We start from the raw sequence: 57671 nt of genomic DNA, 5'->3' as shown, positions 1-57671 counted from the left end.
TCAGATAATTCTGCCCTGCATATCCTATCACACGAGGATCAGAAGCATCCAGTTTCGGGTCATTCTCATCGAAAGAGAGCACTTCTATTTTTCCATCTTTATTATATACGGGAAAACTAATAACTCCCTGTTTCTGCACAGGCCGTTCGGCCACTCGCAGTAATAACCAAATTTTTCCGTCGAAACGGAACACGCCGGGATTCAGAAAACAGGTGATTTCCATACCTTCTATTCCTGATTGTAGGTCGGAGGGTTTCAACAATGGGTTTTGATGAAATCGTTTTGCAATATCCATTTTCAAATTATTAAATAAATATGTGTTGTTTTTATTTCTGATGACAAAGCTACCCTGCACAACAACGGAAAAGGTGCACTATATTCTCAAAAGGGTATACAGGTGTTGTACAGCATATTTTTATCTTTGTTTTCTTATTTTTCCTCTCTATCTTTGCGACATGATTCTACGAAAGCACTCATATTTCCGCTACATCTGCATCCTTATTTATTCATGCCTGATGCCTGTTTTATTACATTCCCAAAATGTAGTGAAACAGATTTCGAATGCAGACGGGTTATCCAATAATTCAGTGAATTGTTTTCTGGAAGATTCGGAACATACGCTTTGGGTAGGAACATGGGACGGGCTGAATGCCTACAACGGACGTAGCTTTAAAACCTATTCTTATAATAAAAATGCAGGATCTATCAGTAACAATGTGGTCTGGCAAATTATCGAGCAAAATGACTCTGTATTGTGGGTATCTACCGACTATGGCGTCAACCGGTGGAAACGTTCCACACAGCAATTTACTCCTTATTATTTAGGTACGCAGAACAATCCGCCCAAACAAGAGAAATCATTCCTACTGGGTATCACTTCCGGCAAATACATTATCTGCTATGTGAAAGAACAAGGTTTATTCTATTTTGACGACCGGAAACAGGACTTTGTTCCATTGAAAAATAATCTGCCTGATGGCATCAAAAACTTCGTTATTGATGCCAAAGACCAAGTATTCTTCCTCACAGAACATGGACAATTATTACATTATCAACTATCTGTCCATAGCTCTAATCTCGAACTCTCGTTCAAAAAAGAAATCAAACAACCTGCTTTCATTTCCGGCATTTATCTTTCTCAAGATTATCTTATCATTAACGATGACCGGACATTAACCGTTTCTTTGGACAACCGCATACTGAATAGCATAGATATTCCGGAAAATAAAACGGTTTCGCAAGTTATCTGTCACAAAGAGTATCTTCTCATCAGCTTTATCGAAGGGGGATGTATCAGGTATAATCTGAAAGATAATACTTCAACGGAATTACCTCAATTACCAGCGAAAGCACCCATTTTCACCATCTACATCGGTTCGCAGAATATACTCTGGGTAGGCACCGACGGGCAAGGAGTATTGGAAGTCTATGAACACAGTTCTCCATTCCACACCATAAAAACTGATTATCCCGTACGTTGTTTTTGCGAAGAAGATAATGGTAATATACTCGTGGGAACCAAAGGAGAAGGAATTTTGCTGCTTGACAAACAGAAACGGCAGGTCGAACCTTATCTGTCAACCGACAACGGATTGATTTCCAATTCTGTCTATACTATCCGAAAAAATATGTCCGGAGACATATTTATCGGGACCGAGGGAACGGGCATCAATTATATTCCACTTAATAGCAGTCAGGTAAAGAAGTTAAATATTCCTGCTGAATATCCGACTTTCAAAGCTGTATACAGCATCCTGTTCACTCATAACGACTCACTATTATGGTTGGGCACTTCCGGCTATGGACTTATCAAACTAAGCTTGCAAAGGGAAGGAAAAAGTTATAAAGTGACAGAAATGAAACAATATAAATCTCCCGGACCTTCCTCACCAAGTAATAACATCATTTATTCGGTCATTGCCGGGTATAATGAAAATGAACTTTGGCTAGGCACACGAGGCGGCGGAATCAATAAGTTCGATATCACATCCGAATGTTTCCAACAAATTCATGAGATAGACTCTACTTTATCCCTAACCAACAACGATATACTCTATCTGACCAAAGGAGATTCTGCCAGCATTTGGGTAGGCACCAGTTACGGCCTCAATCGATTGTTTCCGGCAGACATTCCGCCATCTATTATGGAATATACGGATCATAACGGACTGCCCAACAATACGATTCACGGTATTCTAAAAGATGAAAACGGTAATATCTGGGCAAGTACCAATCAAGGTATCTCTTTTATCAATCTATCTTCGGGAAAGATTACTAACTATTCTTCCAGAAACGGATTACAAAATGATGAATTTTCCGATGGAGCGATTTTTAAGGATAAAGCAGGATGGTTGTATTTCGGAGGAGTCAGTGGGCTGAACTATTTCGATGAGAACAAAATACATTTACGGGACCATATTGCTACTCTAAGTTTGAATAGTCTAAAAATTAATAACACCAGCCAAAACATTTACGAGCGTATTCTTAATCATACGCTCCGGCTTGCCTATGACGAACCTTACCTTACATTAGGGTTCACAACACACGACTTTATCAACAACGAGAACTGCGAATTTAGTTATCGGATTATTGACTTCGCTGATGAATGGATTTACAACGAAAACAACCCCAATATCGTCATCACCAAACTTCCTCCGGGGAAATATAAATTGGAAGTAAAATGTACTAATGGTGACCGTGTATGGAGCAATCAAATCTACTCTCTTCATCTGGATGTCGCCTATCCCTGGTGGCTAAGTACTACTGCCTTTATTATCTATTTTATTTTAATTGCTATTGCTATTTATATAACACAGTCTGTCATCAAGAATCGTATCCGACTGAATCGCCAGATTTTACTAGAACATATTGAAAAGCAAAATCAACAACGTATTCATGAATCGAAGTTGAACTTCTTTACGAACGTGGCACATGAGTTCTTCACTCCGCTAACACTGATATATGGTCCGGCACAGCATCTGCTGGAAAAAGCAGACCTTGACAGTTATACGAAAAGGTATATCTACATCATCAAGAACAATGCCGACCGGATGCAGAAACTCATCAACGAACTAATGGAGTTTCGGAAAGCAGAATCGGGACATACAGCTATCTATGCAGAGAAAGTAGATATTCACCTACTCGTTGATTATGTGTCAGACAACTATACTGAAATTGCTGAAGAGAATAAAATAGACTTTAGTTTCAAAAGTAAAGAAGTGTCGTCTTTTACTACAGACCGGAATTCGCTGGAGAAAATTATATTCAACTTATTATCTAACGCATTCAAATATACACCGTCCGGAGGATATATTCATGCTGAAATAAGACAGAATGCCACTACCGGAACATTACATTTCCGTATACGCAACTCTGGTAAGGGATTGACTGAGAAGCAAACGAGCGAAATATTCAGTCGCTTTAAGATTTTCGAGAGCAGTAAGCTGAAGCATGCCGGGAGTACCGGAGTGGGTCTGAACCTAACCAAAAGCCTGACTGAATTATTAGGTGGAGAAATCACTATAGAAAGTACTTTGGGAGAATATGTAGAATTCAATGTATCCCTGCCTCCTATGCACGTGAATACCGAAAAAGAAAGTCAGCCTACAGAAGAAGAAACAGAGGTCAGTGAAATGCTTTTCATTCCTAAGCAGAAAGAAATTACCATACTGATTGTAGAAGACGAAAAGAATATCCGGGAACTGTTGAAAGATATTCTGCTTCCCTACTATCAGGTTCGCGAAGCTGGCAATGGAGAAGAGGCACTGAAAGAAGTAGAGCAAAAACAACCGGACATCATTATCAGCGATGTGTTAATGCCTAAACTAGATGGTATTACACTGACAGACATATTGAAATCTAATGAACGGACAATGCACATTCCTGTTATCCACATCTCTGCCAAAAACTCTATTGAAGACCAAATCAATGCTTATAATCATGGTACAGATCTGTATATCCCGAAGCCTTTCCATCCAAGGCATGTGTTGAGTGCAGTAGAGAATATGATTAATAAATATTCTCTGATGAAAGAGTATTTCAAATCGGGCCGTTCTTCTCTTATTGTAAGAGATGGAATCACCATGCACAAAGAAGATGAGCTATTACTAAACAAGATTATCAAGTTCATTGAAGATAATATTGACGATGAATCCATGAATCCGGATTCTCTAGCAGACTTTATAGGAGTGAGCAAAGCAGGATTGTATCGCAAACTCAAAGAATTAACAGAAAAGACCCCAAGCGAATTTGTCCGTACCATCCGCCTGGAATATGCTGCCGGGTTGCTAAAGACTACCAAGCTCACCGTCACCGAAATCATGTATAAATCAGGCTTCTCCAACAAGTCGTATTTCTACCGGGAATTTACTAAATTATACAATACATCGCCCAAAGAATACAGAAGCGAACGAACAGAAAAAAAAGATATTAAATAACCATCTAACAATAAAAAACAATGAGAAAACTTTTTATTGTATTGACGCTCTTCGGTGCGTCAATACTGAATGCACAGCAACTGAATGTAGCCTCCTACAACGTACGAAACAGTAACCCGAACGATGCCAAAGCCGGAAATGGATGGGAGCAACGCTACCCAATACTTACACAGTTAATCACTTTCCATGATTTCGATATTTTTGGAGCGCAGGAAGTAAAGCATAATCAACTGGAGGATATGCTCAATGCTCTACCTACATACAGTTACATAGGTGTAGGACGGGATGACGGCAAGACGAAAGGGGAATATGCACCTATTTTCTATCGGAAAGATAAGTTCAAACTACTCAAGTCCGGCAACTTCTGGTTGTCGGAAGACACTACAAAGCCCAATAAAGGATGGGATGCTGCTTATACCCGCATCTGCACATGGGGAGAATTCAAAGACAAAACCGGTAAGTTCAAATTCTGGTTCTTTAATCTGCACATGGATCATATCGGAGTGGTAGCCCGTCGAGAAAGTGCCAAACTGGTTATTAGCAAAATTAAGGAAATGTGTGGCAAAGATCCCGTTATACTAACAGGTGATTTCAATGTAGACCAAACTAGCGAAAGTTATCAGGTTCTTCATGAATCCGGAATATTATCAGATTCTTACGAGGTAGCTCAAATGAGATATGCAACTAATGGGACATGTACAGGCTGGAATCCGAACACATATACTCCAAACCGTATTGACCATATCTTCGTAACCCCCAATTTTACTGTAGAGAAATACGGTGTATTAACGGATACTTATCGTACCAAGAATGAAACTACTGGAAAGTATGAATCTCATATTCCTTCGGATCATTTCCCGGTAAAAGCGGTTCTGAAATTTTAGAAAAAACACTAATTAGAAAAAATCGTGAATGGTAGAGATTGTTTTTACCTCCGCCATTCACGATACTTCCCTAAAGTTTAAGGTTGTACTTCATAGTTTGTTGTATATATATCCAGCGTGGTAGGCATATATATTCACCATGGTGGGCATATATACCCAAGATGCTGGATATATATGCCCAATAAACAGGGAATACATGACTAGGGCTGTACTTCCCTCTATTTTGTCTCTGTCTACTATTTGGAGATAATCATAACCTGCTCATCAATACCCTTATCAGGCATTCGCACACTACAGACACCAGTTTCTTTATCCCAACTCCACGCCACAGTTTCAGTATCATTCTCTAAATTATCTTCCAAACGTTCCGGTTTAGTTTTCTTTATCTTCTTTCCTTTGACAGCTAACTCTTTCGGGGCTTTCGCAGAATAAATACGGAACAGCAGATTTCTCGGACCGGGGACAGTGTATCCTTTTCCTTCACGGGCAGAGACAGTCAATTCATATCCATTTGCCAGAGTGCCGCAAATAATCGGTGTTTTGACAAATTCATCACGTTGGTATCCTAAGTCTTCTCCTTCATCTTCGTAGAGAGTAAAGGCAGCCTGTGCACCTTCCTGTGCGGGAAAGATTTCAAAAGTAAGTGGATATACCGGTTTCTCATGGGTGTAGTTCATCACCGGCATGGTGGGGATGATAGAACCTTGCTTCACAAACATAGGAACAGAAGACAAGGGAGCATCAACCGTAGTCCACTGCTCTCCGGTGTAGACTGTCTGCTTGTTGTTGTAGTCTATCCATGTACCTTCGGGAAGATACACGTTCTTTGTGCGGGCACCTTTCTTCACCACAGGGGCTACCAACAATTCACGACCGAACATGAATTGAGCATCCGTAGAGAAAGTTTCCATATCCATTGGATATTCGAGAAACAGAGGCCGCATGATAGGCAATCCTGTATCATACGCTTCGCGGGCGTAAGTGTAGATATACGGCAACAAACGATATTTCAGTTCGATAGCTGCTTTCGCGTTCTTTTCCGCTTCCGGTCCGAAAAGCCATGGTTCCACCGGATTATCTCCCTCATGATGAATACGGCTCAAAGGATTGAATGCACCGAATTGAATCCAACGGGTATAGAGTTCCGCCATAGCCGGATAATCCTCAATATCCCCACAGTAACCGGTAATATCACAGGAAGAAAATGGGATTAATCCCAAACCTGCGGAAAGCATTACAGGAATCTGATTGGCTAATTGTCCCCAACCTTGCAATACGTCGTCTCCGTTTCCGCTATCACCCGTCCAGCCGAACGTATAACGTTGCAATCCGGCATAAGCAGCACGGGTCATTTGGAAAACACGACGGTCCGGATTCCTCTTTTCAAATTGCTCCTTCACCACTTTGTCCCAGGTCAGGCCATAGACGTTATGGATTTCATCGTGCATACCGAGATGGTGCTTCATCACCAGGCGTTCCGTCTGCTCTTCGTTACTCCAGGCAGGTTCGCCCATATCTGTCCAGAAGCCGGAGACACCATCGTCAATCGGTTTCTGCTGATAAGTTCCCCACCAGTCGGCTACGGCAGGCAGGGTAAAGTCTACCACTCCGCAGTTTCCACCCCACGGCCAGGGCATATCGTAGCTTTTGCCGTTCGTATTGTCCTTTACAAAATAGCCCAGACGGTCTGCTTCTTCCCATTGTTTTTTGTTGGCTTGTGCAATTACCGGGTCTTGAGATACGACTACCTTAAAACCCATCTCTTTCAAATCCGAAAGCATCTTTTTGGGGTTTTCATAGTTTCCTTTGCGCCATTCGAAATCCTGCAAATATTCTGTCCAGCCGATATCCTGATAGATAATATCACAAGGGATTCCCCGTTTCCGGTAGCCTTCGGCTATCTCACGACTTAGCTTTTCGCTTGTCAACAGACCGCGGCATTGAGCAAAACCCAACGCCCATTTCGGCGGCATGATAGGTTTTCCCGTCAGTCCGACGTATTGGCTGATGATTTCTTTATAGTCTTTACCGAAGATAAAGTAATATACCATTTCCCCGTTCGGCGCTTCAAAGCTGTAATAATCACGGCTTTCCGTTCCGAATTTGAATTCCGTCTTATAGGTGTTATCAAAGAAAATACCATACCGGTAATTGCTCATAAAGAAAGGAATACTCTTGTAAAGAGGATCTTCTACCACGCTATAACAAGGTTTGTCACTATTCCACATCTTATAAGACTCGCCACGACGATCCATCTTTCCCGCTTTCTCACCAAGTCCGAAGAAGTGCTCGTCACGACGAAGCACTTTATATTCCACCTTCTTCGTTCCTTCACTGACATGGCCTTTATCGGCATAATCGCTAAACAGAAGTTTCTGATATTTATCGAATATCTGAAGACTCATCGGAGATTTATTCACCCGGATACGCAACTTCGGAGTAAATATCTCATAACAGGCCGCCTGTTCATCCACATGAATAGTTCCTACCTCTTCCAGTTCTTCATTAATCACTGCAAACGAAGCATTTCTTCGTTGCAATTGCCCGTCGGGTGAGAACCAGATTTTCACGACGGAAGAGCTGCACAGTTGCAATTGCAAGGCGGCACTGTCCGCCAAGTGAAAAGTCACCTGACGTCCCTGCTGTGTAAAAGAAGTGCATGTACGTGTCTCATTTTCCGCCCAAACCCATGTTGGAAATACCAGGCACAACACCCATACCCATAATCTATATCTAATCATCATACCTATCATTTTAGTTATTCTGTAGCAGCCGCTTTATTCAGCCACAATCATCGTCCAATATTTCAGGGAAGGCAATGTAAATGAGACAACCCCGTTCTCCTGTGTAAAGGCCAATTCCTGCAAAGCTCCTCCGTGTACATCCGGCGACGCTACCCACAGCTTATTCACCTTTGCCGACAGATTCATCTGCAAAGCCGCTTTTGTAATCAGAGCCGGTTCCGGCATCGTACCGTCCACATCTCTCCAACTAAGGCTGTTCGCTTGCGAGAAATTAAGAAGATGTATCACTTGCTTGCCACCTACCTGCTTGGCATAAGTAGTAACCGATCCCTGTTGAGGAGGCCAACTATTCAATCTCATTTCGCCATTAGTACAATTCATGGAAACACTATTCTCCGTACCACCGTCACGAAGCAGATTTTGATAAGAAGTCAGGAAATCATAATAACGAACCATCGCTGTTTTCAGTTCTTCGCTCATTGTCAGGTTCTCATTCGGAAAGTACTCTTTGCACAACATGTGATCGCCTCCCAACTCCAGGTGCGAACCACCCAAAGCAAACATGACAGCATCTGTCAATAAGATACCCGGCGTATTAAATTCTCCCCGGTTATCCGCTTTATTATAATTCATATAAGCTGCAAAAACCGTATTCAACTGATAATTACCATAGACTCCATTTTCATAAAGAATGGCTTTCAGATTGGTAAAATCAGCCTCATCCGCCCACACTTCATTATAGAAGAAATCAACTTTACCTGTCTCTCCTATCTGACGGGCACCGTAACGGCTGACCGCATTCATCACCAAACTCTTGTCCGGATGAGCCTGCTTCGTCGCTTCAATAAAAGAAGCATATCCCTCACGCAGATTGACCGGAATACCGTTGTAATTGTAAAGCGTGCTGCGTCGTCCCAACTGGTCTATCTGATAGCCGTCGAAGGCAAAGTTCACATATACATCATCATTCCTCTCGTTCAAATATTTCTGCCATTCCTTATTAGAAGGATCTACCAGATAAATATTACTTTTCCATCCGCCCGGCAGATCATGACTGTCTTTAGTAGTGTGAGAAGCATCCTTAAACAAATACCATTCCTCCTTCACCCCGTCCGCAGCGGCATCCTTCAACGCCCCGAAACAAAGATTGTAAAACATAGACTTCATACCGAAACGATGCTGCGCTTCAATGTAATTTTTCACCGAACTTGTATAAACCTCCCGGTTAGCGATGTCCATATATACTTCGTCCAACTGCGTACGTGTACCGCCCAACGGCCAGTGATGTTTATTATGCCAGTCCTGAAACTGTACCCAATTGATGTGATGACGATTCAGATACGCCATCTCTTCCTGTGTCTTTTCGGCTGTCTTCTCCCGACTGAAATCAGCGACAAAACCATAACGCGGAAAACGTGCCGGATCACTGGATACATCTACCGCAATCGTACCGACAATCACATCTGTACCATTCTCCTGACGGTACAGTTCCGCCATATATCCTTTGAAATCAGTAGTAGGCGGTTGCCATGTCCAACTGGTACCATTTACCACCGACTCTTCTCCGACAACCTCCCCTAAAAGACGATAACGAACTTTAGTTCCGGCAGGCAACGCAGCTTCTGCTGTAAATACCACTTTCTCCCCCGGTTTATAGAAAGCCTTATCCGTAGACAGGTCCACACTTAAATCCGATGTTACCGGAGTCACTTCGGTGACACTGCCCGAAGCTCCTCCATTCTCTTGGTTCGACCCATGATCGTCACTGCAAGCCATACACAGGAAAGCAGCCACCAAATATATTATTTTCTTCATCTTGAATTCTTGTTTTATTGTTTCACAATCGAAATCGTCTCTTTCAACTGGTCAATCGTAATCCGATAAGAACCGGCTTCCTGAATATTCCATTTATAATCCAAACTACCCAAATCTGTATCCGGATACATACTGCTCAATTCCGCATCCGACTTAGCAACAAACAATGCCGTTTCTACTTCTCCCGTCGGAGCCTTGTTGCTCTTATCCGCCATAAACCAATCCCCGTTCCAGTCTGACTGCTTGTCGCAGGAAATCTTCATCTCACCTGTTTTCAGTGTGCCGCTCCAGGTAAAGATGTAAGGACTGTCGGCACTCTTCGTCATCGGAGTAGCATTGCCTAAATCCCATCCGTTCGGAGTTGCCTCACCCACCAGATACAGCCCTTCGTAAGGAGTGAACGGACGCATCAGCATCTTTTCTTTTCCCTTTCCTGTGTAGAACCATACTTTATAAGGCTTGCCACATTCGGCTTCCTTCATCTGCCATTTATTATCGTCACCTCCAAGCACTACGGATGTCGAAGTGTACGGAGCATTAGCCATGGTAGGATGGAAGAAAGCATCCGCCTGACCGAAATCTGTCACAGAAGCGAATTTAAATTCTCCGTCCGCCTTCCAGGGAATCACGGCTCCATAATGGAACAGATCCATTTGGACAGCATCTTTAGACAGTGCTTCAAATCCCCAACCATTGTTACCCGTAAACGAACCGACAATGAAAAACTCCTCATATCTCCAGCCAATATCTTCCGTTTCGGTAAGTGTCAATGTCAGGTCGAGCAGGTTTGCTTTTACGATATAAGTTGCTTCTTTACTGATTGTGAACTGTTCGTCCGGTTGGTCACCCGATGTACGGTAGGTCAGTTTGAATCCTTCTTCGGCAGTAGCATCACGGTTGTACGACGGCAGGAATTCTCCTAAGGTCGTTATAAATTTAAACGATCCGGTATTCAGCTTTCCTGTCCATGTAAATTGTCCGTTATCCGTACGTTCCATTGCCGTTGCGTTATCGGCGCTCCATCCGTTCGGAGTAGCATCACCAATCAGGTAAAGCGTCGTAGTAACCGGCTGGTAAGTAGTCACCGTAAAGGCAGCCGTCGCAATCTGTTTCTGATCTTCCATTCCGGCAACAACCGCTGTGATACGTGCTTCCAACTCCGCTTTCACGGCATAACCGATACCGAACTGCGTATGCAGAAATTGGTTAAGTTCTTCCACTTTCTTAGTCCATTGATACGTTCCCGTACCCAAATCTACCGAATAAGGATTCGCAAAGTCCGTTCCGGCTTTCGCCAGTTCCAGCGTATAAGAGATACGGTTACCGCTTCCATAATTCGTTCCGGTAGTCCATGAAAGCGCCAGCGCCTCCTGACTATGGTTCTTTTCGTTCAACACCAACTCCTGCTGATTCACCGAAAGGGTGAGGGTATCATGTCCTTTATCTGTCTCCATATAATCCTCGGTACAGGCAACCATCGTTGCGCCGATGAAAAGAGAGCATAACAACTGATATATATATTTCTTCATCATATTATTTGTCTAAATGAATGATTATAAAACGGATTAATAACCGGGATTTTGAGTCATCAGGTGATTGGAGTCCATCTCCGTCTGCGGAATAGGCAACAGGAGACGTTCTTTGGTCACATTATTCTTACCGATAGATTTCAGGAATGTCAATGCATAATTTCCATTATCAACCCGGATCATATCGAACCAGCGGTGTCCCTCAAAAGCAAGTTCCATCCGACGTTCGTGAATAATCTTTTCTCTCATTTCGGTCTGCGTCAGAGTGGTCGGCAGCTCTGTCAGTCCGGCACGCTTACGAACGATATTCAATGGTTCGGCAGCCTGATCCGGATGTCCCTGCTCATTCAAAGCTTCCGCTTTCTTCAGTAAGACATCCGCATAACGGTATACTACAAAGTTGTTGGGGTTGGTATTATACTCCGGAGAGACGGTTTTCGACACAAGGAACTTACGTACGTTATAACCCGTATTGGACCAGGAACGTTTGTATTCCATACCATCAAAAGCAGGACAACCCTGATACAACACAGTGATGTCTTTCCGCAAATCACCGTCCTCGTATTGCTTGACAAACTCTTCCGTAGGCAGGTTCCATCCATAAGCACCGGCTACCATACCCGAATTACGTGGTCCCATGAAAGTAGACAACCAGGATGCTTGATTATCGCCGCCCCAAAAGTCATATTCCGTACTACCGGAGTATTGCACTTCGAAGAGAGATTCCGCACCATTATTGATCGTCGCATTAAAGTTATCGGCATAATTGCATTGAGTCAGATCATATCCCATTGCAGCAATGTTATTGCACAAGGTCACTACTTCACTATAATAGTCGCGATGGTTGGGAGCCAATGTCAGGTAAATATCCGCCAGCATCGCCATTGCAGCCTCTTTGCAGGCACGTCCCCTGTCAGCATCTCCATAACTGCTTTTCGGAGGAAGCATATTCACTGCATTTTTGCAGTCGGAAAGAATTTGAGCATATACCTCATCTACCGTATTACGGGCAATATCCGCAGATTCTCCCGGTTCAAACGGCTCCAAGCGCAAAGGCACCCCTCCGTACAAACGAACCAGAATATAATAATAATGTGCACGCAGGAAATAAGCCTCACCCATGCAACGGGTCTTTATCTCATTGGAGATAGATGCTGAAGGCAAATTGGAAAGCACGATGTTGCAACGTCCGATCCCAACCCACGGAGAACGCCATACATACAAGGCAAAGCCGTTATCGCTCTGGGCAATGAAATTGGAAGCCTGAACAGTCTCCAAACCGTCAGTACCTCCTCCGGCTCCTACTTCACTGTTGCCTGCAATGATGTCGAGGCTCCAAATACGCTGGTTATACATATTAGATGACTGAAGAGTCTTGTAGCAGGCAGTAGTCAGTGCCACAGCAATCTCATTCGTCACTTCCGACTCGGGATCGACGCCATATTTAGGATATTTATCCAAGAAGTCGTTGCACGATGTCAATGCCAGCACGGCAGACATAAATACTAAAGTTATTATCTTTTTCATATTCTTTCTCCTGATTTAAAAGTTAAAGTTCAAGCCCATACTGAAGGTGCGTGAAATCGGGTAACGGCTGCTGTCGATGCCATTAATATCCACTTCCGGGTCGAAGCCGGAATATCCGGTGATAGTTGCTACATTCTCGCAAGAGAAAGAGATGCGGGCATTTTCCAGTTGAATCTTTTGCATCCACTTTTTGGGCAGTGTATACGAAAGCGTGATATTCTTCAGACGGAGATAGGAACCGTTTTCCACAAATCTGTCGGATACACGGCAGTTCTGGTTCGGGTCTCCCCAAATGGCGCGGGGCATAGAGTTGCTGGTACCTTCACCCGTCCAGCGGTTCAATACGGCTGTGGTTTGGTTGTAAGCGGCTGCCATTCCTTCGTTGTCAACATTGTTGGCGTTATAAATCTTGTTTCCCGATACGCCTTGCAGGAAAACGGAGAGTTCCCAGCCCTTATAAGAGAAATTATTGCTTAAAGAGAAGAACCAATTCGGATTCGGGTTACCGATAACGGTACGGTCTTCATCGTTGATGACTCCATCGTTATTCAAATCCCGGAAACGGATATCCCCCGGAGCGGCTCCCGGTTGGGTGGCGTGGCGGTTTACTTCCTCCCAGTTTTGGAAAAGCCCGTCGGTCATGTATCCGTAGAATACATTGATCGGATAACCGGCTCTAAGCATAGTCACGTATGAATTACCCATCTGATTGATAAACATCGGGGTTTCGCTGTTCAAGTCCAGAATTTCATTCTTGTTATAGGTAGCCGTTAAAGCAGATTCCCAAGAGAAAAGACCTTTCAGGTTGATGGTGCGCAGGGTCATCTCCACCCCTTTGTTGCGCATCTTGCCGGCATTGGTAAAGGTTTCAGTAGTATCTTCAAAACCGGAGGTGATAGGGATGGAAGCTTTCACCAACATGTCAGTCGTCTTCTTGATGTAGGCATCCAGCGAAAGGTTGACACGTGAATTGAACAGGCTCATATCCACACCGAAGTTGGTTTGGCGTACCTCTTCCCAATGAATATTCGGATTGGAAAGGGTGGTAGATACCAAAGCGGTGGAGTTGTTGTTGCCGAAAGGATAGACTCCCGTATTATAGGAAGCAACAAAACCGTAGTTACCGATTTCCTGATTACCGGTCACACCGTATCCGATACGCAGTTTGAGGTCATTCACCGGAGAGTTGTCTTTCGGGAACCATTCTTCCTGCGAAATACGCCATGCCAGAGAAACGGAAGGGAATGTTCCCCAACGGTTGTTCTTACCGAAGCGGGAAGAACCGTCACGGCGCACAGTGGCTGTAAGCAGGTATTTATCTTCGTAAGAATAGTTGAGACGTGCCATCAGAGAAAGCAGTGCCCAGTCGCTCTGGCTGCCACCGATGCTGTACATCTTCTCTCCGTTGTCCATTTCATGGATATTATCAAACATGAAGATATTCTTTTGAGCATTCAGGTAATCATAGTTGTTCCACTGGGCGGAAGAACCTGCCATCACACCTACACGATGTTTTTGGGCGAAAGTATGGTCGAATACAAAATAATTATCCCACAGGTAGGTAAATGATTTGTTGTCACTCTTATAGCGGGAGGATTCTTCTACCGGATTCGGTTTCCAGTCGTAAGCCGGAGTAAAGTTGTCGACAAACCAGAATTTGGCGTCATAACCGAAGGTGCTTTTCAACTTCAACCATTTGGTAAAGGCAATCTCTCCGGTGATATTTGCCAGAAAGTTATATCCTTTCGTCTCGTTCGTCATCATGTACAACGTACCGATCGGATTGCGGACACTTCCATACCATTGCGCTTCCTGTCCGGGACCGCTCCAGCTACCGTCTTCATTCTTCACCGGCTGGGTGGGGAGTGCTTTCATCGCATCTCCGATGCTGTAAGTTCCTCCTTCTTTCACGTCCGTACTGAATGTCAGATTAGTAGTGAACTTCAACCATTTATTAACCTGGGCATCACTATTTGCCTGAAAGTTGAAACGACGGTAATTAACGCTTTCCACGATACCGGACTGGTCGAGGAAACCGCCGGATACATAGTAATGTGCCTTTTCCGTACCACCGGAATAGCTAACCGAATAACTTTGTTTCACTCCCGTACGTAGCATCTCATCCAGCCAGTTCGTTCCTGTTCCCAATAAAGAAGGGTCTGCCCAATAAGGGTTTGTATTATCATCATTATTAGACAGCATATCATTGCTCAAAGCGGCATATTGCGCAGCATTCAGCATATCGGGTACTTTAGTAGCGTTCTGAATAGCCCAGTTTGCGTTTACCGTTACTTTTCCGGCACCTTCGGCACCACGTTTGCTGGTAATCATCACCACACCGTTGGCACCACGCGAACCATAGATAGCTGTTGCCGAAGCATCTTTCAATACGTCTACCCGTTCCACATCAGCCATATTTAAGGAAGACAATCCCAAGTCGGTAGGAATTCCGTCAATGACAATCAGCGGGTTACTGTTATTGATCGTACCCAAACCGCGGATTTTAATGGTGACATTATCACCCGGCTTACCGGCATCGATAATCTGCACGCCGGATACTTTTCCCTGCATTGCCTGACCGATATTAGCTACCGGAGAGTCTTTGATGTCCTTCACTCCGACAGAAGATACGGCACCAGTCAAATCGCTCTTTTTCATCGTTCCGTAACCTACTACAACAACTTCGTCCAATACTTCCGTATCTTCCTGCAAGGTTACTTTCAACGAGTTTTTCCCGTTCACCGGAACAGTCTGCGTTTTATAGCCGACAAAAGAGATAGTCAGCGTGCTGTTAGCCGGAACGCTTAATGAGAAATTACCGTCTACATCGGTTATCGTACCATTCGTTGTACGTCCTTCCACCACACTGGCACCGATCACCGGTTCACCTGTGGCATCTACTACATGTCCTTTTATTGAAATCTGTTGTGCGAATGCACTAAGAGATAGGAACAAGCCCCACATTATTAATAAGAGGCGGCGTTCAAAGCCTTTCGACTTCATACTCTGTTTCATGTACATTAATTTAAAGTTAATATTAGGGTTACTTTTGTTTTCGTTCTCTGTGTCATTGCTGAAATGACCGTGAAACAAAAGTATCCACATTTCATACTGCTTCTTTGAGCAGATAGCAAAAATATAGTGATTTACACAGTACCTCACAGTATAAACCACTAAATATAAGAACTTTATAAAATAGAAGTCAGACTAAAAAAGTAGTGATTTTCTTATTCTTCCACCTTCCCTATTTGCATTACTTTAGTCTCAAATTCATCTCTTTCTCCCAAAGCTTTGTTACGGACACGGGTCCGGTAATTATAAATGGTAGTCACGGAATAACGGAGGAATTGCGCTATCTTGGTACTGTCCGTAATCCCCAGCCGGATAAGGGCAAAGATACGGAGTTCGGTGTTCAACAGTTCTCCCGGTTTGGGTTGCATGGGTTCTGTGAGCAGCGCATTAAATTCCTCCACAAAATTGGGGAAGAGTTGCAGGAAAGTCATGTCGAAATTTGCATAAAACTCTTTCAGTTCTTCGTCAAGGAATTGAGAAGATTTAATGGCTTTATATAGTTCTTCCACTCTTCCGGCAGCGGCAATTTTATTTAGGGAACGACGGTATAAATCCATCTTGTCGAGATAAGTGGAGCATTGGTCCATATATCGGCCGATATATTCCTCCTTGATATAGTTGGCTTCCGAAAGCGTATGGTTCATCTCTTTCAGTTGCGAGTTGGAGTCGTGAAGTTCTTCGTTCAGTTCTTGCAACAACGTATTGGTATCAACCACTTCGCGACGTGCGGCAGCAACCTTTTTCATCTGCTTGTAAACGAAGAAAATGGCAACCAACAAAAATACGGAAAGCAAACTGATACAAATCAATGATACTTTCATCTCCTGCTGCTGCCGTTTGGTTTTCAATTGGTAAGCCTGGTCAATGATAGGAAAGACTTGCGAGATTTCTAACGTACGAAGGCGGGCATTACAAAGAGTGGCATCCTCTAAGGAGCATTTCAGGTAATTGTAGGCACGGTCAATATCCCCTTCATCGTAAACAAGGGAAGCGAGTTTGCGCAAAGATACATATTCCTTTACTGCCGATTTCAGGTCGGCAATAGCCGAAAGGGCCAGGTAATGTTTTTGCCCCTGCTTGTCGCCTTTCAACCGGTAACCCTCGGAGAGAGTATAAGTAAGCATTGCTTTTGAATGGTCATCCAAAGAAGGTTTGTTGTAATATTCCATCAGCATACGGATGGCTTCATCGTATTGAGCATGTACGATACACTTATCCGCCATCACCAATACGTGCCCCAAAGAGTCGGAAGCGTTGACCTGCAGAAGAGAGTCACGATACAGATCCGTCATTCGATAATACTCTTTCTTGACTTTCTCCGTAACGGCATAATCTCCCATCAATCCGTAAATAGTGCGATACAGATGATAATAGTAACCATAGAGATAATCGGGCAACGTTTTCTTATTAATCTGCCCCAATAGTTCCAACGCTTCTTTATACATTCCGGTAGTTCCCATCACTTCCGCCATATTCATGGCAGCATCATCCAGGTAATCCAGTTTATCCATGCGATGCGCCAGTTCCTCTTTCCGTTGAGCATAGACAAAAGACGAATCCAGATTATAAGCCCGGTATTCATCGAAAAGACGTCCGCAAAAACCATATCGTTGTTCATCGGAAGTAGCCTCCGCCAACAATTTCTTCAGGTCAGCGATACGCGCCTCCTTTTCCGCTCCATAGATCTGACGGTTTTTAATGATACCATCAATCTCACGAAGTAACGCATCGGTACTCTTATTATCTTTTGCATAAAGCAGACCGGAAAGGACGATTGTCACAAAAATCAGAATCACTTTTTTCATAGTGCCGTATGTATTATAGTTGCAAAGATAAAAGTCTTTCAGAAACTTCCGGCTTTCAGGAGAAAATTATTGCAGGCAGAAAAACAATGTTTATTAAAAAGAGGAGGTAAATCGGATTTATTATAAACATAATTATTATATTTGTAATAATTGTATTTATAATAATCAGTATGGCAATCGTTAATAACCCTTTTATCGTAGGCGGATACCTATCTCCCCATTACTTTTGTGACCGCGAAGTGGAAACAGAACAGTTGATACGTAACATAACCAATGGAAGAAATGTCGTTATCATTTCTGTGCGTCGCATGGGAAAGACAGGTCTGATTCGTCATTGCTTTTATCAGGATGAGATTAAAGAGCATTACTATACATTCTTCATTGATATTTATGCGACAGCCAGCCTTAGGGAATTTGTATTCGCTTTGGGAAAAGAGATTTTCGAGAAGCTCAAACCCAAAGGAATGAAGTTCATCGAACGTTTCTTCTCCGTCATTTCCTCACTGCGCGCAGGTTTTAAACTGGATTCTGTTACGGGAGAACCCACCTTCGATATTGGATTAGGAGACATTCATACTGCAGAAACAACACTGGATGAAATCTTCGCTTATTTAGAACAGGCTGATAAACCTTGTATCGTAGCCATCGACGAATTTCAGCAAATAGGCAATTACACAGAGAAGAATGTAGAAGCCATATTGAGAACTAAAGTCCAGCATTGCCAAAATGCTCGTTTCATCTTTGCCGGAAGCCAGAAACACATTATGATGAATATGTTCAACAGCCCGGCCCGACCTTTTTATCAAAGTGTCAATATGATGCAACTAAAGAGCATTCCGCTTACGGCATACAGGGCATTTGTTGAAAGGCTTTTCCTTGAAAATAAGAAACGTATTGAAGAAGAACTGATAGACGAAGTATATAATTTCTTTGAAGGACATACCTGGTATGTACAACTCATGTTTAATGAATTATATATACTGACCGGAAAAGGGGAAGTGTGTGATCGTTCCCTCCAAAGTATTGCCCTGACCAATATCCTGCAGATGCAGGACTTCACATATCAGGAGATTTTCTCCCGCCTTCCGGAAAAACAGAAAGAAGTACTGATTGCTATCGGAAAAGAACAAAAAGCAACCGGAGTCACTTCAGGAAAATTTATAAAAAAATACAAGCTAAGTACTCCGAGTTCCGTACAAGCTGCACTCAAGGGATTACTGGAAAAGAATCTAGTCTCGCAGGAACAAAATCATTATGAAATATCCGACAAGCTGTTGGGAGTCTGGCTACAAAAGAATTACTAAGTTAAGTTATAACCTCTAGCAATCAGAAATCGCTTACTAGAGAAGATTTTTTAATTTCATTTCTCATATTCTCATCAATTCTTATAAAGAGCATATAATCAAACAATTATCTTATGAGAAATACCGTATTAAAAAGTGTTTCTCATAAGATACTCCCTATTTTAGCGTAAATTCCGGCTTATTCTCATAACGTTTTAGGCTATTTCTCATAGTCAGCTTACCAGCTCCTTTCGTGACAAATCCTCATTAAACAACCGTTATACACCCGTTATACTTCTATTATCCCATAACCATCATTCCATTAACGTGCCGATATTGTTAACTTCCCACAGCCGTGGTGACTTCTTCCCACAGCCGTGACGAGTTCCTACCACGGCCGTGGGAAGATCTTGTCACGGCCGTGACGAACTAAAGATACCGGTGCTTTAGTGGAATTATACCGGTATCCCAACGTAACGATGCCGCCATCCCAACGTAAATATACCGGCTACTCTCCCCATAAAGTCCCACTTGATTAATCTTAAAATAAGACGCTTGACAAGAAATCAAGGCTGACAATAAAAGTGCATATATTTTATTGTCAGCTTATTATCAGCATCTATTGTCATACAGTATAAAATTGATAGTCAATTACTTAAATATTATTCTGACAGATTGACAATAAAAAGAGTACAAATTGCTAAGTATTAGCTCAACAAAATAAGACGATTGTTCATTGATGCATCCTTGTGGACCAATTCAGTTTTATTCTTTTGATTCTTATACACAGTTTTTTTAACAGGCATTTATAACAACCGCCCCGTCCTAATTCAAGTTCTATTTCTAAATCCCGTACCCGTTCGTTTTGTTCCATCCACATGCCCCGTAACGCATCTCGCTGTGATTTGGCTTCCCTATACATTTCAAGCTCTTTGTCGCGTGCCCCTAAGAGGAAAGCATATATCAAGCACGTCTCGGATTTACTGATACAGAATTGTTCCAATGCTTTCACATATTCCGGATCAATGCCTTTCTCCCTGGTTTTCAGGAATCCACGGAGACTTTCATCGTTTACAACCGTTTTGTAATCCTTGAAATATGACATGATTACCCGCATATCCACCCAAAGTTGGATATATTCTTTTTTAAGATTGTATTTCTTAGCCGCTTCTTCTACGCTAATCCATTCTGACATAATGTTCGTTTTTTTATGTGTGATACAATGAAAGAGGGATACTCTTTTTATTATATTAGTGCAACGGGCATCTACGCTTCCTGCAGTCCGGTGGGCGGGGATTGGTTAGGTTATATTGGGGTATTATGAATAAACCGACCGGATACAAGAAAGGCGCAGATGCTGTTGCACCATTATCCGCTCATGAGGCTTAGCAAGACCTTTCCAAAGGATAATGATAACAACAGACACCCACGCCAATCGTTTATATATAACACATTCCTGACGGATATGTTGATATACACCGTTCGCGTGGAGTATCTGCTGAATCATCTCTCTTTGGTCGAAAGTTGCTAATTTTCATGAGCGAGAGATAATACGCTTTTACTCCAATAAGAGATAAAACCACTTTCCACCAGTTCCATCACGCTGATGGGCAGAAAGCGTGTGACAAAGATAAATGATTTATTTGGAATATATTGGAAATAAGGTAATAAATAATAAAAGGTACATACCTTACAATAGAAACAGACAAAAGAAAAACAATTCTGTTAATAAGCCCTCAACCCATAATCGAATCTCATCTTCTTGCTATCTTTCACTTCAATTTTCAACAAATTACTTCCTTTTCGCAAGTAACGGCTGTAATCGCTGATATTATATTGATTATATTGCCTGGTCTGCTTTGCCTCCTGCGCAAAGACTTCCACTCCATTCAGCCAAACTTTGGCTTCTCCGGCAACATTCAGCCATAAAGACAGATGATTGAAATCCTTATCCACCTTAAAAGTAGCTTCTGATACTACCGTAGAACGAGGGGGACAGTCGAAAGGCAAAGAAGTCATTTTCAGCTCCTGACCGTTCATACTGACAAGGCGGGTATTCTTGCTTCCGTTCTGACTGTCTGCAATCAAAGTAACAGCTTTCGCAGGGGTGATTTCATACAAACGGTTGTGCATCAGGTGTAACAAGCCTTCCGGTATTTTAGTTACTTTCCGGTCGTAAGTAATCAGGCCGTTTACTTCTCCCTCCACATCTGTGGTTTGTGTATAAACAGCCGCACTCAACCCTTGGGCAATCAGCGTTTCCAAATCATATACCAGACGGCCGTAGCTATCAATCAATGCCATTGCTCCGTCGATATTCTTGTACCCCCAGTTTCTCATATTCGGATTCCAGATATGTTCCTTGATCGCCCAGCCATAGCCGCCGAATTCTCCCAGTACGGAAATGCGGTTGCCGTTGTTCTCCGGCAGAATCATGGAAGTGACAGGATAATTATGTACGTCGTACATATCGCCTACGCCTCTGTCCGTCCAGCCGGTCACTCCGTTTATCAGGCGTGTATCGTCGTATTTTATCACTTTATTTACGATTTCCACCGTGTTGTGCTGTCCCCATCCTTCATTGAAAACCACCCAGGTAGTGATACAGGGATAGAAACGGAGACGGTCGATCATCTCGAACATTTCTTTTTGCCATTGGCGGGTGTGTTCTTCGGGAGCGTTCCAATCAGTAGTAGCCAACGGATTGACGTGTTCCTCCTTCTTCCTTGACGTAGCAAAACCGGAAACCATGTCTTGCCACATCATCAATCCCAAGGAATCAGCGTAATAATAATATTGCTCCGGTTCTACTTTGATATGTTTACGGATCATATTGAATCCCATCTTCTTCAACTGCACCATGTCCCACAACATCGCTTCCTCGGAAGGAGGAGTCAACAATCCGTCGGGCCACCAGCCTTGATCCAGCGGACCGTATTGGAAGATGGGTTGGTTATTCAGGCAAATACGGTTATATCCGCACTCATCTTTACGGACATCTACTTTTCTCAAGGCAAAGTAACTCTTTACCCGGTCTAAAACACGTCCTCCATTGGATAAGACAATATTCAAATGATACAGTTTCGGAGATTCGGGAGACCATAAGACAGCGTTCGGAACGTCTATCTCCATCGCATTACTCAACTTTTGTTCCACCGTCTTGATTACTTTGCCATCATCCAACACTTCTATTTTCACTTCTTCATTGCCTTTGGCTCCGATTATATCGAAAGCCAGCTTCACGGATTTTCTCTCAATATCAGTGGAAGGAAGTACCTGACGAATATAGGTTTTATTCACCGCTTCCAGCCACACAGTTTGCCAAATACCCGATACAGGTGTGTACCAGATACCTTCCTGGTTAAGTTGCTGTTTCCCTCGGGAGATAGATTCCGTGTCCGTCGGGTCGGTGACAGCTACTTCAATGCTTTGAGAGCCACTCTTCTTCAGGTATTTAGTAATATCGAACGAGAACGGGTTGTTTCCTCCTTTATGCGTACCGACCAACCGGTTATTCACCCATACTTGACATTCATAATCCACTGCTCCGAAATGCAGGATAGTAGATTTGTTCTTCCAGGAAGGATCTAAGGTGAACTCACGTTGATACCATAGTTTATCCGTAGGAAGAAATGTTTTCTGCACTCCGGACAGAGATGATTCAATCGCAAACGGGACCAGGATTTCCCCTTCAAAGGAAACATTCTTCCGGGACGTGTTCTGATCCGTTACGGCATACTTCCACAATCCATTCAGATTGATCCATTCTGCCCGTTGCAACTGTGGTCTGGGATAACTTTGCCACACATTTTCCGGCGTCACCTGTTCAGCCCATACTGTTTTTATTTTATCTCCTTTAGGCTCCCATGCATGGGTAAACACCTGCGACATGGCTCCTAAAGCCAGAGTTAGTAAGATTCTCTTATCCATAAGCATTAGCGGGTTTTATATTCTTTAAAATCTTTCCGTCGATTTTTATTGTAGGTATTCCATATTTTCTGGAAATACAGTACATCACTCTTGTCCGCCCATTCGAAATAGGCTGTTTCCAATTCTTTTGCCATTTCAGGATATTTGCCGATCAGGTTATGCTGTTCGGTACGGTCTTCCTTGATGTTGTACAATTCCCATTCATCTCCTTTGAAGTTGGCGGAAACCAGCTTCCAGTCACCTTTACGCACCATGCGGTTGCCTTCATGTTCCGCATAGATGTATCTTTCGGGCATCTTCTTTCCTTTCACAATCGGAAGGATAGACTGACCTGCCGTAGGCAGAATCGCTCTTCCCTGATATTCTTTCGGATAAGTGGCTCCTGCCAGTTCCACACAGGTAGACATGATATCGGAGAATTGTGCAGGCTGATGATTCAGTCCGCCTTTGTTCTTCACATGATTACCCCAGGAAATGATACATGGTGTGGAAATACCTCCTTCGTGTGCATAATGTTTATACAGCGTGAACGGCGTGCAGCAGACATTTGCCCAGCCTGTACCGTAATGATGATAGGTTCCGGGCAAACCCATTTGGTCGAGTTCTTCTCCGGTATGGGTATGGTATTCGACTCCGGTCTGTTTGTCGAAACCGAATTCGTGCCATTCGGCACAAGCTCCGTTATCGGACATAAACATGATAAACGTATTGTCCAACTCACCGTTCTTCTTCAATTCATCTACTACCCGGCCGATGTTCGCGTCCATCACATCTACCATAGCGGCAAAAATAGACATACGGCGTGCAAGATCGGTCTGCTGATCTTTCGTCAATGAGTCCCATGCCGGTAGCGGATGCGTTTCATCTTCAAACAGACTTTCGGGAACTACACCACGTGGACTAAGTGCCGGTTTGCCTTGCATGAGTTTCAGGTCAACAATCCGTTTCCAGCGGGCGTCACGAATCTTGTCCCATCCCTGCATATAGAGAGACATATATTTATCGGTCACTTCTTTCGGCGCGTGCAAAGGGAAATGGGGAGCGTTATAGGCCAGATACAGGAACAACGGTTTCTTCTCCTGATGTGCCTGGTCGATAAAGTCAATCGCATAATCCGTTATCACATTGGTAGCGTAGAAAGTTCCTTCCTCATAGTGTCTGGGCGTACGGTCTTTCGGCAAACGGGTATATACTGCCGGATTCCAGAAAGAGTTGAATCCGCCCAACAAACCGTAATACTCCTGGAAACCACGAAGAATAGGATTCGACTTATTCCCCAAATGCCACTTTCCTGACATAGCCGTAAAATATCCGGCATCTTTCAGGACTTCTGCAATCGTGACGTTGTCCGAATTGGAACGGAAACCGGAATATCCTTTCGGCCAGGCAGGATGACTGCCGTCCATGTGTCCCAATCCCGTCTGATGCGGATAAAGTCCCGTCAACAGGTTGGCACGCGACGGGCAACTACGGGCACTGTTGTACATCTGCGTCATACGGACGCCATTCTTTGCCAGTTTATCCAGTACCGGTGTATGAATCTCACCACCGAAACAGCCGAGATCGGAGAAGCCCAAATCGTCTGCCAGTATGATAATAATATTCGGCTTGTCCTGCGCATACGTCATCGGGACCAGAGCCAGGCTGCCTGCTATCAATAAAGAAGTTTTCATTTGGTATTATAATTAAAGTTGGGTTTGAATTTACCATTCTCATAGATCATCGGAATTAATCCGGGACGGCACGTCACTTTATACTCTGCCGCCTGTGCCCCACGCGGATTGAAGAACATGGTAGCCCACCAGTTTCCATCCTTATCCTGGAAAAGGTTGTTGTGTCCTCCTCCCGTGATGGCATTGTAGCGTTTGCTATAGGGACCATACACATTATCGGCTGTCGAGATGATGCAGTCGTAACTATAACGTGTCTTCGGTGAGGTTACTCCCTTTTTCTCGATATAGGTATCTCCCTCCGACGTACGGTGCGACCATATAGCCTGTACGAGGTGATATTTGTTATCATATTTGAAGATAAACGCTCCTTCAATATACGGTTCCGGATTATATTTTTTCTCTTTCAATGTTTTCAGTTCCTCGGCAAATCCGCTCATATCCGGTTTCATACGGGCGATATAATGGTTGTGCCCGACAAAGTAGACAGTGCCGTCCGTATCTTCGAACAAGCTTCCGTCGATGTTCGGGAAGATGGCTTTGTCTTTATTACCTTCGATATTCTCGTACGGTCCTTCCGGTTTTCCGGTCTTGCTCCGCAAAATGAAAGAACCTCTCCCGCCTGCCGACTCATTCATGCAGGCAACGATAAACCAGTTCTTCGCGCTTTTGATATAATGCATTTCCGGAGCCCACACTGCATGAAAGCGGTTGTCCATCGGATCACCGTTGATAGATTTCTTCTGATATTTCTCTCCCGCTTTATATACTTTCGGCTTCTTTTGCCAAGTGCCGTCTTTTTCCATCGACCATATTTGTCCTCTGACTTCCCAGGACTTCATATCTTTGGAACGCCACAGGTACAAACCGTCGTTCCAGTCCCAGCAATGTCTCTGTCCCGGAAAGTAACGATCGGGGGTAGAGGTGGTTCCTGTGATATAATAATAACCGTCGGGACCCAGCGTAGCCCAAGTGTCCCTCATCCAATAATCAAATGCTGGCTTTACAGATGTCGGAACACGTAGTTCCGGAGCGTTTGTATCTGCCGTTCCATATAACTGTGCTGATGCTGTAGAGATGGAAATAAATCCTGTAAACAAGATCAATCCTAATCGCAAAATCAATTTCATATATTTCTGTTTTATGTTTACGGATACAAAAATAGGCCGTTGCGGGGCAGACTTCATGGAATCATGTTTTTAATATCCGTAGGTATGTACAATCTTCTTATTCTTTAGTGTTCCGGGTGGAGATAATTAAATGGATTCTGTTTAAAATGGTAACGTCTTTGCGGGAGAGGCAGCGGGTCCTGCAAACGCAACTCCCATGCCAGTAAACGGGTCAGAAGTTCTGTTTGAATTTCGCTGTATTTCTTCTCGCCAAACAGATTATGAATTTCCGAAAGATCTTTCTTTAAATTATAAAGTTCTCCGTTACCATAATGATTCATGACCAGTTTCCAGTCATCCTTTCTTATCATGCGTGAGGTACCGCTTTGCGTCCAGGTGTTCAGTTCGTCGAAGTGGGCTATTTTGCCGGGAGTCAATGCTCCTTCCTGTTCAAAAGTCAAGGAGGCATCCAGTCCGACATCGGCTCCTCCGAAGCCTTGTTGTACGACCATGCTGGAAAATTCATCTTTTGGGTAAGCCTTTCCGGTCAGCATCGGCCACAAGCTACGGCCCTGAACTCCTGTCGGTATTTCGGCACCGATGGCAGAGCAGAAGGTGGGGAAAAGATCGGCTATCGATACGTGGCTATCCATAGGGGCAGACTGGTTCTTGATGTGGTATCCTGCCCATACCATCGGAATACGTGCGAGGCTTTCGGAAAGTCCGGCTCCTTTACGGATCAATCCGTATTCCCCCCAATAGTCACCATGGTCGGAGAGTACGACAAAGATGGTGTTTTCATATTGTCCGCTGGCTTTCAATGATTCGATCAGTCTCTTGATCTGATCGTCTATCAACCGGATCATTCCGATATAGTTGGCACGGATTCGAGGCATGTCTTGTTCCAGGTTCGGGCAGGACGCGTCTTCCAGTTGTGCCAGAATACGGTATTTCTCTCCTTTCTTTGCCAAATCTTTGCGGGAGGTCTTTAAGACGGGAAGCTTATCGGGGGAGAACATGGAATAATAGGGTTCACATACCTGATAAGGGTTGTGAGGTTCCGGAAAAGAAACCCATACGAAGAAAGGATTTTCTTTCTGCTGCTTAATCCATGCCAGTGCTTCGTTCACGATTTTGGTGGGATGCTGTTCTTCCAGCGAGATGGGAGATGGCTCCAACCATTGCCCCCTGGCTTGCTGATTCAGGAAACGGGCAGTCTCTTTCTCTGCGGGAGTCGTCTTTTTGTGCTTTCCCCAGTGTCCGTATTCAGACCAGAAATCAAGGTCGGCAGGTTTTAGGTAAGCGTGGTTCTTGCCGACCAATGCTGTTTTATATCCGTTTTCTTTCAATACGCCTACTAAGTCCTGTTTATAGGAAATATCGGCGATATTGTGATTCGTGCGTACGTGAGTGGCGGAAGGAAAACGCCCGGTGAACATGGAACAACGTGCCGGAGAGCTGGCCGGCATCACAGTGTATGCCTTATTGAACCATACATTCTCTTGCGCCAACCGGTCGACAAAGGGAGTCACTTCCAGCGGAAAACCTTCCCTGCCGCACAAATCGGCACGCTGCTGATCGGTCATAATAACCACAATATTCGGTTTGCCGGTTTGTGCCTGGGCTGATATTGTCAAACCTTGTATGGCAAGCCCTGTGATACAAAAGATTGCTTTCATTTTATTAATTTGCTATTTGACGATTAAAAAACTGTCTTGACTTATATCTCGGAATAGTAAATGATAATTTTACGGGGTGCCCTGAAAGGGCTTAATTATATAGCGTAGGGCAACGCTCTACGTAAAAACGGCAATCTGAATTTGCGCCCTGAAAGGGCATAATTGTATACAGTTCCGCCCTTGCAGGGCTTGTGGCTGGTGTGTCTTTTTCGTAGGGCGTTGCCCTACGCTATATAATTAAGCCCTTTCAGGGCACCCCAATAAATATATAATTGTAAGGCTTTCAGCCTAACCGATAAATTCTCATTTAACCGCTAAATTCCCATTTATCATTTCAATTTAAAACGGTATACAACCATGGAAGCGGCTTCCAATTCGAACGGCTGATTCAGGTCCAGCCCGACTTCCGTCTCTACCGGTTGGACTTCATTCGGAGCAAACGGTGTGTTCTCTTTTCCCGGAACCAGTACCAGGCTTGTTTTATGTGCCTTGACGGGACGTTTGAAGCCGGAAACTTCCGGTTGTAGAGTGACTTTTTTATCCTGCAGGTTTATCAGTTTCAGGATATATTGTTTGCTGGCCGTATCATATCCCATCGTAACAAAGATGTTCTGCAAACCTTCTATATCCTTGATCGCTGCATCCAGACACACGTCAAACGTGTTATCCCTGAACATCTTTGCCAGATAGAAGAAGGAAGTCTTTACGCTACTGTCTACTCCATTAATCAACATCGGCAGGAAGATACGGTGTTCCAGAAAGTCCCAATGCCTCATCACCGGACGTTCGGCAAACAAAGGATTCAGATCGCCGTTGCGTTCTATTGACATACGAATGGCTCCGGTAGCCAGCAGGTTATAAGGATATTTTCCGCTAATACCCAATTCGCCGATAAATAGATCGGCAACACCCCGTTTGTAGTTATCAAAACGATAATGCTGTTCGCAAGCCCATTCGATTGAGTTATAATAATGCTCATCGAACACTTTTACATTCTTCGGGTTGACAAAATTGGGAATATCTTTCCGTTTGTCGTCATTCTCTCTTCCGACTACACGGATGACACTATTGGCTATATAAACCAAGTCGGGGTATTTGGCGGACAACGCCTGATAGATTTTTTCATAACGTTCCCAATACACAGGTCCGAAATCTTCATTTCCAATCTCGATATATTTTAGCGGGAAAGGAGCAGGATGACCGTTCTTTGCCCGTTCGGCTCCCCATTTCGTAGTTGTATCACCAATAGCATACTCGATGGCATCCAACGCATCCTGGATATAAGCGTCCAGATCGACATCAATGTGTCTGAAATTCCACTGTGGACTTTGCTTCACCCAACCGCTGCAAATCATACCCGTAGGCATCACATACATCGCATCGGCTCCCACATATTCGCACAATTCATAAAACTCATGATAACCGATTCCGTCGGTACGGTAATAAGGCGCCCATTTGCTCCACTGTCCCGGACGATTTTCAATCGGTCCGAGCGTCTTTTTCCAGTGATACATCGTTTCTTCATTGACTCCGTGCACGATGCACCCGCCCGGAAAACGGATAAAGCTGGGAGAAAACTCTTTCAGGTTCTGAACAATGTCTTTACGGAATACGGATTTCCCATCGTTCCAGGTATCGGACGGGAGCAGGGAAACGACATCTATCTGAAATTGTCCTTTCGACATCGGTTGTATGGCAAACATTCCACGCCGGACGTTCTTTTCCGGTTTCAGTTCACCGGTATATTTTGTCCAGTCCCGATTCCCTACATTCACTTCGATCACATTGCTCACTCGTTGTCCCCATTCGTCAACTAGAAATACACGTAACGGAGCGGAATAATTCCTGTTCTTCAGAAACAAGGAAAGATGGTAAGACGTATCTGTCTTCAGGTTCATTCCATAATATCCACGGTTGAGAATCAGTGCATCCGAATGGTTCGCAATATCTTCCGTGACATTAACCAGCATCGAATACTTATTTTCTTCGCTCATCGGATTTTCATCCGTGCGACTGATAAATACAGGAGTATATGATAACGGATAAGTCGTCCATCCAATCAGCGGATCGGCCTGAAACACTTTTTTCTCTTTAACGCGGGGAGCCGGAACATTTTCATAAAGACCGTTCTTTACTGATAATCCGGCAGGCGGTGTAGCTTCTTCAAACGAACGGTTACGTATCAGTTCGGCGTGCAGGGCACCCTCGCCCATCATTCCTATTTCCTCATAATGAAAACCGTACTTTACGGGAGCCACTTTGTGGGTTTTCGATTTATTGATATACAACGTTCCATCGGAAGAAGACGGAGAGGAACTATTCCCATATACCAGAGGTAATGTGAAGAACAGACCGATACCCAACGTAAGGGATTTTAATGTCGGATGATTCATAGCATTGTGTTTTTAGAGTTTCACATTGCAAATGTGGTCTTTTCTATCCAAGAAAAACAGAAAAATAATGCTTAATACCTGCAATCATGTATAAAAATCTGTATCGAAGCGGCAAACTGAACATGAGTGCTGCCCGTTTGAACAATTCTACGACTGTTCAAAACAAAAAAAGACGTATCTTTAGGTCGTGAAAATCAATCAGAAAAGCCATGAGAACCACCTTACTTAAATTCGTACTCTTATTTAGTCTCGTGCTCTTAAATACAAGCTTGTCGACGGGACAGATTCAATATAATAATATACGCTTCAAACAGCTAAGTATAGCTGAAGGACTCCCGCATAATACGATCAATGCAATCACCCAGGACAACCACGGGTTCATCTGGTTTGGTACACGCAACGGATTGTGCCGATATGACGGTTATAATATCAACCTGTTCGCACATAATGAAGCCGACAGCACCTCACTCCGCCACAATTTCATCACGCGCTTATATAACGATTCGCTCCGTAACATTCTATGGATCTCTACCGATCAGGGCATCTGCAGCTATAACTACGAGACAGAAGATTTCAGTCGTTACCAGATTAAAGGGAACACTAAGGATGATGTTTGTTTCCTGAATACCAGCGATGGTGTGCTTCTGGCCGCTTGTAGCAACGGACTCTATCGCTACAATGAACAAGACAGTCTGTTCGTTCCTTTTCTTCTCGATGAAGAAAAACCTCATGTGAGATACCTTGCGGAGGACGGAGACAAAACCTTATGGATAGACACCAACAAAGGACTGATGCGATACAGTCTGGAAAAGAAACAGTTCGTTTCCCTCCCGACTCTCATCCAGCCTTTTACACAGCAATGCAACAATGCCGTCCTGATCTCGTCCAACCAGCTTTTATTTAATACTAACAACGATTTTTTCGTCTATCATATACAGAGCAATACCCTGTGTAATCTCTCGAAAGATCTTGAGGTGAAAGACTTCCGGTGTGCGGCAACCGACCATACGGGGAATATATGGGTAGGCACGGAGTATGGCATCTTTGTCTTCAACAAACTCTATCAACTGATTGCACATTACGAGCAATCAGAACGGGATTTAAGTGCGCTGAACGATTCTCCCATTTACAGCCTTTATCAGGACAAGGCTCATAATATGTGGGTGGGAACCTATTTCGGAGGAGTCAATTATTATATATTCGGTTCCGACCAGTTCCAGATATATCCATACGGAGCCAGTTTCAATCATTTGAGCGGAAAGGCTGTCCGCCAGATTATCAATGCTCCGGACAATGGTCTGTACATCGCCACCGAAGATGGCGGATTGAACTATCTGAACAATAAGAAAGAAATCACCCGTGCCGAACGGCTTCACAAGCAAATGCAAATCTACGCCAAGAACATACATTCTTTATGGCTCGACAAAGATAACAGCTTGTGGCTCGGACTGTTCCTGAAAGGAGCTCTTCACTATATACCGCATCTAAACCGCACGGTGGACTATAATCTACTGTCGGATGAGGTTTCTTCCGGCTTCTGCATCATCGAAGACAAGAACGATCATATCTGGTACGGAGGCCCTTCCGGCTTATTCCTGATCGACAAGAAGAAAGCGAACTCCCGCCCGGAAAAAATTTCATCTCTCCGTGTCTTTAACCTGGTACAGTTTAATGACAGTATCCTCTGGGCAGGAACCCGAAAAGGCAGTATATTTCAGATCAATACCCATACACTGAAAGTAACCTCGCTCCCTATCCTGCCGCATACCGATCTCTACATCACCTATATCTACCCCGATTCACATCAACGGATATGGATAGGTACAGACAACAACGGGCTTTATGTATCAGACCGCAACGGTAGCATTATCGCCTTTTACAGTAAAGAACAGTTGGGATCCAACGCCATCAAAGGTATCATTGAAGATGAGATGAGTAATGTTTGGGTAGGTACCGGAAACGGGCTTTGTTGTATCAATTCCCAAACAGGAAGCATTGACCGATATACCACGGCCGACGGATTGCCCATCAACCAGTTCAACTACTCCTCCGCCTGCAAGAAGCCTGACGGAGAATTGTATTTCGGAACTATCAACGGTATGATTTCTTTCTACCCGGAACAGGTACGCTCCGTCAATCCCCGTTTCAACATTGCACTGACTGCCATTTGGAGCAACAGCGAATATATGTCGCCCAACAATGAGAAAGCATTCATCCCTTCCTCTATCTCCGAACTGACAGAGATCACCCTGACGCACGAACAAGCCCAATCCCTGCGTCTCGAATACTCCGGACTGAATTATCAATATACCGACAACACTCAATATGCGATGAAAATGGAAGGTATCGACAAGGACTGGCAGTTCGTAGGCAACCAGCATCAGGTACGCTTCTCCAATCTGCCTTCAGGAAGATATATCTTAAAAATCAAAGCCAGCAAAGATGGTATCCACTGGGACGAAACGGGGCAAAAGGACCTTGCCATCAGAGTCCTTCCTCCCTGGTGGCTCTCGCCGGGAGCATATTTAGTTTATGCACTACTCTTCCTATTAATCATTTACGCCGCATACAGATATACCAAAACGCGTATCATCTTGCTCATGCGACTGAAAACGGAGCATGAACAGCGCGTCAACATAGAGAATATGAATCAACAGAAGATCAATTTCTTCACTTACATCTCCCATGACCTGAAAACACCGCTGACCCTGATTCTATCGCCTCTGCAACGATTGATCCAGCAGCCACAAATCAGCAACAACGATAAAGAGAAACTGGAAGTCATCTACCGAAACGCCAACCGGATGAATTATCTGATTAATGAACTATTGACGTTCAGTAAAATCGAGATGAAACAGATGCGTATCAGCGTCCGGAAGGGAGACATCATGCACTTTCTGGAAGAACTGTCGCACATCTTCGACATCGTAGCCGGAGAACGGGAAATTGACTTCATCGTCAATCTGGAAGACACCGAAGAGGAAGTCTGGTTCTCGCCTTCCAAGCTGGAACGGATTCTTTATAACTTGCTCTCAAACGCATTTAAATATACCCAACCCGGCGGATACGTCAAGTTGAGTGCCAAACTAATAAAAGAAGAGAAAGAAACATTTGTGCAAATCTCCGTCAAAGACAATGGCAGGGGGATTCCTAAAGAAGCTCAAGAACAAATATTTGAAAGTTATTACCAGGTTGAGAAGCGCGACCATCGCGAGGGATTCGGACTGGGATTATCGCTTACGCGTTCGCTCATACACATGCACAAAGGAGAAATCCGGGTAGAAAGCGAAGTCAATGAGGGTTCGGACTTTATCGTTACCCTGAATGTATCGGAGGATGCTTATGGTCCCGATGAACGCTCGTCCGAGAACATCACGACCGAAGAAATACAGAAATATAACCAGCGAATCAAGGAAACCATCGAACTCATTCCCGAAAAACTGACCAACAAAGAAAAAGATCCTGCCCGGGAATCTATTATGATTGTGGAGGACAACAAAGAAATGAATGATTACCTCGCCAGTATATTCAGCGAGAAATATGATATTATACGGGCGTATAACGGTGCAGAAGCCTGCAAGAAGATAGCCAAACAGTTGCCTAACCTCATTATATCGGACTTAATGATGCCAGTGATGGACGGATTGGAATTCACGGAACGTGTCAAGCAGGACGTAACGACCAGCCATATCCCCATTATCCTCCTGACTGCAAAGACTGATGAGAACGACCATACGGAAGGTTATCTGCGGGGAGCCGATGCGTATATCACTAAACCTTTCAACGCCAAGAATCTGGAACTGCTGGTACAGAATATCCAAAAGAGCCGGAAACAGAGTATTGAACACTTCAAACAGGCAGAAGAACTGAACATCAAGCAAATAACCAACAACCCGCGGGATGAAATATTCATGAAAGAACTGATGGAACTGATTATGGCGAACCTCACCAAGGAAGACTTCGGAGTAACGGAAATCACAGCCCATCTCCGCATCAGCCGCAGCCTGTTGCACATGAAGCTGAAATCACTCACCGGATGCTCCATCACTCAATTCATACGGACGATCAAAATGAAAGAGGCTAAAACTCATTTACTGAATGGTATGAATGTCTCCGAAGCATCATTTGCCGTCGGTATATCAGATCCGAACTACTTTACAAAGTGTTTCAAGAAAGAATTTAATATCACTCCGACAGAGTTTCTCAAACAGTTGAAATAGAAAGCAAAAGTAACTGCTTCAGAAATTCAACCTACCCTTAGACAACGTGTCAACTATTAATAGAAAAGTTCTTTTGCTCCCTTTGCAAAGATCTCTTCCCTTCATAGTAAAGTTGTCTTTGCCCTATTTCAAACTATAAACGCAAGTTCCGTTTATATAATTGCAAGCTTTGTTTTTATAAACGGAACTTGCATTTATAAAAACAAAGCTTGCAATTATAGTTTGGAATGAAGAAAAAGGAAGTTATCCAACCGGCAAAAAGAAGTTTGGTCTATATCAAAAGGAAGTTAGCTATTAATAGCCAACAGGGCAAGTAGGTATATATTGTAAATCAACTACGCCCAACAGAAAAAGATATCGCCGGTAATTAATCTGCAACATTCACTGATGTAGCTAATTACCGGCGAGCAATAGAAATCTATAATCAACTCATACCTATTCTACCATTCCTGGAAGCGTAAATCAGCTTCCGGATTCTGACGACGAATCAGTTCCTCGTCAACCTGATAAGTGACGCCACCTTTCGTGTACTTATAAGAAAGGGTAAACTTAGGCTGTTTCCCTACAAATTCCAATGATTCGGCTGCAGGATCTAATGTGGCGGATGCATCTGTGATAGCGACGCTTCCTCCGGCTTCAATATTGACGCTTCCATCCGGATTGACTGTCAGATTCACCGACTCATTGTTTTCCAATGTGTTTCCGAAACCCGGTCTGCGTACTTTGTTTCTACCTAACGAAACAAAGTCGCGGGTCATATTCTGACTCAAATCCTTGTTACTGTATTCAGTAACCTGCTGGGTAGACAAATTGGTAACTTTTCCTTTCACAAAGTAGGTACCATGATACTGGCTGACAAATTTGACAACTACAATACTGTAATCCTTCAAATTACCATTCACATCAGTACTAATTTCATCCTGATTATGATCGACCAACCGGAAAGGGATTGCATAGTGCTTGTTCAAAGCAGCATTGTCTTCATAGAAAGCATCGGAGAAAGTCACTTTCACATCTGCGATTGCCAGGTTCGGGTTGCTGATCGTCATCTTGTTCGGATTAGCCAACTGATAATAGTTTTCCGGCATTAGTGTCAAGCCCGTACCATCCAATAAAGACGGATCGATCTCGAATGTAGCCCAATCATCGGTATGCACCTCTCTTTTACCGCCAATAGCCACTCCTACCTTTATCGACATATCTGTATCGGCTACCAGTGTCCGCAAAGGTTTTTGCGAAGCAAAGTACACAGAACTCTCATCGTAGTCCTTTTCATAATCGTCATAACAAGCAGTCATCAGAACGCTTATCAGCCCTATCCATAATATATTTAGTCTTTTCATTGTAAATAAGTATTTATATCAACAGCACGTTATTCCCAACCCTGATTATTCATTAGATTCTTATTCTTTTCCAGCTCTGCATACGGTAATGGCATGAAATAGTTTTTCACTTCATATTTCCGTTGTTCCACTTTCTGTACTTTGAAGCTGAATGTGCCATCTTCATTGCGGGTAACGGCAACACCCTCCACCTCTTCGTTCAACGGTAATACCCAACGACGCATATCAAAATAACGATGATTCTCGAAAGTAAATTCCAAGCGACGTTCGTTCTGAATCAACTTTCTGAACGAGTCCTTACTTTGAGCCATTTCATCCAGATAAAGATCAAAATTGATACCCCCGGCTTGCGAACGGATTGTTTTCAATATTTCGTATGCAGAATACAGGCATCCTTCGGCTTTCACCATCGGGTTGCCCCAAGCCTCATTGGCAGCTTCGGCAAAGTTAAGAAGAACTTCCGATTTCCGTAACAAAGGATTGTAATGAACCGAGTTTAACGTCTGAATCGGATTCAGCATAGCCGATTTCTTGGAAACGAATTTAGCCAGATAATAACCCGTACGTGTAGCATTCTCACTAAACGAAGGAGAATCTTTTCCACCCTCGGACATATCCAACGGCTGACCGGAATCGCCAAATGTAGCACTATGATAGTAGACATTCAGCGCAAAGCGATTATCCAGTACGGCATAAAGCTGCGTCAGATCGAAATCAGGATCAGACAGATCGACACCGGAACGAACATCGGTTGCCGGATAACCATTCTTCGCATAAAAAGCCTTTACCAGATTATGAGAAGGAGTGGCACGGGCACTTCCGTAGTAGAACGGCGGGAAATGAAGGCCTTCCAACAGGTTATTATTAAAATATCTGCGGAAAGCATAATCGGAACTTTCCGTCTGAACATCGGCAATGGAGGAAGCCGTAACAGGAACATAAGTTCCGAAACCTTCCATGCCCAGAATCTTATTGATCTCTTTGGCTACCGCTTCCCATTTTGCTTGGTAAACCGTAGGGTTCAGTATTTCGAATTGTCCCATGCCGGTGATCTTCGTCACGTCATCATCCTGCATGGCAGGGCTTGCGCTATATAAAAGCGCACGACTTTTCAGAACAGCTGCCGCCGCTTTCGTGGCACGACCGATTTGTGTATTACCGAACTCCAAGTCATCTCCCTGATACACGTTCGGCAATAACTCGATGGCATTATTCAAATCGTTGACGATAAAATCGACTGTTGCCTGATAAGTAGGACGAAGAAATTCACCGTTCTGCGCGGCCTCATCCTGCGAAATAAAATGATCTGCCAACGGAATACCCAACGCTTTTCCATTCTTCGCCTTTCCGCCGTACATCTTCAATAGCTCAAAATGCCACCATGCACGCAGGAAATACGATTCACCTTCCAGACGCAGCTTGATTTGCTTGTCCACTTCCGGGTCGGTGCGGTTGTACTGCACTTGGTCGGTTAAGCCGTTTTCGAGGAAAGAGTTTACATAGTTCAGCATGTTGTACGCATTACTCCAGTTTCCGATTGGGTTGTTAAACGCTGTCATCCCACCCATATTTAATTTATAGACAGAAGAGCTGCGCAGATTAGTCACTGCATTATCGGTAGCACAATCCAGAAAGTTATCTTCAAAACAATCCGGACGGTTGGCTATGCCATTATAAGCTTTATATAGTACGCCTTGAGCAAGTTCCGGCACTCTCCAGGTATCAGAGTCTCCGATCTGCCATGTCACCTTTGTATCCAATGTGTCGTCACAAGCACAAAAGAGAAACAGACCTGCTAAAACGCAACTTCCTAATATATGTTTCATATTGCCATCTATTAATTGTTCAAAATTAAAATACAAAAGAGACTCCGCCTGTAAAAGTACGCGTCACCGGGTAGTTTGTCACACCGGCATTCAGCAATTCAGGATCCAAATCTTTCACGGAAGAAAGCACAAACAAATTTGCACCACGAGCGAAAACCTTCATCTTCTTCACGACCGAACTTGGGGAGAACTGATTGAACGTGTAGCTCAATTCAACATTCTTCATACGGAAGAAGCTTGTATTCTTCAACCAGAAAGAAGAATTGCGGAAATTGTTCTCACCGGCAGTGGTTGTCAGGCGCGGATAACTTCCGGTCGGATTGTTTGCCGGATGATAACGGTCTAATGCCAGTTTGGAGTATTTACCTTCTCCATTATTCCAGTAATAAGCATTCGTTGCCCAAGTGTGAACGCCCAGTTCGGAATATCCCTGAAGATACAATCCCCAGCCTTTGTAACTTACATTGAAGTCAATGCCCAATGTAGTACGTGGGAATGAGTTTCCGAGTTCCTTTACGTCACGACCGTCAATGATCTTATCGCCGTTCAGGTCTTTGTAGGCGATGTCGCCTTCCTGATAATCGGCAAACGTCTGGGGGGCATGTCCGTTGATGGCTACATCTTTGCCAAATAATCCTTCGGCAACCAGTCCCATCATAGCATCGGTAGAACGCCCCACTGTGTAACGGTATTCTTCACCATGCTTCACCTGGTTCCATTTCAATACTTTATTCTTAGACCATACGAAATTGGCTCCTACCGAATAAGCCCAGTCGTTGATACGGTCGCTCCAAGTGAACATTCCTTCTATACCGTGATTCAAGACAGAGCCCATGTTGTCCTGGTAGGTAAAGTTACCAGTATAATCCCCGTAAGAGGCATCAACAGAACCAATGATGTCCGTATGTTTCTCACGGAAATAGTTTATTTCGGTATATAAGCGGTTATTCAGGAACAGGCCTTCCACACCAATGTTCCATTCTGCTGCCTTTTCCCATTTCAGGTTCGGATTGCCCGCACGGACAAAAGTGGAATAGTAAGCCGTAGCGCCATTGTTCGTTGTTCCGAACCGGAAGCTGCCGTCTTGCGACCAGGCACGTTCATACAATAAATGTTCCGTGCTTCTGTCATAGCCCAATATACCGGCGCTGGTTTTCAGTTTCAGGAAGTTCACGTATTCATTGTCTTTCAGGAAATCTTCATTGCTTAGAATCCAGGCTAGGCCGCCTGCTGCCGAGAAGAAGTATTTATCTCCCGATTTGAAACGGTTGCTTCCCATCAATGCCATGTCGGCTTCCACAGCATAGCGGTGGTCATACATATAGTTCAGACGCAATGCGTAGTTTGCATTGATGATGTCTTGGGTCACTCCCTGATTCGTTGTTTTCGAGTACATGTAAGTCAGCCGTGCCGATACATCATGCTTTTGGTTGAATGTATTCTCGTATGCGGCAAAGGCATTCCAACCCAATGTCTGCTGCAAGGTAGTCGACTTCCGGCTTTGTGAAGTGGCTACATCTGTTTTCTTCATCTGGGTGTACATAATTTGTTCCTCACCGGCAAAGTCACGATATGTCTTGATGGCATACGTCGGATAGACTTTGCTCAAAGAGAGTTGCAGGTAATCATAGTTGTCGAAAGAAAGGAAAGCACCGGCTTTCAATCCTTTTGTCAGCATATCAAGATCAAATTTCAAACCGATATTGGTCTGGCTGCGTGTATAACGCTCATCCGTATATCCTCCGTACATCGTTTCCGCGTATGCATTCATCGGACGCAACAGACTTGCGCCAAACAAGGGAATCCCGTCCGAGCTGGCTAGTCCGGTTTCTTCCGGTGACATAGTCAGCGGGTATTCATTCGGACGATGCGTAGACAGGGCCGTAAATACCTGACCACAGTCCAATTGCCCCCATTTACGCATTTCCATACGTCCGGCAACGTCTGCGGATATAGTCAGGAAATCCGTTACATTGAAGTCGAGGTTTCCGCGAAGAGTCAGGCGGTGCAATTGCGGAGTATAGGTGACGTCTTCAAATCCGCTACCTCCTACATATCCGGCAATCAGGGCATAACGCACTCTGTCGGTACCACCCGTCATATCGAACGATACTTTCCGATAATTGGCATTTTTGTTCAACAACTGATCGTACAGATCGACGTTCGGATACAATAGGTCATTGACTCCTTTGGAGTTTTTATATCCTTCCAGTTGTTTCTGATTATAGTAAGGAGTCAGTCCGTCGTTTGCACGCGCTTCATTATACAGATTAGCATACTGATAAGAATTCAGGAAATCAGGAGTACGCGTCATCTGTACCACACCTGCTTCGGCGGTTGCGTTATAAATGCGGCGGTTGGCCTTTCCTCTGCGGGTAGTCACCCAAAGTACGCCATTCGCAGCACGTGCCCCATAAAGAATCTTGGCAGTGGCATCTTTCAGCAACTCGATACGTTCGATTTCTTCAGGAATCAAATCCGCTGCCGGACGTTCCACACCATCGATGATAACAATAGCTGTATTCTCCGACATGCCATGCTGGCCACGGATAAATAAATCAGGCGTATTATTACCCAATCCGCTGACTGTGGAGCGAACTTGCAGACCTAACATTTTACCTTGCAGCATATTAGTCAGCGTCAAATCAGGGAAGGTTCCAAACTGTCCGTTCTCCAGTACGCTCGTTGCGCCTACTTCATTCCCTTTATACGTCTTGCCACCATCGGCTCTATTCACCAACGATTCTTCGGTCAGGAACAGAGGCTCTTTCTTCAGGACAATCTTTTCAGGAACGATATTGCTGCCTGTCAGCTTATACACTTTATCTTCATATCCCAAAGCCTCCACCATGACGGTTGCGTCATTCTCGACCTTCGTCTGAAAACGTCCCTTTGCATCTGTATATAGAACGACTGCGCCTTCTCCACAAATGATAGAAACATTCTTCAACGGGCTACCTTTCTCGTCGGTAACAATAGAAACTACTTCCACCAAAGGCTTCTTCGCCGACTTTCTCTTTGATTTATTCTGTGCGAAAGTCAGGCTAGAGCCAACGATAAGGACAAATATGAGCCCTATCAGTCTTATATATCTAATCTTGTTTCTCATATACTTTTCTTTATTTTAGGTATCACCATCCGGGGTTCTGTTGAAGATTATCCAAAGCCGCCACTTCATCCATCGGTAGCGGATACCAATAATTACGCTTGTTAAACGTCCGCACGGCTGTCCTCACCGGAACATACTCGTAAGTAAAGTCGGTCAACTTATAAGTGCAGGCTTTTTCCACTTTCAACTGGTCGGCCGTATAAGAATGATTGATCGGGGTTGCTTTAACGCCCATGATTGGATATTCACCCTTAAACAGGTCTTCAGCAATCATCCAACGACGGATATCATACCAGCGATGTCCTTCGAACATCAATTCCACACCACGTTCCCGACGATAAGCTTCTCTAAAGTCAACTCCATCCGGCAATTCACCGATTCCGGCTCTTACGCGGATTTTATTCAAAGCCTGACGGGCCGACATCGTACAACCCGTAACGACTGCATCCGGATCACCTGTCGCTTCGTATGAAGCCTCTGCCATATCCAGATAAACTTGTGAAACACGAATGTACACAGCCACCAAACGATATAATTGGAAACCAGCTTCGCCAAACAAAGGTACACTTGCTTCCGGCCAAATGAACTTCTTACACATATATCCGGTCTGTTGAGAGCCTCTCGTAAACTGATTGGTAGAAATGAAGTTCTCGGAGTAACCGCCCGAATAAGTAGTCAGATAATAAGGAACACCCTGTAAATTCTTTCCCCATTGCTCACCAGGCACGAGGATATTATTCGTAAAGCGAGGGTCTCTATCCGAGTAAGGATTGGTAGTCTTTACCGCATCATAACCGGAACGCGGATCAGTGATCGGATAGTAGTTGCCGTCAGCTCCCTTGCGTTCGTACATATCTACCGCATTTTGTGTCGGAGCATTATAAGGAGTACCTTCGGCACCGGTTTTATTATCGTATGGTTGTGTCAGCCATTGCGCTCTGACGAAAGCCGACCAGTTGCCATGATGCCAACGCAGGAACCATAAGTATTCCGGCTGTGCGAATTGATTGGAATTAGGCATTAATTGAATACTACGATATTCGTCGTGATTCATCAAGCGATAATATTCGTGACTTTCAATAGCATTGATCGCCTTTTGCGCACTACGGGCAGCTTCGGCAGCCATCTCTTTTCCATATCCTTTGTTTTCAATAGAATTCAAGTCGTTCTGCATCAAAGGGCTGGCAGCATAAAGCTGTGTCATCGCTTTTAATGCCATGGCACTTACTCTGTCAGGCCGTCCATGTTCCTCGTCAGGCCAGCTTATAGGTAAATATTCAATGGCTTTATCCAAGTCTGTCTGCATCCAAGCATTGGATTCCTGATAAGTTTTACGGGGAAAGTCAAAGTCGTCCGATGCTCCCCAAAGCTGGTCAAAGATGGGCATTCCGCCATATCGTTTGATAATCTCAAAATAGAAGTAGGCACGCAGAAAATGAGCCTGTCCCAACAGTTTTCTCCTTTGGTCGTCTGTGATGGATTTCACTTGATCTACTCCGCTAATTACACGGTTCACGATACGAAGTCCGGTATAAGCACGAGAAATAGCACTTTTGAAATTCTTCCCATCACTTTTACTTCCTATTTCGAAACGTGTACCGGCATTCTCCAGCCAGTTACCTGCATTGACAAACTTCGACGGATCATCATCACGGACGGACGCATATTCATCCGACAAATTGCCTACCGTTACGTATGTATTCGAATAAGAGTTGATACCATGTGTAAAGATTAATATATCATCATTTTGAAAGATGCGGTCCATGAACCCTAACAAACTGCTATAATCTTTATAAACATCATCTTCGGAAAGTCCGTCATCGGGAGAGCGGTCCAGATAGTCCTCACAACTTCCTACAAACAGACCCAACAGAATGATCCATATCCAATTCAACTTATGTTTTCTCATATCAGTAAATTTAAAGTGTCTCATAATCCTAATCTAAAACCAATGTTATAACGTCTCACCATCGGATAAACATTCTGTCCCGAATGTTCGGGGTCACGGCGGGAATCACCTTTCGAGAACGTCAACAGATTGCTGCCATTAACATATATTTGCAATTTTGTCAGACGCAAAGGCTGCAACCAACGTTTTGGAATCTGATAATTCACTTCCAGGTTCTTCAAACGAAGATAAGCATGGTTGGTATATGTGTATGTACTGGCCACTGAATTATAACTTCTCTGAACATGAATACTGGGGCGAACCGGACCGCTTTGAATCGAAGCATCGGCTGTCCATGTATTCAACGTATTCGGTTGAGCCTTGATATTACCTTCCGGGAAGTCCCATAAATAGGAAGGAATTGCTTCTTTATAAACATCCATAGCACTGTACCACAACATATTGAATCCGATTCCTTTGTAAGAACCTCCCAATGTAAATCCGAGGGTAGTGGTCGGATAGTTCAGGTTTTTCATCGGAACCATATCCTTAGCATCAATCATGCCGTCACCATTATAATCGATGTAATACAAGTCTCCTGGAATCAATGTATTATGTGTACCATTGGCAATAGTGGACTGCGCCGAGTTATAAATATCATCCAATGACTGGAAGTTTCCTGTTGCCAGGTATTTGTTCACATATCCGATTGACTTTCCGGCTTTTTTCAAATATTCGCTCTGGTTCTTCGGATCATCAATAAAAACGACACGATTCTCACTGGTTGCAAAATTAAACTTCGCGTAATAATTAAACTTTCCAATATGGTCGTTCCAGGCAATATCCAGTTCAAGACCGTGATTTTTAGTCTTACCCAGATTCACCTGCGGAAAAGCAATACCACTATCGGCCCATGACGGAATCGTATTACGTGTCATCAGAATATTATTACGCTTTTCGTCGAACAAATCCACAGTAAAGTTTAATTTACCCCACAAACCTATTTCGATACCGATATTCTGCTTGATAGATTCTTCCCAAGTAGCGTCGGGATCGGCCAATTTTCCTTCTTTGTATAAAGGTCCCCAGTTACTGGTCTGATATTTACCAAACTGCGCATTGGCAGATAGTTGCTCAAACTTCTGAATATAGTTGAAACGGGTAGCACCTTTATCATTACCAACTACTCCATACGAATAGCGCACTTTCAGGTTGGTCAGTACACCTTTGGTCAATTTCTTTACCCATGGTTCTTCACTGATACGCCAACCAATAGAGGCAGAGGGGAAGAATCCGAAACGGCGTCCCGGAGCAAATTTTTCCGAACCAGTGTAGGCACCGTTAAATTCAGCAAGATAACGCTCTTTGAAGTTGTAAGTGACACGGCCTACCCAGTCTTCTTCGTAAGCCGGGAAGTTCATCACACCCGAATTAGCAGTATTGGTTGATTCGTTCATCTTACGGTTAAATACAAATAAGGCACTTACATCGTGATCGCCAAACTGGCGACTATAATTCAATGCTAATTCGTAATAAAGTTTACGTCCGTAAGCCTTGAAACCGTCATAAACACCACCAACAGGCAAATCTCCGGGAGCATTTTCATCCGGATAGCGTTTCTCGGTATAATTATAAGTAATTGTTCCGTCAGCATTATAAATAGGATTGGCGTAATCATACACACGATTAATACGAATATGTGTACGTTGGGCAACCAAATCGTCTTTACCTAAAATCTTACCCGGCATGATCTGGGTAGTCCATGAAGAAGAAGTAGTGTAAGACAATGATGCTTTCAATGACAGTCCCTTTGTAATAAAGTCCAGCTTCTGATTCAAGATTACATCGTAGAAACCTTGATGTTGCTTAATATTACGACTACCTCCTTCGTTCATCAGACAGGCTATATTTTGATCGGAGCTTAACCCGTCTCCCCATATTCCATTACTATATTTAATCGGAAATTCATTACTTGGAGCCGTAAAGAACGTTTTAAAAAAACGTTCATCCGGAGAATCGACATTCTCATAATAAGACGGTTGGTTCTGATAACCCATCTTACCGGCCACATTGAACGAAAGTTTAGTAGTACTTGTGATATTGAAGTCGAAATTACTACGCCAGTTATAACGACGGTAAGAGAAGGAAGGATCGAAATCCTCTTGTTTGGTAGTATTAAAAATATCTCCGTCATGCAAATAACCCAAAGATACGAAATAACTCATTTTCTTCGTACCACCACGTACATTAAGATTATAAGCCTGTTCATAACCTACATTCTTTACCAGTTCTTTCCACCAGTCCACTTCGGGAAAGACATCGTTATATGGACCGTAATTTCCGGTAGCATACGCATTTTCCCATGCGGTAATGGTAGATTCGGGAACCATTGCTCCCCAGTTACCATCATTAGCCTGGGCTCTGTTATACTGTTTCATAGAGGTCACATAGTCAGACCATTCAGGAGCAGCAGAAGGTTGTTTAAAACCGAAGTTAGCTGTGAATGAGATTTCCGGTTTCTGTTCGAGTCCGCGTTTGGTTGTCAACAAGATAACGCCGTTCGCACCTTTCACACCGTAAACCGCAGTTGCCGAAGCGTCTTTCAGTACAGAAATAGATTCGATTTCGTTCACATCGACATCGTTGAAGTCACGTTCGATACCATCCACTAATACCAGTGGCTCCGCTTCTCCCCAGGTAGACTTACCACGAATCAATAAAGAAGCCTTATCGGCTCCCGGCTTTGAAGTGGAATTGATGGCAACCACACCCGGCATCTGACCTTGCAAGGCTTCGGAAACGGAGTTCACGCTACCTATCTTTAATAAATCATCTCCTTTTGCAGTAGCAATGGAACCGACACTGGATACCTTTTTCTGTACACCGTATCCAACCACTACTACTTCTTCCAGTGTCTCCGTATCTTCTCCTAAAGAGATTACTCCTAAAGTCGTTTTATTCTTTAAATCCAGTTCCAGAGTTTTATAACCCACATAAGAAATGACAAGTATGTCTCCTTTCGATGCCTTCACAGTAAAATTACCGTCAAAATCAGTAATCGTACCGCTTCCCGTACCTTTCACGCGAACACTGACGCCAATCATCGGTTCACCAGATACTGCATCCTTCACTTGTCCCTTCCAATAATCTTGTTGTGCCTGCACGTCCAGCGCACAAAACAAAAAGCAACAAAGACATAAGAAAGAAAAATAAAGTCTGTCTCTTTTCATAAACATTATTTTTAACTGTTAACAAATTCTTTATCTCAAGACACAAATTAAGCGGGAAAATCTTCAAATGAAAAGGAAGATTATCCTCAAAACCCGTACAAATGTGCAAAATAGATTTCTCTACTACATTTCTGAACAAATCATTTCCACATTGGCTTTATGACGTGCTCTTTGTCTACGGTGATGTTGTATATGCCATCGTTTCCTTTCTTCAGGATGAGCGGAACAATACGTGTTTTACGAGGGGACACGGTGGAATCCGAACGATGAACGTGATAGACATAGTAGTATTTTCCATCCAACCCTTTAAACACATCTCCATGCCCTGATCCGTTTTCTCCTACGAGGCTGCGATGAATGATCGGACTGTTCGGATGCTTTTTCCACGGACCGAAAGGGGAAGAAGCAGTGGCATAACCTACCGAATAGTCGATATTCATAAAATGATTGGCAGAATAGAAGAGGTAATATACCCCGTCCCACTTCATAACAGTCGGTCCTTCCATCACCGGTGCAGACTTATAGTTCGGAGTCTTTTCCCAAGGCTCCGTACAGTCCATACATTGTTTCAATGTTTCCGGTTTGATACTTCCTTTCTTTATGTCAAACTCGGCTACCCAAAGGTAATTTCCTTTATTAAAGCGGACATGATATAGGTAGTATTTCCCATCATCGTCCTTGAACAGGAATGAGTCGATATTTTTAGCGGAAGCGTCTATCGGCTTGACTTCCTTCTGCCGGAAAGGTCCGAATACCGATTTTGAGGAAGCAATTACTGTTTGCTCATTAGCAGTATAAGTGAAATAATAAGTTCTTTTATCCTTAAAATATTGAGGTGCCCAGAAGCCTTTTTCACCGAAAGCTTGGTCTCCCTTTCTCAATATAAGTTGCAAATCTTTTCCATTAGGCACAGTCCAATGCTTCAAGTCGGTCGATTCGAGGATAGCAAAACCCTGCGGTTCCCGATTGCGTGTACCTGTGAGATAATACTTTCCGTTCTCCACAAAGATAGTGGGATCGGCAAAGAATATTTCTTTCCATGAATCCGCCCATGATTGGGTGATAGATACACATATCACCGCTAATATGAAAATTACTTTTTGGATAGTCTTACATTCTTTCATAAACATATTTCTTACGATTTATTTTATAAAACCATTTATTGAGCCAATTCCCAAACCAAACGAGGCTTCTCTCCTGAAAGATCCCAAATAGACTCATCCCATTGAAGAGCCTTTACTGCTGCCATAAGAGTAGGTATGGTAGAAAGTCCGTTATAACGGTCAGCACCATTAACAGTTGCCGAATAATTTGGAACTACCTCATCTACTATTGCAGGTGTATTAGCTGAAAAACGGCACTCCATATTCGGATTGGCATAACAATTATTTGCCTCATTTTTATCGAAACGTCCGCATACTCTTCCTGATTTAGGTGCACCATTCGAATATAAGGAAGAATTCCAAGCCACACAACGTGTCACTGTTACTCCTGTTCCTTTATTGGCAAGTCCCAAAATGCCTCCTACTTGATTTTGAGCAGCAATTTCACATTCAGAGTAACAATGTGAGATGAGCGCTGTTGGGCTCGGCTCTACAAGTCCTGCAATACCAGCTCCGGGATTCGGAGGTGTAACATTAGGATAGGACTTAGCCACTCCTGATGAATAACAATGAGTAACAGTACCCTGAAACATCCTGCTTACAATACCACCAACACATGACTTTGTGATAATATCTCCTACAAAATAACATTGAGTAATAGTAGCGCCTCCTTTTGCTTCTCCACAAATACCACCAGCAGACCATGTAGCATTAATACTCATTTCTGAAGAACATTGATAGATTTTACTTTCCGCTCCTTGAATTCTTCCGCATATACCACCAGCTTGTCCATTCTCCCAAGCAGTCGGTCCTGTTCCTGAAGTCAGATTTATCGTACCAGATACCCGTACATTTTCAACAACTCCTGCCGCTGAAGCATTTCCAACATGTCCGGCAAGAACTCCTGTCAACTTTTGATTGGCTGTAATCTGCGCATTTTCAAAGTTTATATTGGAACATTTACCAACCAGCAATCCAAAGAATCCCTGATTAACAGAAGAGGAAGTATTTACTTTCAGATTACGAATCGTATGGCCGCCTCCATCCAATACAAGTTGTTTGGAAACCGAGGTCTCTATCGGTTGCCAGTCTACACCTTGCAAATCAATATCATTCTCTATCTTGGCATAGATCGTCTTACCATCTTTGAGTTTCTCTCCGAGAGTTATCAAGTCGCTCGTTGTCGCCACGGTATAAGGGTTGTCGATTTCTCCCTGTTTCTGTTGCAGGAAGAAAGTCATTGTACTTTTCTCTTGATTGACTGCAAGATCGTCGGAAACCAGTTTCAAACCGAGAACGTATTTCTTTGATCCGTCAAGCGTACCTAAATCATGGAAGCGCAAATTTACCATACGCAGGACATCGTCCCCCTTAAAATTAAAATTACTTCCATCCAGATCATAATATTCCACAGGTAAGAGGTGATATTCTTCACCAAACTCTTTGGCATCGACAACAGCCAATTCCGCCTTTGCTTCTTTTTCGCAATGGCTTTTCTCCACCATAATGTTATATTGGTATTCCGGCTCATCCAGATATAAATCATATTTGCCTGTCTGATAAAGCGACAAGGTAATATTGGAATAGGTAACTTCAGCCTTTTCCGGCTGTGTCAGATCCATGACTTCACCACATGCTATCAACGAAAACGCCATTAATGACGCTACAACAGGAATGTATCTTTTCATAATATCTTTCTTTTAATTATTAAAAACAGGGATTACCATACCGACGTTATCTCCTGACAACCAAACTTTATCTCCGTCTATACGAACTACCTCCATCTCCATCCCTTCTTTGAGGAAAGAAACTCCTTGGAATGAGAATTCAGCCTTTATCTTTTGACCGACAGCCGTGGGCTTCCCGTCAAACTTCACATGAATGTATTTGCTTTGATCCGAATTTTGCAGGCGATAAGTCAACCGTTTAGGATTAATTGCAGCCTGAAGTTGTTCCTGCTCTGTAAAAGTACAAATTCCATCCAAACTATAAAACCCAACTTCGGTATATCCTGTTATATTCTTCTTATCAACCCCGTTTTCGGCATATTCCGTCTCCGCACAAGAGGTGAAAGCCAACAAACATACCAACACTACATATATTACTTTCATAAGCGAATAAATTTAAGATAATTACTTTCTAACAGTTGTCGACAATATTTCTACCGATCCATCCTTATAAGTCACTTCGGCGGTAAGTATTTGTCCGTTCAGGTTCTTATTCACTATATTGATTTCCTGTCCATCCAGCTTTACTTTATAAGATGAGACATCAGCCGGCAAATTTAATAGTTGTACTAACATATATTCATCCACTTGTTGATATTTCAACAAAGGAAACTTTCCTGTTACAGACTTGGTCTTAACATCATCCTTCCACAATACGGCATCATCCGATTTCAGCAATGCTACATGGTAGGCAGTTCCGGGAACAAGATTTTCAACCAATGTATAGTCATTCTCCGAATCAAGCGACCGACGTACTACCTCTGTTCCATTTTCATCTGTTACTGACAATATACCTGTTTTATCGGCTCCATTCCCCCAACGAATGAACAATTCCCGTTGCCCTCCGACAAGGCTGGAAACTGCCAATCCATCCCGGGCAGCGATGAAATCGGGATACAGCAATGGATTGGGATTGTAGAATCCGTCTGCATCCAGTCCTAAATAACGGGAAAAATAAATTCCTCCAAGTTCCCACATTTCAGTCTTCGCATCGTAAACAGCTCTCGCTCCACCGGGAACCACACTAAAACGTCCGGTGATGGCATACGTATCATATTTCTTGAACACCTCATAAAAAGTTTTATACCAATTCTTCGGATACCAGGAATAACTCTCAAAAAGGCTCTTGAACTCGGTTGCACTGACCGGTGTACCGGCATTAGCTTTTTCAGCTATCAGATTAAGGTATTCGTAAATTTTCATCCCGGCCGTATAACCATGCTTGGTTCCCCATTCTCCCAGTGCGTCGGCTACATGAGGATTTAAAGCACGTACCATAGAGAATTCCGTGCAAATCAGTTTCTTTGTTACACCATATTTATCGCGGATAATACGGAAATCATCTTCCGCCTGGTTGATTTTCAATGCGTGAACGTGTAAGTCGAGCCCTACAACATTAGGATTGTTATTAACCACAGAGACTACCGCAGGTACCGTTTCGCTCTTCGGCAATTCGGATACACGGTTCAATGCTCCGGCATAAATATCAAATGTCCATCCATTAGCCTGTTTCCAGGCAGTCAGCCGATTGGCAAACTCATTCAGAAATGCCCGATAATCCTCACCGTCCGCATGACAGAGATCGGTATCCAAGGCATTCTCCCATTCCGGTTCGTTACCCATGACAAGTATTTCAATATTCTTCGCCATATCATAGGTTTTCAGTAATACTTCAGTTGCCTGAAATATGTACTCCATCTCCTTAGTTCCTACTTTGGGAACCGTGTCGGTATATAATTCAAAAGGTATTTTCAGGCTCAATATAAATTTCACACGGTCGCCCAACGCTTTCTTGGCCTGAATAAATTTCAATGTAGGAATATGTGTCCTGATGGCATTTTCTTTCACACCAACAATCTTCCCGTTTTCATTCTGAAGAAACAGATTGGGGATATTGACAAATCCTCTCACCCAACTCACTTTCGACTGTTTCAACATCTCTATTTCCGTAATCGGGTAATCTATATTTTCATTATAGTTCGCCCCCAAATCCTGCGCCTTTGTTCCCATCGAACATAAGAACAGCAATACAAACATTAAAAAAGCTTTCATTTTCATATACATACTTCAAGGTTAATTGTCCGACATCGAACAGAACAAAGGTAGAGAAATAAATCCCGGTAGAATAGAACGATTGTTTTATCAACGGGATTTATGTTCAGAATAAACATTTGACCTTATTTTAATGGTTCTTCTTCTACTTCGCTGCGATAATAACCGTCCACTTCAGCAAAGAAATTCTGCTTCAGGGAGTCCAGAAGTTCGGGCTGTTGTGCCGCCATATTCTGTTGTTGAGTCCGGTCGGCTTTTACATTAAATAATCCGTATTCACCCAGATTACCCAATTCATTTCCGGTCAGGTTTCGTTCGGAACCTTTATAAGGAGGCATCATAATCCAGTCGCCCGAACGATAAGCCATACGTCCTTGCGCTTCCAGCACTACATCCTTGCGGGCAGTCTGCTCTTTTCCGAAGAAAGCATCCAGATAGTTCCGACTATCCAAACCTTCCGGCAAATCGGCATGTATCATCGAACCCAGAGAAGCGAGAATATCTACCTGGCAAACCAGTGCATCAGACACAACCGGCTGAATCTTTCCTTTCCAATAAACAAACAAAGGAATATGCGTACCACCGTCGAACAAACTATATTTACCTCCGCGCAGACCTCCTGCAGGAAGGTGATCGCCTGCCAATTCGGGAGCTCCGTCTTTGTAACCGTCATTCAGAACCGGCCCGTTATCACTGGAGAAGATAATCAGTGTCTTTTCCAACAATCCTTCTTTCTTCAAGTGGGCAAGCAGTTCGCCGACACACCAGTCTGCCTCAACGATGGCATCGCCACGAGGCCCCATCGTTGTTTTGCCCACAAATCGCTGGTGGGGAGCACGAGGTACGTGAGGTTCGTGCAAGCCATAATACAGGAAGAAAGGAGCATTTTTGTGTTCAGTCACAAAGTTCTTTACCTTATCTACAAAATAGTCGGCCATATCCTCGTCTTTCCAACGGGCTTTCTGACCGCCTTTCATATATCCGATACGGGGAATTCCGTTTACTATAGAGTTATTGTGTCCGTGTGCCCACTGCATTTTCAGCATCTCCGGATGAGAAATGGCAGTCGGTTCGCCTTCAAAATTATGCTCGTAACTCACTTCGATGGGATCGGCCGGATCGAGTCCTACTACATCGCCGTTTTCCACGTAAACCGTCGGGACACGGTCGTTGGTTGCTGCAATCAGGCAAGAGTAGTCGAAACCGATTTCTTTGGCACCCGGTTTGACGGTTTCGTTCCAGTTGACATTGCCGTCTCCCATCCCCAAATGCCACTTTCCGATAGCTCCGGTCACATAACCGCATTGCTGCATCATCTTCGGTAAGGTAAACTGATTTTCATTAATGATAAGAGGAGCATCTCCCGGCAGGATTTTTGCATCCTTATTTTTCCACGGATACATTCCGGTCATCAAAGCGTAACGACTGGGAGTGGAAGTTGCCGAAGTGGCATATCCGTTCATGAAACAAACTCCGCCATGAGCCAGACTGTCGATATTCGGAGTATGAATCGTAGTAGAGCCGTAAGCGCTGACATCACCAAATCCCAGATCATCGGCAAGAATCACAATCACATTCGGCTTTTCTTCTACGTGCTGTGAGGTACAACCTACTAAAGACAACGTAGGAACTAGATAGATTATCTTTTTCATAATATTATGTAGTTAATAACGATGCAAATTTAGCCACCACTTATTTATTTATGTAGAACAAATGTTTAATAATGGGGAGAAATGTCCATCCTGCAACTATTCTTATGAATCGGATGTAGCATATATATCAATCAAGAGCCTTATGTGAGTTTACAAACAGTAGACAAATTACTTCCATATTTCGATTGCAAAAGCATTTTTTTTCATAACTTTGTTCGCAATATCTTGGTTACCTCTCTTGCGGAATACAATTTAATGAGCCAAGATACCCGATAATATATGCAGACTCGACTACTACAACTGGCTATTTTACTCATCTGCCTGTCCGGATGCACCAATGAACATACCAATACTCCCGCATTTTATATATGGAAAAGCAAATTAGACGTACAAGATGCAGATACTGCCTACCTGAATACACTCGGAGCCAAAAAGATATATGCCCGCATGTTCGATGTAGACAACAAAGGAAACGGGGTATTCCCTACGGCAGACTATTCGCCTTCGTTTTCTTTGGGTAGTCCCGGTTTTCGGCAAGAGGTAGTCCCCGTTATATTTATCACCAACAAGGCAATCCGGCAATGTACTGCCGCTGATATAGAGAAGCTTGCCCGCAACTGTGCCGACCGGATAGACACCTTATACCGTTTGCATTTCAACAAGCTCCCGACCGAATATCAGTTCGACTGCGACTGGACGGAAAAGACAAAAGAAAACTATTTCAACTTTCTGAATCATATCCGGAAACTAAGGAAAGGAGTCCCGATAAGCTGCACCATCCGCCTCCATCAGATCAAGTTCAAAGACAAAACCGGAATACCTCCCGTCGATAAGGGAACACTGATGTACTACGCTTCATCCGAACCTACGGATTTCGAGAATAAAAATACCATATTAAACAATAAAGACGCTGCTTCATACATCGAAAAGATCGGTTCCTATCCGCTGCATCTGGACATCGCACTGCCGCTCTACAGCTGGGGAATCGTGAGAAATCCGTTCGGACAGATTAAACTGATAAACGGAGTCCGCAAAGCTACCATCGACGCACGCCCCGACTATTACCAACCAACGAAAGACGATATTTACTCCATACTCCAATCGCACTATATAAACGGAGTATGGGTGAATAAAGACTACGAACTTAAAGTAGAAGAAGTCAGCCCGGAAACACTGCTCGAAGCGGCCAAACTCCTGCGCAAAAAACTACGAAAGGAAAACAGGGAAATCATTTTCTACCACCTGGACAAAGAGATTATCAAGCAATATTCTACCGAACAATTAATCAACATCATAAACACTTTCTCATGAAACATCTGAAACGCTTTATCGCCACACTTGCCATAACCGTACTCCCCTTCCACTCCTACGTCAACGGATGCGGAGGCGATTTTTACGATTATATGAACTACTATAACCTTTTCGACCAGCTTCTTCTCGAGAACAAAGGCCTGCAACCTTTCCTCCTGACGACGGATGATGCATTCTACGGAGAAGACATGGACCCGGACGGGAAACAACAGCAGCCCGACGAAAATATAAACGCATGGATGACATTCTTCAAGAAGAACAAAACCCTTCAGGACATGAATGAAGAGCAGTTCAAAGCATTGCTTTACACCGCTTCCTACCAGTCGTTGAAGCAACCTTCTTCCCCATACATCACCGCCCTGAACAAGACAGATGCAGGAAAGCATACCCTTACCTACCTGCAATATGCGAAAGAACTGGAGCCATACGCCCAACTATCGAATAACGGCGACTGGTGGGAAATGAAACGCACCTCCTCCCCCTCTGAAGAAACATACACCCACTACAAAGACAAAGGACTGGAACTCTACCGGAACTGCCCATACGATGAACTGAAACTAAGGTACGGCTACCAACTCGTACGCCTGGCACACTATATGCGAAATAAGAACAACGAAGCTATCCGAATGTACAACCTATACGTGAAACCTCTCAAACAGGAACATTACATCTACTACGCCGCCCTCGAACAGACAGCCGGTGCTCTCTATAACATAGGTAAACTGGCAAATGCCAACTACCTCTACTCCCGTGTGTTCGACCATTCGGATAACAGGAAAAAAACAGCCTATACCAGCTTCAAAATACAAAACGAAATAGACTGGCACGAAGCAATGTCCTGGTGTAAAGACAATCGGGAGAAAGCAGCCATGTATGCACTCCGGGGTTATAATACGTTCTCCAATGAACTGGAAGAAGTGGAAAACATCCTGAATATATATCCTGAATCACCCTATATCAAGCTGCTCGCCATCCGGTATATCAACAAGATGGAAAGGGATATTCTGACGCGCTACAGTCATTCGGATGCCACCGACGACACAAGTTCATTCATGCAACCTTCCGGAAAAGTACTTGCAGAATATGAGCGTGCACAGCAGATAATCAAAGCGGTAATGAATCACCCCAAAGTGGGCGACAAAGACTTTTGGGCTCTCTACCATGCACATATGTCTTTCCTCTGCAAAGATTACCGGCAGGCAGCCACATTCATCGACTCCCTCCAGACCACGAAGCCCGAATTGCTGAAACAAAAAAGCCGTACCCAATTCAGTCTTTACCTGGCACAACTGAAGTTTATCGGTGAAGATGAAGAAAAAAACATCCGGCAATACCTGCAAACAAGCCATGCCGATGAGGACTTTATCAACGAAATTGTCGGTCATCTTTATAAAATGCAGAAAGACTACGGCAAAGCATTCCTTACCCACAACCGCATAGAGAACCTGCGGCAGAATCCGGACCCGGATATTATCAATTCGCTTCTGGCAAATGCCGGGAAAGAGAATGACCAGACGCTATTGACCCAGCTTTACGAACTGAAAGGAACTTATTACCTACGCATGAATAACTTTGCAGAGGCAGCAAAATGGTTTGCCAAAGTTCCGGAATCCTATAGCCTCACTCACTATAAATACGATTATGAAACAGAGAAATATATCCCTACGGGTATCTCCTCGGATGACTTCAACGGCTATTCGGAAATCTCCCCGTTGATATTCAGCAATGGATTCAAAAGACTATTCAGCGTTCCTGCCGCTTCGCAACTAACGGACGTAATGTACGAACAGTATCCCTATCTGAACAAAGAACACAATAAGGCTACATTGACCGCCGCCTTGATGCAACTGGAAAAGGAAAGCCAGATGATGACGGAAAAAGGCGCACGGGCTGCCTATATGCTGGCCAACTATTATTATAACATATCTCCTACCGGTTATTACAGAAATATTCCTGCATACTTCACAGACAACTCCTACTATTGGTCTGCATACGTCTCATACGGCACAACAGGCCCAAACTCCATTCCTGATTACAGCAAAGAGTATAATTACAGAGACTTCACCCAGGAATATATGATAGTCGATAATATGGAGAACGCCCTCGCTCTGTATGAACAAGCTGCCACCTACTTCACCGACCGCGAATATAAAGCACGCGCACTGTTCATGGCCTCTTCCTGTACAATGGATCTTTATGCCCAAAACTGGTGGAGTAACTGGAACAATATCCTTAATTCTGATTTCAGCAGGTCGGATGACGAAAAGAAAGTGGACAGCTATTTCCGCCAATTGAAAAAATCATATAGCGACACACAGTTCTTCAAGGAGGCCGTACACGAATGTAAGTATTTCGAATATTATGTAAAGACTGAACTCTAATTCCCCAATCATCATCACTATAAAATGAAAACAGCAGTATTTAAAACAAAAATGAGAGCTCTCGTCTTCTTACTGGCAGGACTGGCTTTATCCTCTTCCTTATCCGCCCAAGATATTTCGGGAACTTGGCATGGAAAACTTTCCCTTCCCACCGGTTCGCTGACTATTGTATTCCACATCAGTCAAACGGAACAAGGCGCTTATGTGACCACACTGGACAGTCCCGACCAGGGAGCCAACGGTATCAAGACACAGACCACTTCTTTCAATGATTCTACTTTAATTATCCAGATACCTATGATTCATGCTTCGTACAAAGGAAAGCTGAACAGTGATAACACAATCAACGGAACATTTACGCAAGGGATGCCCCTTCCGTTGAATTTGAAAAAGGGAGAAGCCAGCCGCCCCAAACGTCCGCAGGAGCCTCAACCGCCTTTCCCTTACAGAAGTGAAGAAGTCACCGTGAGGAATGAACGGGATGGAATTAACCTTGCCGGAACATTGACTCTTCCCGAAAAAGGAACTAAATTTCCGGCAGTAGTAATGGTGACGGGAAGCGGTGCGCAGAACCGGGATGAAGAAATCATGGGACATAAACCTTTCTTTGTCATCGCCGATTATCTGACCCGAAATGGAATTGCTGTGCTTAGATGTGATGACAGGGGCACTGCCGCTTCACAAGGTACTCACGCAACAGCTACCAATGAGGATTTTGCCACAGATACGGAAGCAATAGTGAATTACCTGCGCAGCAGAAAAGAAATAAATGCAAAGAAAATCGGAATTATCGGACATAGCGCAGGCGGAATCATTGCATTCATCGTCGCTGCCAAAGACCCTTCCATTGCATTTGTCGTTTCATTGGCAGGAGCCGGCGTGAGAGGCGACAGTCTGATGCTGAAGCAGGTAGAGTTAATCTCTAAATCCCAGGGAATGCCGGATGCCGTCTGGCAAGGGATGAAGCCTTCAATACGGAACAGATATGCCATACTGCAACAAACAGACAAAACTCCCGAAGAGTTGCAGAAAGAACTGTATGCAGACGTTACAAAAACAATGTCTCCCGAACAATTGAAAGACCTGAATACCATCCAGCAACTATCCGCACAAATCAGTTCGATGACTTCTCCGTGGTATCTTCATTTTATGAGATATGACCCGGCCCAGGATTTGAAGAAACTAAAATGTCCGGTTCTGGCTCTGAACGGAGAAAAGGATATTCAAGTGGATGCCACCATGAATCTTGCTGCCATCCAGGAAAGAATCACCGGAAATGGAAACAAAAATGTAACAGTCAAAGCCTATCCGAACTTAAATCACCTGTTTCAGACTTGCAAAAAAGGAACATTGGCCGAATACGGGCAGTTGGAAGAAACAATCAATCCGGAAGTCTTGAAAGATATCATTGAATGGATAAGGAAACAATAAGTCTCTTATTGACTAAAGGAATAAAATATTAATTTTTAATTGAAAGAGAAATGAGCACTCAAACAAATGATTTAAAGGAAATTATAAAGAAATGGATTATCAATATTGATAAAACAGAAGAACTACCTTCCGATATTGTGGCTTTGAGCTTCAATCTTTATGAACCATATGGTTTAGAATTGGTTGGAGCTACTTGGTTTGATGAAGAAGACGAAGATTGGGCATGTGATGAAGATTTTGAACCTACTCAACGGAGTTGTCCTGATTTTAAAATTTCAGATGATCTAGAATGGGAAGAAGTATTAGAGATTGTCACAGCTACTCTTAAAGCTCTAATCAAAGAACTTCCTGATTTAAGACTTTTCAAAGTCGAACATATAGCAGTTGGATTTGTGGATGGAGATCTGATAATTCTAAAATGATCCTTATTGATTATATACTTTTCAGGAAATATTTCTGAAACTCATATTTACTTTCTTTCCAATTCTTGCAAATATTTGCAAGAATTGGAAAGAAAGTAAA

The 57671-nt window shown here is 43.6% G+C and carries 31 protein-coding genes (1 of these 31 running past the window's edge); 8 read left to right on the top strand and 23 right to left on the bottom strand.

Going from position 1 to position 57671, the window contains the following annotated elements:
- A protein-coding gene (locus KTR06_RS05095) for a glycoside hydrolase family 130 protein (protein WP_117809037.1) crosses the window boundary here: on the bottom strand, positions 1 to 295 show its 5' end (the start). It extends 752 nt beyond the left edge of the window; 295 of the gene's 1047 nt are visible here — the first part of the coding sequence; its start codon is at positions 293 to 295; its stop codon lies beyond the left edge, outside the window.
- A 160-nt stretch (positions 296 to 455) separates the two neighbouring features.
- Between KTR06_RS05095 and KTR06_RS05090 the strand changes: the two genes are divergently transcribed.
- Together KTR06_RS05090 and KTR06_RS05085 are read left to right on the top strand one after the other, a co-directional pair.
- Positions 456 to 4436, top strand: coding sequence for a hybrid sensor histidine kinase/response regulator transcription factor (locus KTR06_RS05090; RefSeq protein ID WP_182019481.1), 3981 nt, complete (start codon positions 456 to 458; stop codon positions 4434 to 4436).
- A gap of 20 nt (positions 4437 to 4456) precedes the next feature.
- Entirely contained in the window at positions 4457 to 5320 is an 864-nt protein-coding gene (locus KTR06_RS05085; protein ID WP_117809039.1) for an endonuclease/exonuclease/phosphatase family protein, read from the top strand.
- Positions 5321 to 5556: 236 nt separating this feature from the next.
- Here the strand turns inward: KTR06_RS05085 and KTR06_RS05080 are convergent, their stop codons facing one another.
- The 6 genes from KTR06_RS05080 to KTR06_RS05055 all read right to left on the bottom strand — a co-directional run bounded on the left by KTR06_RS05080 (position 5557) and on the right by KTR06_RS05055 (position 17812).
- The gene (locus KTR06_RS05080) at positions 5557 to 8061 is read right to left on the bottom strand and encodes a glycoside hydrolase family 31 protein (protein WP_217290032.1); all 2505 of its coding nucleotides are present in this window, start codon (positions 8059 to 8061) and stop codon (positions 5557 to 5559) included.
- A gap of 36 nt (positions 8062 to 8097) precedes the next feature.
- Entirely contained in the window at positions 8098 to 9879 is a 1782-nt protein-coding gene (locus KTR06_RS05075) for a glycoside hydrolase family 66 protein (protein WP_120070865.1), read from the bottom strand.
- Between the two features lie 14 nt (positions 9880 to 9893).
- On the bottom strand, positions 9894 to 11408 hold the full coding sequence (locus KTR06_RS05070) for a SusF/SusE family outer membrane protein (RefSeq protein WP_120070891.1): 1515 nt from the start codon (positions 11406 to 11408) through the stop codon (positions 9894 to 9896).
- Positions 11409 to 11444: 36 nt separating this feature from the next.
- Positions 11445 to 12908, bottom strand: a complete 1464-nt coding sequence (locus KTR06_RS05065; RefSeq protein ID WP_371414144.1) for a RagB/SusD family nutrient uptake outer membrane protein — start codon at positions 12906 to 12908, stop codon at positions 11445 to 11447.
- 42 nt (positions 12909 to 12950) lie between these two features.
- Positions 12951 to 15950, bottom strand: a complete 3000-nt coding sequence (locus tag KTR06_RS05060; RefSeq protein WP_120070894.1) for a TonB-dependent receptor — start codon at positions 15948 to 15950, stop codon at positions 12951 to 12953.
- Positions 15951 to 16162: 212 nt separating this feature from the next.
- Entirely contained in the window at positions 16163 to 17812 is a 1650-nt protein-coding gene (locus KTR06_RS05055) for a DUF6377 domain-containing protein (protein ID WP_120070868.1), read from the bottom strand.
- A gap of 170 nt (positions 17813 to 17982) precedes the next feature.
- Here KTR06_RS05055 and KTR06_RS05050 point away from each other — a divergent pair, with 170 nt between their 5' ends.
- Entirely contained in the window at positions 17983 to 19116 is a 1134-nt protein-coding gene (locus KTR06_RS05050) for an ATP-binding protein (RefSeq protein WP_120070871.1), read from the top strand.
- A gap of 712 nt (positions 19117 to 19828) precedes the next feature.
- Here KTR06_RS05050 and KTR06_RS05045 read toward each other — a convergent pair.
- The 6 genes from KTR06_RS05045 to KTR06_RS05020 form a co-directional block, all read right to left on the bottom strand.
- A complete protein-coding gene (locus KTR06_RS05045) occupies positions 19829 to 20290 on the bottom strand; it encodes a hypothetical protein (protein WP_120070874.1) in 462 nt (153 codons plus the stop codon).
- A 530-nt stretch (positions 20291 to 20820) separates the two neighbouring features.
- Positions 20821 to 23025: a glycoside hydrolase family 2 protein gene (locus tag KTR06_RS05040; protein WP_217290025.1), complete on the bottom strand. Its 2205-nt coding sequence runs from the start codon at positions 23023 to 23025 to the stop codon at positions 20821 to 20823.
- Positions 23026 to 23030: 5 nt separating this feature from the next.
- Positions 23031 to 24698 carry an arylsulfatase gene (locus tag KTR06_RS05035; RefSeq protein ID WP_217290024.1) on the bottom strand — a complete coding sequence of 556 codons (1668 nt, stop codon included), beginning with the start codon at positions 24696 to 24698 and terminating at the stop codon, positions 23031 to 23033.
- Positions 24695 to 25882: a family 43 glycosylhydrolase gene (locus KTR06_RS05030; protein WP_217290023.1), complete on the bottom strand. Its 1188-nt coding sequence runs from the start codon at positions 25880 to 25882 to the stop codon at positions 24695 to 24697. Before KTR06_RS05030 ends, KTR06_RS05035 begins: the two co-directional genes overlap by 4 nt.
- A 47-nt stretch (positions 25883 to 25929) precedes the next feature.
- Entirely contained in the window at positions 25930 to 27483 is a 1554-nt protein-coding gene (locus KTR06_RS05025; protein ID WP_217290022.1) for a sulfatase, read from the bottom strand.
- Positions 27484 to 27812: 329 nt separating this feature from the next.
- Positions 27813 to 29876, bottom strand: a complete 2064-nt coding sequence (locus tag KTR06_RS05020) for an alpha-L-arabinofuranosidase C-terminal domain-containing protein (protein WP_217290021.1) — start codon at positions 29874 to 29876, stop codon at positions 27813 to 27815.
- A 209-nt stretch (positions 29877 to 30085) separates the two neighbouring features.
- Here KTR06_RS05020 and KTR06_RS05015 point away from each other — a divergent pair, with 209 nt between their 5' ends.
- Positions 30086 to 34096 carry a two-component regulator propeller domain-containing protein gene (locus KTR06_RS05015; protein WP_217290020.1) on the top strand — a complete coding sequence of 1337 codons (4011 nt, stop codon included), beginning with the start codon at positions 30086 to 30088 and terminating at the stop codon, positions 34094 to 34096.
- A 440-nt stretch (positions 34097 to 34536) separates the two neighbouring features.
- Here KTR06_RS05015 and KTR06_RS05010 read toward each other — a convergent pair whose 3' ends face one another.
- From KTR06_RS05010 to KTR06_RS04965, 10 genes are all read right to left on the bottom strand, one after another.
- On the bottom strand, positions 34537 to 35439 hold the full coding sequence (locus KTR06_RS05010; RefSeq protein WP_004307748.1) for a BT_3987 domain-containing protein: 903 nt from the start codon (positions 35437 to 35439) through the stop codon (positions 34537 to 34539).
- Between the two features lie 29 nt (positions 35440 to 35468).
- Entirely contained in the window at positions 35469 to 37265 is a 1797-nt protein-coding gene (locus KTR06_RS05005; protein ID WP_134985136.1) for a RagB/SusD family nutrient uptake outer membrane protein, read from the bottom strand.
- Between the two features lie 25 nt (positions 37266 to 37290).
- Positions 37291 to 40374 (bottom strand): SusC/RagA family TonB-linked outer membrane protein, encoded by a 3084-nt coding sequence (locus KTR06_RS05000; RefSeq protein WP_004298636.1) that lies wholly within the window; start codon positions 40372 to 40374, stop codon positions 37291 to 37293.
- A gap of 22 nt (positions 40375 to 40396) precedes the next feature.
- Entirely contained in the window at positions 40397 to 42283 is a 1887-nt protein-coding gene (locus KTR06_RS04995) for a RagB/SusD family nutrient uptake outer membrane protein (RefSeq protein WP_136014685.1), read from the bottom strand.
- Between the two features lie 20 nt (positions 42284 to 42303).
- Positions 42304 to 45492, bottom strand: coding sequence for a TonB-dependent receptor (locus tag KTR06_RS04990; protein WP_217290019.1), 3189 nt, complete (start codon positions 45490 to 45492; stop codon positions 42304 to 42306).
- Positions 45493 to 45632: 140 nt separating this feature from the next.
- Complete coding sequence (locus KTR06_RS04985) at positions 45633 to 46616, bottom strand: glycoside hydrolase family 43 protein (protein ID WP_118408732.1); 984 nt, start codon at positions 46614 to 46616, stop codon at positions 45633 to 45635.
- A 35-nt stretch (positions 46617 to 46651) separates the two neighbouring features.
- On the bottom strand, positions 46652 to 48283 hold the full coding sequence (locus KTR06_RS04980; RefSeq protein ID WP_087323615.1) for a DUF1735 domain-containing protein: 1632 nt from the start codon (positions 48281 to 48283) through the stop codon (positions 46652 to 46654).
- Between the two features lie 12 nt (positions 48284 to 48295).
- Entirely contained in the window at positions 48296 to 48706 is a 411-nt protein-coding gene (locus tag KTR06_RS04975) for a hypothetical protein (protein WP_004317373.1), read from the bottom strand.
- 21 nt (positions 48707 to 48727) lie between these two features.
- Positions 48728 to 50386: a hypothetical protein gene (locus tag KTR06_RS04970; RefSeq protein ID WP_217290018.1), complete on the bottom strand. Its 1659-nt coding sequence runs from the start codon at positions 50384 to 50386 to the stop codon at positions 48728 to 48730.
- A gap of 113 nt (positions 50387 to 50499) precedes the next feature.
- Positions 50500 to 52026 (bottom strand): sulfatase-like hydrolase/transferase, encoded by a 1527-nt coding sequence (locus KTR06_RS04965; RefSeq protein WP_217290017.1) that lies wholly within the window; start codon positions 52024 to 52026, stop codon positions 50500 to 50502.
- A gap of 279 nt (positions 52027 to 52305) precedes the next feature.
- Here KTR06_RS04965 and KTR06_RS04960 point away from each other — a divergent pair, with 279 nt between their 5' ends.
- From KTR06_RS04960 to KTR06_RS04945, 4 genes are read left to right on the top strand one after another with little or no spacing between them, the layout of a single operon-like run.
- Positions 52306 to 53337, top strand: a complete 1032-nt coding sequence (locus KTR06_RS04960; protein ID WP_151935107.1) for a hypothetical protein — start codon at positions 52306 to 52308, stop codon at positions 53335 to 53337.
- A complete protein-coding gene (locus KTR06_RS04955; RefSeq protein WP_217290016.1) occupies positions 53334 to 55718 on the top strand; it encodes a hypothetical protein in 2385 nt (794 codons plus the stop codon). Before KTR06_RS04960 ends, KTR06_RS04955 begins: the two co-directional genes overlap by 4 nt.
- A gap of 24 nt (positions 55719 to 55742) precedes the next feature.
- Positions 55743 to 57149: a S9 family peptidase gene (locus KTR06_RS04950; protein ID WP_120070138.1), complete on the top strand. Its 1407-nt coding sequence runs from the start codon at positions 55743 to 55745 to the stop codon at positions 57147 to 57149.
- 50 nt (positions 57150 to 57199) lie between these two features.
- Positions 57200 to 57571, top strand: a complete 372-nt coding sequence (locus tag KTR06_RS04945; RefSeq protein WP_074908681.1) for a hypothetical protein — start codon at positions 57200 to 57202, stop codon at positions 57569 to 57571.
- Positions 57572 to 57671: the final 100 nt, after the last annotated feature.

The sequence above is a fragment of the Bacteroides sp. MSK.20.12 genome (assembly GCF_019052435.1).
Lineage (GTDB): Bacteria > Bacteroidota > Bacteroidia > Bacteroidales > Bacteroidaceae > Bacteroides > Bacteroides xylanisolvens.
The sequence above is the reverse complement of the archived record's forward strand: the minus strand, read 5'-3'. Positions and strand labels throughout refer to the sequence as shown.

What these genes read in the sequence shown, in the direction of transcription:
- KTR06_RS05090 (WP_182019481.1), top strand. Translation starts at nt 456, where the DNA reads ATGATTCTACGAAAGCACTCATATTTCCGCTACATCTGCATCCTTATT.
- KTR06_RS05085 (WP_117809039.1), top strand. Translation starts at nt 4,457, where the DNA reads ATGAGAAAACTTTTTATTGTATTGACGCTCTTCGGTGCGTCAATACTG.
- KTR06_RS05080 (WP_217290032.1), bottom strand. Translation starts at nt 8,061, where the DNA reads ATGATTAGATATAGATTATGGGTATGGGTGTTGTGCCTGGTATTTCCA.
- KTR06_RS05075 (WP_120070865.1), bottom strand. Translation starts at nt 9,879, where the DNA reads ATGAAGAAAATAATATATTTGGTGGCTGCTTTCCTGTGTATGGCTTGC.
- KTR06_RS05070 (WP_120070891.1), bottom strand. Translation starts at nt 11,408, where the DNA reads ATGAAGAAATATATATATCAGTTGTTATGCTCTCTTTTCATCGGCGCA.
- KTR06_RS05065 (WP_371414144.1), bottom strand. Translation starts at nt 12,908, where the DNA reads ATGTCTGCCGTGCTGGCATTGACATCGTGCAACGACTTCTTGGATAAA.
- KTR06_RS05060 (WP_120070894.1), bottom strand. Translation starts at nt 15,950, where the DNA reads ATGAAACAGAGTATGAAGTCGAAAGGCTTTGAACGCCGCCTCTTATTA.
- KTR06_RS05055 (WP_120070868.1), bottom strand. Translation starts at nt 17,812, where the DNA reads ATGAAAAAAGTGATTCTGATTTTTGTGACAATCGTCCTTTCCGGTCTG.
- KTR06_RS05050 (WP_120070871.1), top strand. Translation starts at nt 17,983, where the DNA reads ATGGCAATCGTTAATAACCCTTTTATCGTAGGCGGATACCTATCTCCC.
- KTR06_RS05045 (WP_120070874.1), bottom strand. Translation starts at nt 20,290, where the DNA reads ATGTCAGAATGGATTAGCGTAGAAGAAGCGGCTAAGAAATACAATCTT.
- KTR06_RS05040 (WP_217290025.1), bottom strand. Translation starts at nt 23,025, where the DNA reads ATGGATAAGAGAATCTTACTAACTCTGGCTTTAGGAGCCATGTCGCAG.
- KTR06_RS05035 (WP_217290024.1), bottom strand. Translation starts at nt 24,698, where the DNA reads ATGAAAACTTCTTTATTGATAGCAGGCAGCCTGGCTCTGGTCCCGATG.
- KTR06_RS05030 (WP_217290023.1), bottom strand. Translation starts at nt 25,882, where the DNA reads ATGAAGTCTGCCCCGCAACGGCCTATTTTTGTATCCGTAAACATAAAA.
- KTR06_RS05025 (WP_217290022.1), bottom strand. Translation starts at nt 27,483, where the DNA reads ATGAAAGCAATCTTTTGTATCACAGGGCTTGCCATACAAGGTTTGACA.
- KTR06_RS05020 (WP_217290021.1), bottom strand. Translation starts at nt 29,876, where the DNA reads ATGAATCATCCGACATTAAAATCCCTTACGTTGGGTATCGGTCTGTTC.
- KTR06_RS05015 (WP_217290020.1), top strand. Translation starts at nt 30,086, where the DNA reads ATGAGAACCACCTTACTTAAATTCGTACTCTTATTTAGTCTCGTGCTC.
- KTR06_RS05010 (WP_004307748.1), bottom strand. Translation starts at nt 35,439, where the DNA reads ATGAAAAGACTAAATATATTATGGATAGGGCTGATAAGCGTTCTGATG.
- KTR06_RS05005 (WP_134985136.1), bottom strand. Translation starts at nt 37,265, where the DNA reads ATGAAACATATATTAGGAAGTTGCGTTTTAGCAGGTCTGTTTCTCTTT.
- KTR06_RS05000 (WP_004298636.1), bottom strand. Translation starts at nt 40,374, where the DNA reads ATGAGAAACAAGATTAGATATATAAGACTGATAGGGCTCATATTTGTC.
- KTR06_RS04995 (WP_136014685.1), bottom strand. Translation starts at nt 42,283, where the DNA reads ATGAGAAAACATAAGTTGAATTGGATATGGATCATTCTGTTGGGTCTG.
- KTR06_RS04990 (WP_217290019.1), bottom strand. Translation starts at nt 45,492, where the DNA reads ATGAAAAGAGACAGACTTTATTTTTCTTTCTTATGTCTTTGTTGCTTT.
- KTR06_RS04985 (WP_118408732.1), bottom strand. Translation starts at nt 46,616, where the DNA reads ATGAAAGAATGTAAGACTATCCAAAAAGTAATTTTCATATTAGCGGTG.
- KTR06_RS04980 (WP_087323615.1), bottom strand. Translation starts at nt 48,283, where the DNA reads ATGAAAAGATACATTCCTGTTGTAGCGTCATTAATGGCGTTTTCGTTG.
- KTR06_RS04975 (WP_004317373.1), bottom strand. Translation starts at nt 48,706, where the DNA reads ATGAAAGTAATATATGTAGTGTTGGTATGTTTGTTGGCTTTCACCTCT.
- KTR06_RS04970 (WP_217290018.1), bottom strand. Translation starts at nt 50,386, where the DNA reads ATGTATATGAAAATGAAAGCTTTTTTAATGTTTGTATTGCTGTTCTTA.
- KTR06_RS04965 (WP_217290017.1), bottom strand. Translation starts at nt 52,026, where the DNA reads ATGAAAAAGATAATCTATCTAGTTCCTACGTTGTCTTTAGTAGGTTGT.
- KTR06_RS04960 (WP_151935107.1), top strand. Translation starts at nt 52,306, where the DNA reads ATGCAGACTCGACTACTACAACTGGCTATTTTACTCATCTGCCTGTCC.
- KTR06_RS04955 (WP_217290016.1), top strand. Translation starts at nt 53,334, where the DNA reads ATGAAACATCTGAAACGCTTTATCGCCACACTTGCCATAACCGTACTC.
- KTR06_RS04950 (WP_120070138.1), top strand. Translation starts at nt 55,743, where the DNA reads ATGAAAACAGCAGTATTTAAAACAAAAATGAGAGCTCTCGTCTTCTTA.
- KTR06_RS04945 (WP_074908681.1), top strand. Translation starts at nt 57,200, where the DNA reads ATGAGCACTCAAACAAATGATTTAAAGGAAATTATAAAGAAATGGATT.